Below are 55,622 nucleotides of genomic sequence, written 5' to 3'. Positions count from 1 at the left end.
GGCCGCCTGCCCGGTGGGGCGGCACGACCAGGCGGCGGGCGACGACGTTCGCGACCGCCGAGCCGTGGTCGCGGCGGACCAGGTGCAGGCACAGGTCCATCGCCGCCGCCTTGCCCGCCGAGGTGAGCACGGTGCCGTTGTCCACGTACAGGACGTCCGGGTCGACGGTCACCTTCGGGTAGCGGGCGGCCAACTGGTCGGTGTGGGCCCAGTGGGTGGTGGCGCGCAGCCCGTCGAGCAGGCCGGCCGCGGCGAGCGCGAACACGCCCGTGCACAGCGAGACCACCCGCGCGCCCGCGTCGTGGGCCGCCCGCACCGCCTCGACCAGGTCGGCCGGCGGGTCGGCGTCCACGTCGGCCAGGGCGGGGACGATCACGGTGTCGGCGCGGGCGAGCGCGTCGAGGCCGTCGTCGGGTTCGACCAGGAACCGGCCGACCCGGACGGGATGCGTGCCGCACACGGTGACGTCGTACCAGGGGCCGGGCAGGGCGGCCGGGGCGGAGCCGAAGACCTCGTGGGCCAGGGCGAGTTCGAAGTGGAGCATCCCGTCCGTGGCGGCGACCGCGACCGTGCGCATGTCCGAAAGTGTACGGGTCGTGTCGTTCCGGACACTGGGCCGCAGCGGTCCGGCCGGACAGGATTGCCGCAGTGGATCACTTCCGGCTAGGAGCGGGTATGACGAACGTGGCTGTGTACGGCGCTTACGGGCACACCGGGCGGTTCGTGGTCGCGGAGTTGCGCGGGCGCGGGCACACCCCGCTGCTGCTCGGCCGCGACCGGGCCAAACTGGTGGCGCACGCCGGGGGCCTGGAGGTGCGGCAGGCGTCGGTGGACGACCCGGCCGCGCTCGACCGCGCCCTGGCCGGCGCGGCGGCCGTGGTCAACTGCGCCGGGCCCTTCGCCACCACCGCCGGGCCGTTGGTCGAGGCCGCGTCGCGGGCCGGGATTGCCTACGTCGACGTCGCGGCGGAGATCGAGGCCAATGTGGACACGTTCGCGCGCCGCGTGGACGGTGTGGTGGTGCCGGCGATGGCGTTCTACGGCGGTCTGGGCGACCTGTTGGTGACGGCCGCGATGGGGGAGTGGACGGCGGCGGACGAGGTGCACGTCGCGTACGGGTTGAGCAGTTGGCACCCGACCGCCGGGACCCTGGCGTCGGGCGCGGTGTCGGGCGAGCGCCGGGGTGGTCGTCGGGTCCGGTTCACCGGCGGGCGGTTGGAGTACCACGACGACGCGCTGCCGACGGTGCAGTGGCCGTTCCCGGCTCCCCTCGGGCCGCGGGAGGTGATCGGGGAGTTCACGATGGCCGATGTGGTCACCGTGCCCAGCCACCTCGATGTGCCCGAGGTGCGCACGTACATGAGTGCCAACGCTGCCTCGGACCTGTCGGCCGCCTCGCACGCACCGGTCGCCGTGGACGAGCTGGGACGGTCCGCGCAGACGTTCGTGGTGGACGCGCTGGTCCGTGCGAACGGTGAAGAGCGCCGCCTGACGGCGACCGGACAGGACATCTACGCCATCAGCGCGCCGCTGGCGGTGGAGGCCGTCGAGCGCATCCTCACCGGCCGGATCAAGGCGACCGGTGTCGTCTCGGCGGGTGCGGCGTTCGACGCCCCGGACTTCCTCAAGGCGCTGTCGCCGCACCTCGCCGTGCGCGGTCACGCCCGGCCCGCGGCGTAGCGCAGACCGGGCGCGACGGGTCGGCCCGCTCTCGGAGGGGACCGTTGGCGGGCGGGGTCCGCCCTGGGAACGACCTCCCGCGTCGGCGGAACCGGCGCGGGGGTGTCCGGTTCGGGGCCCGGCGGCCGGGCGGGGCGGGTGGCCGGCGGAGGCGCCGGCGCCGGGTCGTCCCACCCGGGGTCGTCCCACACGGCCGCGATCAACGCGTCGAACTCGGCGCGAACCGCTGCCGCGTCCGGGACCGGTTCGGCATCGAGGAGGGTCGCGCGGGGCATGAGGCTCACCGCCTCAGGTCTCGATCTCCTTGCGGTCGGCGCGGGTGCCGCCCACGGCGATGCGGCGCGGCTTGGCCTTCTCGGCGATCGGGATGCGCAGGGTCAGCACGCCCGCCTCGTAGTCGGCGGTGATGTGGTCGGTGTCCAGCGTGTCGCCCAGGAACAGCTGGCGCGAGAACACGCCGAGCGGGCGCTCGGAGACCTGCATCTGCACGTCGTCGCCGGAGGGCAGCGGACGGCGCTCGGCCTTGACGGTCAGCACGTTGCGCTCGACGTCCAGCTCGATGGCGTTCGGGTCGACGCCCGGCAGGTCGAAGCAGACCACGAACTCCTCACCCGCGCGGTAGGCGTCCATCGGCATCGCGGCGGGCTTGGACCAGGTGCCGGTGGTCGCGCCGAAGAACTGCTGCGCCAAGCGGTCCAGGTCACGGAACGGGTCGGTGCGCATCAACATCGGTGGTGCCTCCTCCTTGTCGCCTGTGGCCTTTTGTCAACACGCACCACCGTTGTAGCATGTCATCGGAACGTTGACAAGAGGGAAGTCATCGAAAGGTTGACATGGACGATCCGGTGGACGGGATGCGGGCGGTGCACGCGGCGGTGGCCGACGTCCGCCGGGGCGAGCCCGCCGACGTGCTGGCCGCGCTGCACACCCTGCGGGCGGTGCGCGACACCCTCGCGGCCTGGGAACCCGAGCTGATCGCCGCCGCGCGCCTGGACGGCACCAGTTGGGCGGCGCTGGCCCCGGCCCTGGGTGTCACGAGCAGGCAGGCCGCCGAGCGGCGGTTCCTGCGCCTGCAGCCCACGGCGACCGGCGAGACGACCGGCGAGGCCCGCATCGACGCCCAACGCGACCGCCGCGCGGGTGACCGGGCGGTCGCCGACTGGGCCCGGCGCAACGCCGCGACCCTGCGCAAGCTGGCCAGCCGGGTGAGCGGCCTGGCCGACCTCGACGCGACCCACGCCGACCACCTGGACGAGGCCCTGGGCCACCACGACCCGGTCAGCCTCCTGCCCCCGCTGGCCGCCGCGCACGCCCACCTGGCCGGCCACCACAGCGACCTGGCGGACCAGATCACCGCCATCACCGACCACACCGCCCACCTCCGCCGCCAGGCCGGGGCGCAACGCCGCCAACGCCGCACCTGACCGCGCCGGGTGGGTCGGGCCGGGTGGGTCGGGCCGGGGCGGCTGAACGCGCGCGGTGGTTCGGGCGCGGTGGTCGAGCCTCTGGGCACATGTCAGGGTTTCGTAATGACCGGTTCCGTGGTCGTGGATCCGGACACCCCGGCATGATCGGGACGTGATCTCCTGCTCGAAGCGCCGCGTCGCCCTGTCCGCGTTCGTCCTGCTCGCCGTCGCGGGGTGCGGCTCGCCGACAACCACCACTGCCGCGTCCACCACCGCAGCTGCCACGACGACCTCCACCGGGAGCCCCGCGTCGGCCGCGCCGACCACGCCGGCGGCGACCGTGCCGGAACAGCTCCGGTTCACCGCCAAGACCGTGGACGGCGCGGACTTCTCCGGGGAGACCCTCGCCGGCAAGCCCGCCGTCCTGTGGTTCTGGGCGCCGTGGTGCCCCAAGTGCCAGCGGGAAGCGCCCGGGATGGCTTCGGCGGCCAAGGACAACGCCTCCGTCACGTTCCTCGGCGTCGCCGCCCTGGACAAGGAGCCCGCGATGCGCGACTTCGTCAAGCGGTTCGGGCTCGGCGGGTTCACGCACCTCGCCGACCTCGACAGCGCCGTGTGGAAGCGGTTCGGGGTCACCGCCCAGCCCGCCTACGCCTTCATCGGCCGCGACGGCGAGGTGGAGGTCGAGACCGGGCAGCTGAGCGAGGAGAAGCTCCGGGAGCGGGTCGCCGCGCTCGCGGGGGCGTGATGACCGAAGGGCTTCTGCTCGCCCTCGTGGCGGGCATGGTGGCGACGGTGAACCCGTGCGGGTTCGCCATGCTCCCCGCCTACCTGGCCCTGGTCGTGCAGGGTGAGGACGGTCGGCGGGGCGCGGTCGGGCGGGCGTTGGCCGCCGCCGCGGTCATGACGGCCGGGTTCGTGGTGGTGTTCGGCGTCTTCGGGCTGGCCATCGCCCCGGTCGCGGCGTCGGTGCAGCGGTACCTGCCGTTCATCACCGTGCTGATCGGCGCGGCCCTGGTCGTGTTCGGCGTGCTGCTCGTCATGGGCAAGACCATCAGCCTGATGGTGCCCAAACCGACCAAGGGCGCGCCGACCGCCCGCCTGGGCTCGATGTTCGGGTACGGCATCGCCTACGCCATCGCGTCGCTGTCGTGCACCATCGGGCCGTTCCTGGCCGTCGTCGGCACCACGCTCGGCGGCGCGAACCTGGTGGAGGGCGTGGCGGCGTTCCTGGCCTACGCGCTGGGCATGGGGCTGGTCGTCGGCGTGCTCGCGGTCGGCGCGACGCTGACCGACAACGTCCTCGCCACCCGCGCGCGGACGTTGCTGCCGCGCATCTCGCGCATCGGCGGGGTGCTGCTCACCGTCGTGGGCCTGTACGTGGCGTACTACGGCGTCTACGAGCTGCGGTTGTTCTTCGGCGACGCCGACCCGGCGGACCCGGTGGTGGACTTCGCCGGCGTCGTGCAGGGCGCGCTGGTCGACGCGGTCACCGCGATCGGTCCGTGGCCGTTCGTCGCCGTGCTGGCGCTGCTCGTGGCGGCGGGTGTCGTGGCGGTCCGTCGCAAGGCCGCCCGCGAGTAGCGCCGGCTGCCGGCGATTTGTAAGTCCACAGTGGACTTTTGGTGGACGGCAAGCTTTGTCGCGCCTAGGATTCTGATCATGCGCCACCTCTGGGGGAGTGGCGAGGGGGCTGTGATCATGGGGGTGCGAACTTGTCGCGAGAACTGCTGCCGTCGTCCTTGAGATGCCTGTGCACGAGACCGTCCCACCACGCCGCCGTGCGTGGCCTGGGCGACCGCGCCGAAGTCGATTCGCTGGAACGCGAGCTGCTGCGCAACGCATGCGTGGAGTCCCGGCTGTTGTCCGTGGACCGGCCGGGACACCACCACGCGGACGGGGCGTTCATCGGGGTGCGCCGGCGCGCCATCTACACCGCGAACGCGCTGGACGACGACACCGCCGCGGTGGTGGGGCGGGCCGTCGAGGAGGTGCGGGTGCTGCGCGGACGCCCGGCCACCGGCCTGCTGGTGGTGGACGACGTGGCGGTGCTCAGGTCGGGCCCGGCCGGGGCGGTGGTGGTGCGGTCGCCGGAACTGGTGGCGCTGGTGGCCGCGTACTTCGACGCGCTGTGGACGGACGCCGTGCCGCTCGGGGACGCCGACCGCGTCGAGGCCGACGGCCTTTCCCCGGTGCAGCAACGGATCGTGCGGCTGGCCGCCAAGGGCTTCAAGGACGACACCATCGCCCGGATGCTCGGCCTGAGCACGCGGTCGGTGCGCCGGCACCTGGAACGGCTCGCGGCCCGGGTGGGCGCGACCAACCGCCTCTCCCTGGGGGTCGCCGCCACGCGGCTCGGCTGGGTCTAGCACCCGCACCGGAGGTCACGGGGTGTTCCGCGCGGTCGCGTGGGGCACCCCGTTCTTGTTGTGCCCACGGGGTTTTCTCAGCTCCTGTCCGGTTCCGGTCGTGTCCGCTTCTCCCCTCCCGACGCCGTCACGGCGAACCGATGATCGTTCGCGCGGCGGGCACCGCCGCACTCCTGCCGCCGGCCCGAGGGGCGGGCGCGGAGGAGGGGGATGGCGACTTGGGGAGCGAGATGAGCCGGATGACGGCACGACGACGCCTCGGCCTGCTGGCCGTGACGACGTTGACGGTGGGGGGCACTCTCGGCGGGCTGGTCCAGCCCGCTTCGGCGGCGCCGGCGAGCGACCCCGTCCTGTACTGGAACGACGTCCTGCTGGAGACCTACAAGACCGTCGGCGGAGCACCCGGTCCGCTGGCCAGGGGCGGCGCGATGGTGCACGCCGCGATCTACGACGCGGTCAACTCCATCACCACCACCGGCCAGCCCTACGTCTTCAAGACCGAGGCGCCGAACGCGTCCCTGCGCCACGCCGTCGCCCACGCCGCGCACGACGCGCTCGTGGCGGCGTTCCCCGGCCAGGACTTCTCCGACGAGCTCACCACCGCCCTGGCCGACGCCGGTTCCGACACCGGCGACGGCACCGGCCTGGGCAAGGCCGCCGCGGCGGCGATCGTGGCCAACCGCGCGGGCGACGGCTCCGGCGACACCACGCCGTACCCGGTGAACACCGCGCCCGGCCACTGGCGGCCGACCGGCTCCGGCGACGCGGCCACGCCGAACTGGGGCAAGGTCAAGCCGTTCACCATGACCTCCGGCACGCAGTTCCGGCCGCAGCACCCGGCGGGCCACTCCTCCATGGCCTCCCTGCTCTCCAGCGCCGAGTACGCCGCGCAGGTCAACGAGGTCAAGAGCCTGGGCAGCGCCGGCTCGACCACCCGCACCCCGGAGCAGACCCAGATCGCGCACTTCTGGGCCAACGACCTCGACGGCACCTACAAGCCGCCGGGCCAGCTGTTCGAGCACACCCGGATCGTGGCCGTCCAGCGCGGGCTCGGGACCGCCGACAAGGCGCGCCTGTTCGCGCTGGTCGCCCTGGCGATGGGGGACGCGGGCATCGTGGCCTGGGACCGCAAGTACCAGACCGACATCGACCTGTGGCGGCCAGAGTCGGCGGTCCAGCTCGCCGACACCGACGGCAACGCGGCCACCGAGGCCGACCCCAACTGGCGCCCGCTGTCGAAGTTCCGCGACGGCACGCCGTTCTCGCCGCCGTTCCCGGCCTACACCTCCGGGCACGCCACCTTCGGCGGCGCGTGGGCCGGTGCGATGAAGTCCTTCTTCGGCACCGACGACGTCACGTTCACCGCCACCACGGACGACCCGTTCGCGCAGGGCGTCACGCGCACGTTCACCAGCTTCACCGCCGCCGCCGTGGAGAACGCGCGCAGCCGGGTGTACCTGGGCGTGCACTACCAGTTCGACGGCGACCACGGCGTCTCGTCGGGCAAGGCGATGGCCGAGAGCGCGGCCGTGAACTTCGTGCGGCCCTCGGGCGCGCCGACGCCGGGCAAGGTCGGCTGCGCCTTCGCCGACGTCTACAAGACCTACAGCAACGGCACGTTGAAGGACTACCACGTCTCGCCGAACCGCGACACGCTGGTGCAGGTGCACTTCGCCAGCAGCGACGGCGTGGCGCAGTACGTCACCGTCGACAGCGGGTTCCTGAAGGGCCAGAAGGGCTGGGTCGGCAGCACCTGCGTCCGGTTCATCGCCTGACGCGCGGCGGCGGGCTTCCCGGCTCGGGAAGCCCGCCTTCGCGGTGTCAGCCGATGGTCGCGATCGCGGCACGGCAGCCGGAGCAGTAGGTGCCGGTCCGGAAGTGCCGGCCGACCGCCCACGTGGTGGTCGCGCCCGGCACGCGGGCGATGCCGCGCACCGCCGTGTGGGACAGGTCCGCGGCGACCGCCGCCGGCCGCCACGAGCCGTCGTAGCGGGCCAGCAACGGGGTCGCGTCCTGCCCGGCCCGGACCTCGCCCGCGAGCCACAGGCCGCCCCGACCGTCGTCGGTGGCGGCGTTGACGCGCGTCGGCGCGGACGTGGCCGGCAGCGCGACGCGGTCCCACGCGGCGCCGGTCCAGCGCACCAGTAGCGGTTGGGTGTCCGCGCGGCCGACGGCCCACACGGCCCGGTCGGTGACCACGACGTCGGTCAGTTCCACCTGGTGCGCGCCGAAAGCCGGCACCGCGACGGCGGTCCAGCCCGCGCCGCTCCACCGCCAGGACAGGCCCCGGGACTGCGCGCCGGCCAGGCCGCCGTCCGTGCCCACCGCCCACACCTCCGCCGACCCGGCGACCGCTTCCGCCCGCGCGTACGTGCCGGGGGCGGGCAGTGGGAAGCGTTGCAGCGCCGTGCCGTTCCACCGGTGCGCGACCGGGCGTTCGACCAGGCCCGAGCCCTCGCGCCCGACGGCCCACGCGGTCGTGTCGGACACCGCCGCCACGTCGGTCAACCGGCCCTGCTCGCCGGCCGGCGTCGCCCCGAGCGCCTTGGCCCACCCGCCGGCGCGGGCCAGCAGCAGCGGCCTGGACACCCCGTTGACGTAGTCCTGGCCCACCGCGACGACCCGATCGCCGCGCGCGTGCACGCCCCGCAGCGCCGAGGTCGAGGTGTCCGGCAGCCCGCTCTCCGCGGCCCACCCGGTCCCGTTCCAGCGCAACAGGACCAGTCCGCCGCCGACCTCGCCGAACCCCACGGCGTACGCGGTGTCCGGCGCGACGGCCGACACGTCGTCGAGGACGTACTCCGCCCCGGACGCCGGCGCCGCGACCCGTTGCCACCCGGCCCCGTCGTCGGCCACGGCGGTGCCCGCCGTCAGCACGACCAGCGCGCCCGTGGTCACCGCAGTGCGCCACTTCGTGTTCACCCGATTACCTCCCGTCACCCGGCTGGGGCCGAGTGTGGCGGTGCGCGGGTGGTGGGGGAGAGGGGCGGGCGGCGGCCGTAAGGGGCTCGTAATCACCTTCGGGCGATCATGGCGATGGCGGCGTCCACGGTGTCGCGGAGCTGTCGCGCGTCGGCTCCGGCGCGGGACCGGAGGTTGACGGCGTGGGCGAGCAGGGCGAGGACCGAGGCCGCAGCGTCGAGGTCGGCGGTCCCGGGGTCGGTGGCCCCGGGGTCGGCGGTGTTCGAACCGGCGGTGTCGGTGCCTGCGGTGTCGGGGCCCAGTTGGCCGTGGCGTCGGGCCGTTCGGAGCGCGTTGAGCAGGGCGTTGTGCAGGCGCTCGTGTTGCCGGTCGAGCACGGCGCGCACCTGCGGGTCGTCGTTCTCGGCGCCCGCGTGGGCGTTGGAGATCATGCAGCCCCAGCCCGCGTGCTCGCCGGTGCAGCGGGCGTCGACGAGGCCGTGGAAGAAGTCGGTGATCGCGGGCAGGCCGCGGTCGTCCTGTTCCAGGGGGGCGAGGTTGGACCGCTCGCGGACGTAGCGCTCCAGCGCGGCGCGGTACAGCTCCCGCTTGCCGCCGAAGGTCGCGTAGAGGCTCGACCGGTTGAGCCCGGTGGCGTCCACGACGTCCTGGATGCCGGTCGTGGCCACGCCGCGCCGCCAGAACAGCCGCACGACGGCGTCGAGCGCGGCCTCGGGGTCGAAGTGCTTGACGTCCGGCATCGCGATCACCCGCCATCTTGAACCGAGGGTTCCAAGATACCGGACGGCGCGGCTGCGGGATGCCGAAGCGACGGTGTCCCGCCGCGCTGGGAGTGCGGTAGACGGTGGGGGTCTGGCCCTCGACTGGAAGGACCTCGCCGGTGTCGTCGGGTGTGTTGGCCGGGCGTTACGAGTTGGGCGATCTCCTCGGCAGGGGTGGCATGGGGGAGGTCCGGCGGGCCTGGGACACGGTGTTGCGGCGACCCGTCGCGGTGAAGCTCGTGCGGGGGACCGGGGAGTCCGAGGCGTCGCGGCGGTTCGGGCACGAGGTCCGCGTGCTGGCCGGGCTGGAGCACCCGGGGCTGGTGCCGGTGTTCGACGCGGGCGCGGACGGGCCGGTGTCGTTCGTCGTCATGCGCCTGATCGAGGGGCGGACGCTGCGCGACCAGCTCAAGTCCGGGCCCCTGGACGTCGAACGGGTGCGGGAACTCGGCATCGTCCTGGCCGAAGCGCTGGACCACGTGCACGCGCGCGGTGTCGTGCACCGCGACGTCAAGCCCGGCAACGTCCTGCTCGACCGGGACGGCCGCCCGCACCTGGCCGACTTCGGCCTCGCCCGCCGCGTGGACACCCCGCACCTGACCAGGTCCAACCGGGTCATGGGCACGGCCGCCTACCTCGCCCCCGAGCAGGTGCGCGGCGAGGAGGTCAGCGCGGCCACCGACGTCTACGCGCTGGGCCTGGTGCTGCTGGAGTGCCTGACCGCCCGCCGCGAGTACACCGGCGGCACGGCCGAGGCCGCGCTCGCCCGCCTGCACCGCCCCGTGCGCCTGCCGCCCGACCTGCCCGACGACCTCATCCGCCTGCTCGCCCTGATGACCTCCCTGGTCCCGCGCCGCCGCCCCACCGCGCTGGCCTGCGCCCAGGCCCTGCGCCACCGCGAGCCCCCGGCCGCCATGGCGACTCGCCCCGCCGTGGCGACCCCGACCGCCGTGCCGACCCCCACCGCCGTGGCGACCCCCACCGCCGTGGCGACCAGCCCCGACCGGCCGCGCCGGTGGCGCCCGGCGCTGATCGGGGCCGCTGTGCTGGCCCTCGCCGCCCTGGTCGCCGCCCTGCACGCGCCGCTGATCGCCGCCGACGACCCGCCCCCGTCGCCCACCACCTCGACGCACGCCCGCTGACGGTCCGCGCAGCCGGCCACCGGGTGCGCCGGTCGACGGCAGCGGGGAGGCGCGGCCACGTGGAATCACCACACCTGAATCGATACAGTCCCCGTCCCGCGGTTGGGGAGCGCCGGGTGTGGGTAGGCGGCGGGCACTGGCGGACGACACGGGGGTGGACGGCGGTGGACATGGACTTCGACGACACGACGGCGCGGTGGCTGCGGCGCTACGTCGACCAGGTCGCGGCGGCGTTGGGGTTGGGCGGCGAGTGCGCCTGCGTGGACGCCGGCCCGCCCGCGAACGCCTACGTGGCGCTGGAAGGGCGCGTCCCGTCCTTCCCGGAGTGGGACGTGGCGTTGCTGTGGGACGAGGAACGGGGCTGGTCGGCCGCGCTGGAGACGAACTCCGACGAGGTCGTGCTGGCCTACCTGGGCGGCCCGGCCGTGCCGCCGCCGGCGGAGGTCGCGCGGTTCGCCGACGAACTGCTGCGCGGCCTGCACCCCGGTGACCCGCGGCCGGTCCGACCGGTGTCACCGCGGCGCGCGGAACTGGAGTCCCTGCTGCGGGCGGCGATCCACCGGTCGGCGCGCAACGCGGCCTGACCTCAGCCGTCCTCGCGGGTAGCCGGGTCGGGCTTGCGCAGCCGGTTGGCCAGGACCGCGGCCTGGGTGCGGCGTTCGAGGCCGAGCTTCGCGAGCAGGTGCGAGACGTAGTTCTTGACGGTCTTCTCGGCCAGGAACATGCGCTCGGCGATCTGGCGGTTGGTCAGGCCCTCGCCGATGTGGTCCAGGACCGTGCGCTCCTGCTCGGTGAGCACCCGCACGGGGTCGCCCTGCTCGCGTTCCCGGCGGATGCGGTTGAGCAGCGCCGAGGTCGAGCGGGCGTCGAGCAGCGACTGGCCGGCGGCGACCGTGCGCACCGCGTTGACCAGGTCGTTGCCCAGGATGCGCTTGAGCACGAACCCCGACGCGCCGGCCATGATCGCGTCGAACAGGGCCTCGTCGTCGGTGAACGACGTGAGCATCAGGCAGTTCAGGTCGGGCAGTTGGGAGCGCAGTTCGCGGCACAGCTCGATGCCGTTGCCGTCGGGCAGCCGCACGTCCAGCACCGCCACGTCCGCCCCGCTGCCCGGGACCCGCGCCAGGGCTTCGGCCACCGAACCGGCCTCGCCCACGACGGCGAGGTCGTCGGCGCTGTTGAGCAACTCGCGCACGCCGACGCGCACGACCTCGTGGTCGTCGACCAGGAACACCTTCGCCGTCATCGCGGCAACCACCTCCGACACGATGTTGAGCCTGTCTCGCGTCCACCGCCACCGAACAGGGTCGAAAGTCCCTGCCGGGGGTCGGTGAAGACCCGTCCGGACCGGGACCTGCTCCCGCTGCCGACCCGCCTGCGCCGCGCGACGCTGGGATGCGACGGAGACGAGCGAGAGGACCGTGATGACTTCCCCGATCGTAGTGGGTGTGGACGGATCGGCGTCGGCGTTGTCGGCGGTGGCGTGGGCGGCTCGGGAGGCGGAGCGGCACCGGGTGCCGTTGCGGCTGGTGCACGCGTACCTGGTGCCCACCCGCGGCTACCCGGAGATCGTGCTGACCGGGCACGAGGTGCGGCACGCGATCGAGGAGCAGGGGCGGCGGTGGCTGGCCGAGGCCGAGGCCGCCGCGAAGGCCGCCGCGGACGTGCCGGTGGAGCTGTCGCTGGAGTTCGCGGGCGCCGCCGGGGCGATGGTGTGGGAGTCGGAGCGGGCGCGGCTGGTCGTGCTCGGCTCGCGCGGCCTGGGCGGGTTCTCCGGGCTCGTGGTGGGCTCGGTGGCCGTGGCGCTGGCCGCGCACGGCAAGTGCCCGGTGGTCGTGGTGCGCGGCGAGGACCGCGAGGACGGCCCGGTCGTGGTCGGCGTGGACGGCTCGCCCGCCAGCGAGCAGGCGGTGGACTTCGCCTTCGAGGCCGCGTCCTCGCGCAACGCGCCGCTCAAGGCGGTGCACGTGTGGAGCGACTTCCTGGTCGACGGCCCGTACGGCAGCCGGCTGACCGTGGACTGGGACCAGGTCGAGGCCGCTGAGGAGCGGGTGCTGGCCGAGCGGCTCGCCGGGCACGCGGAGAAGTACCCCGACGTGGTGGTGGAGCGGCTCGTGGTGCGGGACCGGCCCGTGCGTGCTTTGCTGGCCGCGGCGGAGGGCGCGCGGTTGCTGGTGGTGGGCAGTCGGGGGCACGGCGGTTTCACCGGGATGCTGCTCGGCTCGACCAGCCAGGCGCTGGTCCACCACGCGACCTGCCCCCTTGCCGTCGTCCGACCGATCGATGGGGAGTGAGATGTCGGCGAACGACCGCTTGGACCTGGTGGACGCCTACTGGCGGGCGGCCAACTACCTGTCCGCGGGCCAGATCTACCTGATGGACAACCCGCTGCTGCGCGAGCCGCTGACGGCCGCGCACATCAAACCGAGGCTGCTCGGGCACTGGGGCACCACGCCCGGCCTGAACTTCGTCTACGCCCACCTGAACCGGGCGATCCTGGAACGCGACCTGGACGTGCTGTTCGTCACCGGTCCCGGGCACGGCGGCCCGGCGCTGCTGGCCAACACGTGGCTGGAGGGCTCCTACGGGGACAACTACCCGGAGGTGCCGCGCGACGAGCACGGGATGCGCAAGCTGTTCCGGCAGTTCTCCTTCCCCGGCGGGGTGCCCAGCCACGTCGCGCCCGACGTGCCCGGGTCCATCCACGAGGGCGGTGAGCTGGGGTACTCGCTGGCGCACGCGTTCGGGGCGGCGTTCGACAACCCGGACCTGCTGGTGGCGTGCGTGGTCGGCGACGGCGAGGCCGAGACCGGGCCGCTGGCCGCCAGCTGGCACGGGGCGAAGTTCCTCGACCCGGTGCGCGACGGCGCGGTGCTGCCGATCCTGCACCTCAACGGCTACAAGATCGCCAACCCGACGCTGCTGGCGCGCATCCCGCACGACGAGCTGGACGCGTTGCTGCGCGGCTACGGCTACGCGCCCCACTACGTCGAGGGCGACGACCCGGCGCGGATGCACGCCCGCATGGCGGAGGTGCTCGACGACGTCCTGGACGAGATCCGGCGGATCAAGACCTCCTCCGAACGGCCCCGCTGGCCGATGATCGTGCTGCGCAGCCCCAAGGGCTGGACCGGTCCGTCCGAAGTGGACGGCAAACCGGTCGAGGGCACGTGGCGGTCGCACCAGGTGCCGCTGGCGGGCGTCCGGGACAACCCGGAGCACCTGCGGCAGCTGGAGGACTGGCTGCGCTCCTACCGGCCCGAGGAGCTGTTCGACGAGCAGGGCCGCCCGACCCCCGAACTGCTGCGGCTGGCTCCCGCCGGTGACAAGCGGATGGGTTCGACCCCGCACGCCAACGGCGGCCTGCTGCTGCGCGAACTGCGGCTGCCCGGCGTCGGCCCCTACAGCGTCGAGGTGGCCAAGCACGGCACCACGACCTCCGAACCCACGCGGGCGCTGGGCCGGATGCTGCGCGACGTGTTCAAGCTCAACGCCGACCAGCGCAACTTCCGCCTGTTCGGCCCGGACGAGACGGCGTCGAACCGGCTGGACGCGGTGTTCGAGGCGACCGGCAAGCAGTGGCAGGCCGACACCCTGCCCACCGACGAGGACCTGACCCGCGACGGGCGGGTGGTGGAGGTGCTGTCCGAGCACCTGTGCCAGGGGTTCCTGGAGGGCTACCTGCTGACCGGGCGGCACGGCCTGTTCAACTGCTACGAGGCGTTCACCCACATCGTGGACTCGATGTTCAACCAGCACGCCAAGTGGCTGGGCACGCACCGCAAGCTGCCGTGGCGGCGGCCGGTGGCGTCGCTGAACTACCTGCTGTCCTCGCACGTGTGGCGGCAGGACCACAACGGCTTCTCCCACCAGGACCCCGGGTTCATCGACCACGTGATGAACAAGAAGGCCGAGGTCGTGCGGGTCTACCTGCCGCCGGACACCAACACGCTGCTGTCGGTGGCCGACCACTGCCTGCGCAGCCGCGACCACGTCAACGTCGTGGTGTCGGGCAAGAACCTCACCCCCGACTGGCTGAGCCCGGAGGAGGCGGCGCTGCACTGCGCCCGCGGCGCGGGCATCTGGGAGTGGGCGGGCACCGACGACGGCGCGCCGGACGTGGTGCTGGCCTGCGCGGGCGACGCGCCGACGATGGAGGTCATGGCGGCCACCGCGCTGCTCCGCGAGAACCTGCCCGACCTGCGGGTCCGCGTGGTCAACGTGGTGGACCTGATGCGCCTGCAACCGGAGACCGAGCACCCGCACGGCATGCCCGACCGGGAGTTCGACGCGCTGTTCACCACCGACAAGCCGGTCATCTTCGCCTACCACGGCTACCCGTGGCTGATCCACCGCCTGACCTACCGGCGCACCAACCACGACAACCTCCACGTGCGCGGCTACAAGGAGGTCGGCACCACCACCACGCCGTTCGACATGGTCGTGCTCAACGACATGGACCGCTACCGCCTGGTCATCGACGTCGTCGACCGGGTCCCCGGCCTGGGGGCGCGGGCCGGCCTGCTGCGCCAGCGCATGCAGGACCAGCGCGCCCGCCACCACACGTGGATCCGCGAGCACGGCGAGGACCTGCCCGAGGTGCGCGACTGGACGTGGCCCTACTGATGAACGTGCTGGTGGTCAACGCCGGCTCGTCGAGCCTGAAGTTGAGCGTGCTGGGAGAGGGCGACGAAGTCCTCTCCCAGCACCACGTCGAGCGGTGGGAGGGCGGTGCGGTCGAGCTGCCCGACGACGTGCCCGAGGTCCACGCCGTCGGCCACCGGGTGGTGCACGGCGGCGCGGACCTGACCGAGCCGGTCGCGCTGACCGACAGGACGCGGGCGGAGATCGAGCGCCTGACCGACCTCGCGCCCCTGCACCAGCCGCGCGCGTTGGCGGGGATCGACGCCGTGACGGCGCTGCTGCCGGACGTGCCGCAGGTCGCGTGCTTCGACACCGCCTTCCACGCGACGTTGCCGCCGGTCGCCTCGACCTACCCGCTGCCCGAGCGGTGGCGGCGGCGCTGGGGCCTGCGGCGCTACGGCTTCCACGGCCTGTCCCACGCCTACGCGGCGCGGCGGGCGGTCGACCTGGCGGGCGGCGGCTCCCGCGTGGTGACCTGCCACCTGGGTGCCGGCTGCTCGCTGGCGGCGGTGCGCGACGGCCGTTCGGTGGACACCACGATGGGCTTCACGCCGCTGGGCGGCCTGGTGATGGCGACCCGCAGCGGCGACCTGGACCCGGGGCTGCTGCTGTGGCTGCGCGACCGGCTGGACCCCGAGGACCTGGACGACGGCCTGGAGCACGGCTCCGGCCTGGCCGGCCTGGGCGGCCGGGCGGACCTGCGCGACCTGCGGGAGGCGGCGTCCGGGGGCGACGTCGACGCGGCGCTGGCGATCGACGTGTTCGTGCACCGGCTGCGGCAGGGCGTGGCGTCCATGGTGGCGTCGCTGGGCGGGCTGGACCTGCTGGTGTTCACCGGCGGGATCGGCGAGCACGACGCCGCCGTGCGCGCCGACGCCGTGCGCGGCCTGGGCTTCCTGGGCGTCGAGCTGGACGACTCCCGCAACGCCGACCTCGACGACGGCGACACCCGGATCAGCACGTCCGCGTCGGCCGCAGGGGTCTTCGTCGTCGAGGCCCGGGAGGACGTCGAGATCGCGCGCGGGGTGCGGCGCGTGCTCGGCTGACCCCTCACCGGGAGGTGGGCACCGGGTCCAGCAACAGCTCGGTGACCGCGCGGCGCGGGGTCGGGGGGACCGGGGAGCCGAACCCGATGCGCAGCACGGCCTGCGGCACCAGACCGCCCAGGTCCCGCCGCAGCTCGTCGCGCACGGACTTCACCTCGACCGGCTGCGACATGAACGACACCGCCAGGCCGAGGGTGGTCGCGGTGAGCAGGAGCCGTTGCAGGGCCTGGCCGGCCTGGAGCTCGGCCAGCGGGCCGTCGTAGTACGAGCACAGCACGGTGACCAGCGGGTCGGACTCGAAGTCCTTGCCCGGCAGGCGCTCGGCGGCCTGGAAGTCCCGCCGCGCCCACTCGTCCTGCGGCGCGGGCCGGACGCCCGCGGACCCGGCCGGGACGCCGTCGGTGGCGCGCGGCCCGGTCCAGCTGGACAGCTCGGTCCGCACGCCGGCGTCCTCGCTCTGGACGCGGTGCGCCTTCGCGACGAGCTTCTGCAACCGGGCGCGCTCCTCCCCGGTGGCCACGACGTGCAGCCACGTGCGTTCGCGCTCGGTGGCGCGCACCAGCGCCTGGCGGTGCTCGACGGGCACCGGGACGTCGCGGAACGGCTTGCGGTTGGACCGCCGCGCCGGGATCGCCTTGTGCAGCTCGCGGGTCTCCTCGTCCAACGGGAACGTGCCACCGCGCCGCACGACCGCCAGCGCGCCGGGCGCGTCGGCGCCGGGCAGCAACGTCACCAGCGGCCGGATGCCGCGGGCCTGCAACGCCACCCGCAGGTTGAACAGCGCCGCGCCGCAGGACAGCCGCAGCTCGCGGTCGTCCGGGTCGGTCGCGGGCAGCCGGCGGGCGGGGTCGGCGTGCACCTCGATGCGGTCGGCTCCCAGCCGGAACCGCCACGGTTGCGTGTTGTGCACCGACGGCGCGAGCGCCGCGGCCGTCAGCACCTCGATGGTCTCGGCCTCGCCCAACCCGAGCGCCCGGACAGTGCTGTCCATGTCGTCACCTTCGTCCTCGTCCGACCCTGCTCCTCCACCGTCCGCCCGCCGGTGGCGACCCGACACGGTCGGAAGTCCCGACCGGACCGGGCCCCCGGGATCACGCGGGCAGCACCACCACCGGGCACCGGGCGTGCCGCAGGCAGTCCGCGGCGACGCTGCCCAGGAAGACCTCGGCGAGCCGGCCGTGGCCGCGGCTGCCGATGACGAGCATGTCCGCCTGCCGGGAGGCGGCGGCCAGCGCCGTCGCCGCGTCGCCGACGATGGTGACCTCGGCGACCTCCGGCGCGTCGGGCACGGCGGCGCGTTCCTGCGCCACGATGTCGTGCAGCTCCCGCGCGGGGTGCCGGTGGTCGGGCCGGTCGGCGTGCGGGTGCACGCCCATCGCCGCCGCCGGCACGTACTCGGGCTCGCGCAGCCACGCCATCGTCGCCTCGACCGGCTCACCGGTCCGCTTGGCCTGTTCCAGCGCCCAGCGCAGCGCCTTGCGGCTCGCGGGCGACCCGTCCACACCGACCAGGATCATGACCGGTCTCCTTCCACTCGCCCCCAGCGTCGGACGCGCGGGCGGCGGAGGGCAGGGACCTACGTCACCGGTGCGCAGAGCCCATCCGCACTGCCTTTGACGAAGGTGTGCGCGGACCCTCGGAGCCATGAACGCCGCAGAGGTGATGACCCGCCCGGTCGTGACGGTCGAACCGACCACGACCATCCGCGCCGCGAGCGCGCTGCTGGTCGACCACGGCTTCTCCGCGCTCCCGGTGGTGGAGCCCGGTGGCCGGCTGGTCGGCATCGTGTCCGGCATCGACCTGCTGGTGCACAGCATCGGCCAGGGCGGTGGCGCGCTGACCGTCGGCCAGGTGATGAACACGGCCGTGATCAGCGCGCCGCTGACCGCGACCCCGACCGAACTGGCCGGAGCCTTCCTGGGCAACAAGTTGCGCTGCCTGCCGATCGTGGACGCCCGCGGTCGCGTGGTCGGCGTGGTGTCGCGCAGCGACCTGCTGCGCGTGCTGACGCCGGAGGACGACGTCCTGGCCGCCCGCGTGGACCGGTTGCTGCACGCCTACAGCCGCACCCGGCGGTGGACGGTCGAGGTGGCCGGGGGCCGCGTGGCCGTCAACGGACCGTTCGACGACGTCGCCGAGCGGCGCGTGGTCGCGGCGCTGGTGCGGACCGTGCCGGGGGTGGTCGGCGTCGCGCTGGGCGGCGTCCCGGCCGACGCCACGCCCTGATGGACCTCCAGCCGGCCGCCGCGCTGGCGACGGCGTTGGCGGTCGGCTTGCTGCTGGGCGTCGAGCGCGAGCACGACGCGACGCGCAAGCACCCGGCCGGGTCCCGCACGTTCCCCCTGATCGCGCTGGGCGGCGCGGTGGCGGCGGCGCTGTCGCCTTCGGCCGTCGCGGTGGGGCTCGCGGGCGTGTGCGCGCTGGTCGTGGTCTGGTACTGGCACGAGGTCGGCTCGGCCGAGGGCGACATCGGGGCCACCACGGAGGTCGCGGCGGTCGTCGCGTACCTGCTGGGCGCGCTCGCGTGGTCCCGGCCGCAGTTGGCGGTCGCCGCCGGGGTCCTGGTGGCCGTGCTGCTGGCGGCGAAGCGGCCGTTGCACCGGTTCGCGACCGGGTTGGTCGGCGACCGGGACGTGGCGGACGCGATGACGTTGTTCGTGGTGGCGTTCGTGGTGCTGCCGCTGCTGCCCGACCGGCCGCTGGGCCCCTACGGGGTGCTCAACCCGGCGAAGGTGTGGGGCCTGGTGCTGGCGGTGACGCTGATCGGCTGGGCCGGGTACCTGGCCGCGCGGGCGCTGGGCCGGCGGTGGGGGCTGCTCGTCGCCGGGTTCGGCGGCGGGTTCGTGTCCGGGTCGGCGACGACCGCCGTGATGGGCCGCCGCTGGCGTGAGGTGGGCGCGCCCGCGTTGCCGGCCGCCCTGGCGGCCAACATCTCCACCCTGGCGCAACTGGTGGCCGTGACGGCGGTGGCGAGCCCGGCGGTGTCGTGGCGGCTGCTGCCCGCCGCCGCGGCCGGCGCGGTCGTGCTGGCGGCCGAGGTCGCGTGGTTGACCCGGCGGCTGCCGCCGGCGTCGGGCGACGAGGCGGTCGAGGAGCCGGTGAACCGGCCGATGTCGTTGCGCGCGGCCATCGGCCTGGCGCTGGTCCTGGTGGCGCTGCTGGTGGTGACGCGGGCGGCGGCGGACCGGTTGGGCGGCGGGGGAGCGGTGCTGGCGGCCGGGCTCGGCGGGCTGGCCGACGCCCACGCGGCGGCGGTCGCGGCGGCCTCGCTGGCCCCGGCGGCGATCCCGGTCGCGACGGCGGTGCTGGCCTGCGGCGCGGCGCTGGCGGCCAACACGGTGGTGAAGCTGGTGCTCGCGCTGGTGGCCGGCGGACCGGGGTTCGCGGCGCGCCTGGCGGCCTGGCTCGCGCCCGTTGTCGTGGTCGTCGGGGTCGGGGTGGCCTGGTAGGCCCAAGGTCCCTGGGCGGTCGGGACCGCGGCCACTGACCGGCGCGACCGCGCGCCGCGAAGCTGGAGGTCAGCGATCGAGGAGGAGAGATGGACCAGACAGTCGTCGTCGGTGTGGACGGTTCGCCCGCGAGCCGGGCCGCGTTCCGGTGGGCCGTGGAGGAGGGGGAGCGGCGCGGCTGCGCCGTCGAGGTGATCCACGCCTGGCACGTCGACCACGCCCTGGTGATCGGGCCGGTGTCGGCGTCGGTTGCCGCCGCGATGGACACCGGGGCGTTGCGCGACGGGCACCGGGCGGTGCTGGACGAGGTGGTCGGCGAGGTCGAGACCGACGTCGAGGTGCGGCCGGCGCTGGTCGAGGGCGACGCGCGGGACGTGCTGGTGAAGGCGTCCGAGCACGCCGCGCTGCTCGTGGTCGGCAGCCGGGGCGTCGGCCCGATCCGGGAGGTGCTGCTCGGGTCGGTCGGCTCCTACTGCGTCCACCACGCGAAGTGCCCGGTGGTCGTGCTGCGCCAGCCGGAACCGGAGCGCCCGGAGCCCAAGCCCGTCGTCACGCCGGGACCGCTGCTGTGAGCGCGCCGGTCGGCGAACGCGCGCTGCTGGCCGACGGCCGGGTCGTCGTCGTGCGCGAACTCGGCCCCGCCGACGCCGACGCGCTGCGCGCCCTGCACCACGGCCTGCCGCTGGAGGACCGCTACCTGCGCTTCTTCAGCGCCTCGCCGCGCGGGCTGGACGAGTTCGTCGACCGGCTCACCTCACCCACCCGCCCCCGGCACGTGGTGCTGGGGGCGTTCAGCGGCGACGACCTGGTCGGCGCGGCCAGCTACGTGGTGCAGGACGGCGACACCGCCGAGGTGGCGCTGGTCGTCGCGCACGAACGCCAGTCGCACGGCGTCGGGACGCTGCTGCTGGAGCACCTGGTGTCGCTGGCCAAGCGGCGGGGCGTGCGGCGCTTCGTGGCCGACGTCCTGCCGGTCAACGCCCGGATGCTGCGCGTGTTCACCGACCTCGGGCTGGTGTTCACGTCCACATCGGACTGCGACGTGGTGCATGTGGACCTCGGGCTGGAAGCCGACGAGAACTACCTGGAGGCGGTCGCGGACCGCGAGCGGGCGGCGGACGTGGCGAGCCTGCGGTCGGTGCTCGAACCGGCCTCGGTCGTCGTGGTCGGGGCGGGCCGCTCCCCGAACTCCGTCGGCCACGCCGTGCTGCGCAACCTGCGCGCCGGCGGGTACGACGGCGACCTGTGCGCGGTCAACCCGCACGCGCGGGAGATCGCGGGCGTGCCGTGCTTCCGGTCCGTGGCCGACATCCCCGACGCGCCGGAGCTGGCGGTGGTGTGCGTGCCCGCGCACGCCGTGCCGCAGGTCGCCGAGGACTGCGGGCGCAGCGGGGTCAAGGCGCTGGTGGTGATCACCTCCGGGGTGGACGCGCGGGCGTTGACGGCCGCCGTGCGCCGGCACGGGATGCGCCTGGTCGGGCCGAACTGCGTCGGCGTGGCCAGCGGCGACCCCGACGTCCGGCTGAACGCGACGTTCATGCGCGACCCGGTCGTGTCGGGCGGCATCGGCGTGGTCACCCAGTCCGGCGGCATCGCGATCGCGGTGCTGGAGGCGTTGGGGCGGCTCGGGCTGGGCGTCTCGGACCTGGTCTCCACCGGCGACAAGTACGACGTGAGCGGCAACGACCTGCTGCTGTGGTGGGAACGCGACACGCACACGCGCGCGGTCGTGCTGTACCTGGAGTCCTTCGGCAACCCGCGCAAGTTCGCCCGGCTGGCCCGCCGGGTCGCGCGCCGCAAGCCCGTGGTGGCCCTGCGGGCGGCGAGCAGCGAGGCCGGGCAGCGGGCCGCCGCCTCGCACACCGCGGCCACCGCCACCCCGGCGGTCACCCGTGACGCCCTGTTCCGCCAGGCCGGCGTGATCGCGGTGGACGGCGTGACCGAGCTGGTCGAGGTGCTGGCCGCGCTGCACGCCACCCCGCTGCCCACCGGCCGGTCGGTCGCCGTGGTGGGCAACGCCGGCGGCCTGGGCGTGCTGGCCGCGGACGCGTGCGTCCACAACGGACTTTCCCTGGCCGAGCTGGGCACCCGGACCACCGGGGCGCTGCGCGCGCTGCTGCCCGCCCCGGCCAGCGTGCACAACCCGGTCGACACCACCGCGGTGGTGGACGACGAGACCTTCGCCCGGTGCCTGGACCTGGTCGCCGCCGACCCCGCCGTGGACGCGGTCATCGCGGTCACCGTGCCCACCGCGCTGGGCGACCCGAAGTCCGGTGTCCACCGGACCACCAAGCCGCTGCTCGCGGTGAGCACCGACCAGGACCGGCCGGTGTGCCTGGTGTCCGGCGGGACGGCCTGCTACGCCGAGCCCGCGCGCGCCGCCGCCGCGCTGGCGGTGCTGGTCGAGCGCGGCCGGTGGCTGCGCACCGACCACGAGCCCGTCGAGCTGCCCGACCTCGACCTGGCCACCGCGCGGGCCGTCGTCGCCGCCCGGCCGGAGGGCGGCTGGCTGGACCCCGACCAGGCCGTGCGGCTGCTGCGGGCGTTCGGCGTGCCCGTGCTGGGCGGCGTGGTGGCCGCCGACGCGGAGGCCGCCGTGCGGGCCCAGGACGCCTACGGCGGCCCGGTGGCGGTGAAGGCCGTCGCCCGCGACCTGCTGCACAAGAGCCGGGGCGGCGGGGTGCTGCTCGACGTGGACGGCCCGGACGCGGTGCGCGCGGCGTTCGCGACGTTGGCCGGGCGGTTCGGGGACCGGCTCGACGGCGTGTTCGTGCAGCCGATGGGCGCGCCCGGCCGGGAGCTGCTGGTCGGCGTGGTCAGCGACGCGCGGTTCGGGCCGCTGGTGGTGACCGGGCTGGGCGGCGTGGACACCGACCTGCTCGACGACCGGGCCGCCGCGCTGGCCCCGTTGAGCGCCGCCGACGCCGACGAGCTGCTGCGCGGCTTTCGCGCCGCGCCGAAGGTGTTCCGCGAGCACCCGGCGGGACCGGTGCGCGACGTGCTGCTGCGCGTCGGCCGGCTCGCCGAACTGGTGCCCGAGGTCGTCGAACTCGACCTCAACCCCCTGGTGCTGGACGGGGACCGGGTGCTGGCGGTGGACGCGCGGGTGCGCGTCGCGCCGGCGCGGGCCGTCGACCCGTTCCTGCGCCGACTGCGTGACCCCGAGCCCCGGTGGGCGCCGGGGCAGGACATCGAGACGAGCGAGGTGGAGTCGTGAGCACAGGTGCGATCGTGGTGGGCGTCGACGGGACGACGGCGGGCGTGCGCGCGTTGTCGTGGGCGATGGACGAGGCCGTGCTGCGGGGCGCCCCGCTGCACGTGGTCAACGTGTGGAACTACGAGCCGTTGGCGGACTGGGCGATGACCTCCGAGCAGGAGGCGCGCGGCCGGTCGGAGGCGACCGTGGAGAACGCGCTGCGCACGGTCGCGGTGGGCCGCACGCAGTTCCCGCAGATCTTCCGCATGTGCGTGCGCGGGTCGGCCGCGGAGGCGCTGGAGGAGCAGGCGCGCGGCGCGGCGCTGCTGGTCGTGGCCGCGCACACCGGCGGCGGGCTGCGCCGGGTGGTGCTGGGCAGCACCACCGCGCACTGCGTGCGGCACTCGTCCGCGCCCGTCGTGGTGCTGCCGCCGCCCGGCGAGTCGGAGCGGCGCGCGGTCGGCGTGGAGAGCGGGGAGGGCGTGCGATGAGGACCAGGGACGTCATGACCCGGGACGTGGTCACCGTCCGGCCCGGGACCGCCGCCCGGGAGGCCGGAGTCTTGTTGGCGGCCAAGGGTTTCACGATGCTGCCGGTGGTCGACGCCGCCGACGGGCTGGTCGGGGTGGTGACCGAGGCCGACGTGCTGCGCGACCGGCTCCCGCTGGACCCGCGCTCGTTGGTGCACGGCGAACCCACCCGCGCCCGGCCCGCGCCCCGCCAGACCGTCGCCGACGTGATGACCGCGCCGGAGGTGGTGGCCACCCCCGGCATGGACCTGGCGGAACTGGCCCGGCAGATGCTCGACCACGCGGTGCGCAGCGCGCCCGTGGTGGACGGGCGGCGGCTGGTCGGGGTGGTGACCCGGCGGGACATGCTGCGGGCCATCACCCGCGACGACCGGCGGCTGGAGGCGGAGGTCCGCCACCGCCTGGGCCTGTACGCGGACCCGCACCGGTGGACGGTGTCGGTGGTGGACGGGCAGGTGTCCATCGTGGACGCGCTGGACGACGAGCGGGACCGGCACGTGGCCGAGGTGTTGGCGGGCGCGGTGGCCGGGGTCGTCGGGGTGCGGTTCCCCGAGGCCGGGCTGCCGTCCCGGAGGTGAGCCCGATGAGCACGGTGATCAGGCGCGCGGTGCGTTACGCGCTCCCGGCGCGGTCGGGCGTGGCGCGGCCGGGGGACCGGGTGGAGGGGGCCGTGCTCGCGGTCGCCGTCGTCGGCGCGCTGCTGGGTGTCCCGGTCGCGGCGGCGGTCGGGTCCGAGGTGTACGCGTCCGGGAAGGTGACCGCGGCGGAGCAGTCGCGCACACGCCACCGGGTCGAGGCCCGGCTGCTCGTGGACGCGCCGCCGCCGCCGACCGCCGAGACCGGGCGGGGGATCGCCGTGGAGCAGCCGGTCGCGCTGGCGTCGTGGCCCGCGCCGGACGGCACGCCCCGGTGGGGCGAGGTCCTGACCAACGCCGGGGCGAGGGCCGGCACGGTGGTCCGGGTGTGGGTGGACGACACCGGGGCCGTCCGGCCCGCGCCGCTCACCGTCGAAGGCGCCCGGGTCGGTGGGGCGGTCGTGGCGTTCGCGTTGTGGTGCGGCCTGGCGGGTCTGCTCGCGTTCGCGTGGCTCGTGGTGCACGTCGTGCGCGGGTGGTTGAGCGCTGTGACATGGGAGCGGGAGTGGGCGTTGGTGGAACCCGAGTGGACCGGGCGGCGTCGGTGACGGCCGCTGTGGCGCGGCGTGGCGGGTTGAGCGCCGCCGAGGCCGCCGAGCGGTTGCGCGCCGACGGGCCGAACGTCCTGCCCCGCGAGCGCGGCCGGCACCCGCTGGTGGTGTTGCTGCTGCAGTTCGTGCACTTCTTCGCGTTGATGCTGTGGGTGGCCGCCGGCCTGGCGCTGGTGGCCGGGATGCCCGAGCTGTCCGTGGCGATCGTGCTGGTCGTGCTGCTCAACGGCGGGTTCTCGTTCGCGCAGGAGTTCCGGGCCGACCGGGCGGCGCAGCGGCTGCGCGACCTCATGCCCTCGCGCGCGGCGGTGCGCCGGGACGGGGTGCGCGTCGTGGTGGACGCCGCCGACCTGGTGGTGGGCGACGAGGTGCTGCTCCAGGGCGGTGACCGGGTGTGCGCGGACGCCGTCGTGGTCGAGGCCGCCGGGCTGGCCGTGGACGAGTCGATGCTGACCGGGGAGAGCGTGCCGGCGCGGCCGGAGCCGGGCGGCCCGCTGCGCGCCGGGACCCACGTGGTGGAGGGGGAAGCGGTCGCGACCGTCACCGCCACCGGCGCCCGCACCCGGTTGGCCGGGATCGCCGAGCTGACCCGCCGGGCCGACCGGCCCACCAGCCCGCTCGCGCGCCGGCTGCACCGGGTGGTGACCGTGGTCGGGCTGATCGCGGCCGGGGTGGGCGTGGCGTTCTTCGGCGTGGCGCTGCTGCTCGGCCTCGACGCGACGAAGGGGTTCCTGTTCGCGGTCGGGGTGACCGTGGCGCTGGTGCCCGAAGGGCTGCTGCCGACGGTCACGCTGTCGCTCGCGCGGGCCGCGCAGGAGATGGCCCGCCGCAACGCCCTCGTGCGCCGGCTGGAGTCCGTGGAGACCCTCGGCGCGACCACGTTCATCTGCACCGACAAGACGGGGACGTTGACCCGCAACGAGATGTCGGTGGTCCGGGTGTGGACGCCGGGCGGCGAGGCCGTGGTGCGGGGCGAGGGCTACGCGCCGGACGCCGACGTGACCGGTGCGCTGGACGCGGCGCGGGCCGTCGCCCGCAGCGCCGTCCGCTGCGCGCCGGCCGCCCGGGCCGAGCTGCGTGCCGGCCGGTGGGTGCCCGTCGGCGACCCGATGGAGGTCGCGCTGCACGTCCTGGCCGCCCGGCTCGGGGTGGACGGGCCGTCGCCCGACGCCGTGCGCCGCCCGTTCGACCCGCGCCGCCGGCGCTCGTCGGCCGTGGACTCCGACGGCGTGCACGTGATGGGCGCGCCCGACGCGGTGCTGCCGTTGTGCCGAGACGACTTCGGCGCGCACGACGAGGTGGAGCGCCTGGGCCGGCAGGGGTTGCGGGTGCTCGCCGTCGCCCGGCGGGCCGACGGGGACACCGAGGAGGACCTGACCCTGCTGGGCGTGGTGGCCTTGCAGGACCCGCCGCGCACCGACGTGGCCGAGTCCGTCGCGGCCTGCCGCACGGCGGGCATCCGGCTCGCCATGGTCACCGGCGACCACCCCGCCACCGCCCGCGCCATCGCCGAGCAGGTCGGCCTGCTCGGCCCGGACCGGCTCGTGGTGACCGGCGCGGAGCTGCCCGCCGACGACGCCGCGCTGGGCGAGCTGCTCGACCGCGACGGCGTGGTGGTGGCCCGCGTGACGCCGGAGGACAAGCTGCGCATCGCCCGCGCCCTCCAGCACCGCGGCCACGTGGTGGCCATGACCGGGGACGGGGTCAACGACGGGCCCGCGCTGCGCGCCGCCGACATCGGGGTCGCGATGGGCGCCTCCGGCACCGACGTGGCACGCGAGGCCGCGGACCTGGTGCTGCTGGACGACCACTTCGGCACCATCGTCGCCGCCGTGGAGCTGGGCCGGGCGACCTTCGCCAACATCCGCCGCTTCCTGACCTACCACCTCACCGACAACGTCGCCGAGCTGACGCCGTTCGTGCTGTGGGCGTTGTCGGGCGGCTCGTTCCCGCTCGCGCTGAGCGTGTTGCAGGTGCTGGCGCTGGACATCGGCACCGACCTGCTGCCCGCGCTCGCGCTGGGCGCGGAACCGCCCAACCCGCGCACCCTGCGCGGCCCGGCCCGCACCGGCGGTCTGCTCGACGGCTCGGTGCTGCGGCGGGCGTTCGGCGTGCTGGGACCGGCGGAGGCGGTGACGTCGATGGCGGCGTTCGCCGGGGTGCTGTGGCTGGGCGGCTGGGACCTGGACGACCCCGCGCTGCTCGCCACCGCGTCCGGGACGGCGTTCACCGCGATCGTGATCGGGCAGCTGGCCAACGCGTTCGCGTGCCGCAGCGCCACGAAGCCGGTGCGGACGTTGCGCGGCAACCGGTTGCTGCTCGGGGCGGTCGCCTTCGAGGTGGCGGTGCTGGCGGTGTTCCTGTTCGTGCCGCCGCTGCCGGGCCTGCTGGGCGGCAGCCCGCCGAGCGCGTGGGGGTGGCTGTTCGCCGCCGCCGCGGCACCCGCGGTGCTGCTGGTGGACGCGCTCTACAAGAAGGTCACTTCACGAGCCGGCGCAACGCGAGGCCGGTGACGGCGGCCATCGTCGCGGCCATCAGCACCCCGCCGGCCGCGCCGACGAGCACGACGGTCGCGGTGGCCTGGCCGGGCCGCCACAGGGGCGTGGTGAAGGCGGCGAAGACGGTCAGCGCCGCCGCCCACGCCAGCCCGTTGGCCCAGATCCAGCCCGCCGACCGGGGCACCGATCGCCGCAGCACCAGCCACTGCGTGAAGCCGATCGCCACCAGCGCCGGCAGTCCCGCCACGACCGCCACCGCGACGAGCAGCGGCAACGGCCACCGCGCGGCCCGTTCGCCGAGCGCGACCGCCGTCATGGCGACCGACCAGGTGAACCCGGCGCCCAGCACGGTCGCCACCACCCACGCCCGCGCGTCGAACCCGCGCACCACCCGCCGCAGCACGTGCGCCTGCGCCGCGCCGAGCACCGCGCCCTCGACGCACCCGGCGAGCACCAGCGCGACCGGTGCCGTGCTGAGGGCGCCGACCACGGCCGGCACCGCGAACCCGACGGCCTCACCGGCCGTGACCCACCAGAACCACCGCTTCACACCCACGACGATCGACCGGTCCGGGCGCCGGGGGCAGTAGCGAAGGTCCCGTCCCACCAGGGACCGCGCCCGCACGGCGAAGCTGACCGCTGTCCGCACGGACCAGCCTGCCCGCACGGCGAAAGGGACCGCACCCGCACGGACCAGACGGCCCGCACAGCGAAAGGGACCGCGCCCTTCCCGGCGCGGTCCCCTCAGCAGTGCGGCGTCACGTCACCGGGCCCGTTGGAGCACCAACCGCCGTTCCGCCGACCCGATCACCCGGCGGGTCGCCGCCACGGCGTCGGGGTTGACCGACACCGACGTGATGCCCATGCGCACCAGGTGCTCGGCGAAGTCCGGCCGGTTGGACGGGGCCTGGCCGCACAGCGACGACGTGATGCCGGCGTCGCGGCAGGCCGTGACGATCCGGCCGATGAAGTCCAGGACCGCCGGGTCGGACTCGTCGAACAGCTCCGCGCACACCTCCGAGTCGCGGTCCACGCCCAGCACCAGCTGCGTGAGGTCGTTGCTGCCGATCGACACGCCGTCGATGCCCATCCGCGCGTACTCCGGGATCCAGTAGGCCACCGACGGGACCTCCGCCATGACCCACCGGTGCAGGCCGCGCTGCCGGCCCAGCGGGCTGCGGTCGATCTGCTCCAGGCACGCCTCCAGCTCCCACTTGGTGCGCACGAACGGGATCATCAATCCCAGGTTCGGCGTCTGCTCCCGCACCCGCGCCAACGCCTGCAACTCCAGCGCGAACAGCATCGGGTCCTGGACGTACCGGTAGCAGCCGCGGAAGCCGATCATCGGGTTGTGCTCGACCGGCTCGAACTCGGCGCCGCCGGACAGCTCGCGGAACTCGTTGGTGCGGAAGTCCATCGTCCGGTAGACCACCGGCCGGTTGCCGAACGGCCGCGTGATCCGCAGCAGCGATTCCGACAGGGCGTGCAGGAACTCCTCGCTGCCGTGCCGGGCGAGGAAGCGGCGCGGGTGCTCGGCGTTGAGCGCGTCGGTGAGCATGAACTCCGCGCGCAGCAGCCCGACCCCGTCGACCGGCTGCGCGGCGACCTCCTCGGCGTGCTCGGGCATCGCCAGGTTGACGTACACGCGCGTGCCCAGCGCCTCGACGGCGGTCACCACCGGCGTCCGGTCCGCGGTCACCACCGGGGCGGCCACCGCGCCGGCGACGACGGTCCCGGCGCTGCCGTCCACGGTCACCTGTTGCCCGTCGCGCAGCACGGAGGTCGCGGAGCCCGTGCCGACCACGCACGGCACGCTCAGTTCGCGCGCCACGATCGCGGCGTGGCAGGTGATGCCGCCGCCGTCGGTGACCACGGCCGCCGCGCGGCGCATGGCGGGCACCCAGTCCGGGTTGGTCATCTGCGCCACGAGGATCTCGCCGTCGCGCAGCTTCGAGCCTTCGGCGGGGGAGCCGAGCACGCGGACGCGGCCGGTGGCGGCGCCGGGGGACGCGCCGAGCCCGGAGACCAGCGGGCGGTCCCCGTCGGCGGGTTCGGGCAGGGTCGTGATGGGGCGCGACTGCACCAGCCAGAACTCGCCGCCGGTGATGGCCCACTCGATGTCCTGGGGCGCGCCGTAGTGCTGCTCGACGCGGACGCCGAGCCGGCCCAGCGCCTCCGCCTCGCCCGGGTCGAGCACCCGGCGCGCGGAGTCCTCCGGGCCCAGCGGCACGTGCAGGTCCCGCCCGTCGGCGCCGCGCACGATCTTGTGCGTCTTGCGGCCCACCCTGGTGTCCACAAGGGACACGTCGTCACCCTCGCGGCGCAGGGTGTAGGTGTCCGGCTCGACCGCGCCGCTGACCACCACCTCGCCCAGCCCGAACGCGGCCTCGACCACGACCGCGCCCCGGTCGCCGGTGGCGGGGTCGGCGGTGAACAGGACGCCGGACCGCTCGGAGTCCACCATCCGCTGCACCACGACGGCGATCGCCGGCTCCTCGGCCAACCCCTGCTCCGCCCGGTAGGCCAGCGACCGCGCACCGAACAGCGACACCCAGCAGTCCACCAGCCGGGCCAGCACGTCGTCCTCGCCGGTGGTGTTGGTGAAGGTGCTGTTCATGCCCGCGAACGACGCCCCGGCGGTGTCCTCGGACGTCGCCGACGACCGGATCGCCACCGACCCGCCCAGCTCCCGGTAGGCGGCGCGCACGTCGGCGGCCACCTCCGGGGCGACCCCGGCCGAGCGCACCAGGTCCTGCAGCCGTTCCACGACGTCGTCGTCGGGCGAGACCAGCGCCTTGGCCAGCAGCTCGTCCAGCTCCGGGCGCACCGGCCGCACCGACGCCAGGTAGGCGTCGGCGGTCACCACGAACCCCGGCGGCACGGGCAGCCCGGCGGCGGTCAGCTCGCCGAGGTTGGCGCCCTTGCCGCCGGCCACGGCCGTGTCGTGCACGCGCAGCTCCGCGAAGTCCCGGACGTACCGGCTCATACCCTCTCCCACCCTTCGATGACGTCCTCGACGGCGCGCCGCGGGGTCGCGGGCAGCGGCGCGGTCTGGAACGGGGCCCAGCCCACGCGCAGCACGATCTGCGGGCACAGCGCGTCGTCCAGCACGGCCGACCGGATGCGGTCGCGGGTCGCCGCGACCTCCAGCGGCTGGCTGATCGGCGTGGTCGCCAGGCCCGAGACGGTGGCCTCCAGCAGCACGGCGCTGAGCGCCTCGCCCGCGCGCAGGACCGACAGCCGGTCGTCCGACGACGTGCCCAGCACCACCAGGGCCGCGCCGTCGTCCTCCCACTCCCCGGCGCGCTCGTCCACCAGCTCGCCGCCGGGGAACTCGCGCAGCTGCACGTCGCCGTGCTGGGGCAGCCCGGCGAGCGCGTTCGCCGCGGGCACGCCCTCGTCGTCGGCGTGCGTGCCGCTCCACGCCGAGGTCTCCGCCCGGTAGAACGGGTCGGCCTCCTGCACCGCGGCGGCCTGCGCGACGGCCGTGGTCAGGTCGAACCGCGCCTGCGAGCCGGTGACCTCGCGGATGATCGCGCCCTCGGCCGACGCCCGGTCCTCCAGCATCAGCAGCACCGCGCGGGGCACGCCCCACGACGAGAAGCGCCGCCGGTCGGTCCGCCGCCGCGGGATCGCCCCGGCCAGGGCGACCTCGTCCTCGGTCGGCTCGTGGGGCGCGAACTCCACCGCCGCCAGGTGGTGCGGCTCGGCGGGGTTGGGCAGCCGGTGCACGACCGCGCGCAGCCCCATCGCCGCCAGCGCCACCCGCAGGTGGTGCAGGGCCGCGCCGCAGCTGAGCAGCAGGTCGCGGCCCTGGGGGTCGGTCGCGGGCAGCCTGCGCGAATCGTCGGCGTACAGGTGCACGCTCCGGTCGCCGATCCGCCACCGCCAGGGCTGGGTGTTGTGCACCGAAGGGGCACGGCACGCCAGCGCCAGGGCGGCCCGGACCGTGGCGTGGTCGGGACGGCCAGGCTCCATCGGGCTCACCTCCGCACTCGTGTCCATGTCTCGACAGTGACCCGGCGGCCGTCCCGGCGAGAGGGTCGGAGGTCCCCACCCGGCAGGGACCCGCGGTCCGCCGCCGGGTGCCCCGACGCCCCTGGGCGGTGCGCGGGCGCTCGGGCGATGGTGGGGGCGGGAGGTTGTCGTGACCGGACTGGTGATCGCGGGCGGCGGGTTGAGCGGGCTGAGCCTGGCCGCCCACCTCGCGCCGCTGCCGGTGACCGTCGTGGACGACGGGCGCCGGGACGTGGCGGCGTTGTCGTGGGCGTCGTGGGCCGACCGGCCGGGGCTGCTCGACGCGGCCGTGTCCCGGCGGTTCGACCGGGTGCGCGTGCACGTCGGCGGGCGGACCCGGGTGTTGGGGCTCGGGCGGTACCGGTACCAGGTCGTGCGCGGCGCGGACCTGCTGCGCGTGGTGCGGGAGCGGGTGCCGGGGTGCTCGTTCGTGCGCGGGCACGTGACGGAGGTCGGTGCCGGCCGGGTCGTCGTGGACGGTCGCGAGCTGGCCGCGCGCTGGGTGTTCGACAGCGTGGCGGAACCGCCGCCGGCGCAGGCCCTGTTGTCCTTCCACGGGTGGCACGTGCGCTCGGAGCGGCCGGTGTTCGACGCCGCGGTGCCCACGCTGTTCGACTTCCGCACGGCGCAGCTGGGCGGCGCGAGCTTCGTCTACGTGCTGCCCGTGGACGCGCACCGGGCGCTGGTGGAGCACACCTCGTTCACGCGGTCCGCGGTGGACTCGGCGGACGCGGTGCGGGAGTACCTGGAGGACGTGTTGGGTGCCGGAGACTTCGTCGTGGAGCGCACGGAGAAGGCGGTCCTCCCGCTCTCGGCGCGGGAACCGGTGCGGCGGCGCGGGTCGGTGCTGGAGATCGGCACGCCCGGCGGCCTGGTGAAGGCCTCGACCGGGTACGCCTACCAGCGGGTGCAGCGCGACAGCGCCGCCATCGCGGTCTCCCTGCGCCGGCACGGGCACCCGTTCGACCTGCCCGTGCCGCCCGGCCGGTTCCGGCTCTACGACGCGGTGCTGCTCGACGTGGTCGGGCGGGAGCCGGCGCGGTTGGAGCAGGCGTTCACGGCGTTGTTCCGGCACGGGACGGCGGAGCCGGCGTTGCGGTTCCTCGACGAGCGGACCTCGCCGGCCCAGGAGGCGCGGCTGTTCTCGGCGATGCCCGCCGGGGTCTACCTGGCGGCACTGCGCCGTCGGGTCAGCGGGTCGCGCTGACGCCGCCGGGTCAGCGGGCCGCGGTGACGCGCGGGTCGCGTTGGGCCGGCACGTGGGGGACCGCCGGGTGGCGCACGACGAGCACCGGGCACGTCGCGTGGTGCAGGGCGGCGCGGGTGACCGGTCCCGGGTCGCCGGTGACCAGCAGGTCGGTGTCGGCGTAACGGGTGATCGCCTCGTGCGGGTGCATCCGGGCCAGCACGGACGTGTGCCGCACACCGCGCAGCAACTGGTCGGCGTGCGCCACCGGCCACTGCGCGTCGTCCACGCGCACCGGCAGCGGCGGCACCGCGTGCAGCACGCGCAACGCACAGCCCCGCAGCCGCGCCAGCTCCACCGCCTCGGCGAGCACCGGCGCGTCGTGCGCGGTCCCGGTGACCAGCGCGGTCACCCGGTCGAACGTCGGGCGCGGGTCGCCGCGGACCACCACGACGTCGCACGCCGCGTGGTCCACCACCGCGAGCAGCGGGCGGTGCAGCGCGAACGGCCCGGCGTGCCCGACCACCACCGCCCGGGCGCGGGCGGCGGCGACCAGCAGGTCCGGCGGGTCGCCCGGGCAGGTCTCCAGCGGCGCGCCGAGCAGGTGGGCGAAACCCGTCGCCCACCCGAGGGCGGCGGCGCCGGCCGGCGTGCGGTCGGCGGCCACCACCACGGGCGCGGTCACCGCGCCCCCAGGGCGCGCCGCAGCCGGTCGAACTCTTCCTCGTCGATCTCGCCCCGGGCCAGCCGCAGCTCCAACGTGCGCACGGCGTCGTCACCGCGCGTGGGGCGGCGCAACGCGACGACCGCGAACGCCACCACGGTGCCGACGACGGCCAGGGTCGCCAACGTCATGAACAACATCCCGGCCCACCCGGGTCCGTAACCGCCGTACCAGTGCATCACGACCGGCTCCTCTCTGGTCCTGCCCGAGGTCAGTCGGACATGGCGAGCAGTTGGTGCTTCAACTTGTCCTGCAACAGGTCCACGGCCTCGGTGTAGGTCGCCGCGGCGGCCTTGGCGTTGACCGGGGTGCCGTTGACGTCGAGCCGGCCGTGCGCGACGACCAGGTGCGGGCCGTCGAAGTCCAGGCGCGCGGTGGCGACCGGGACGTCGGCGGGCGCGTATCGGGCCAGCGCCCCGACCTTGGCGCGGGCGTAGTCGCCGGCCGCCGAGGGGATGCCGTGGGCCAGTTCGGTGTGGATGTTCGCGATCTCGTGCATGGCGGAATCGTCGGTCGGCGGGCGGGCGGCCCCACAGTGGCCAAGGTCCCGACCGAACAGGGACCACCGGGACGACCAACGACTCTGTGCCCGGCCGCGGGCCGGCGGCAGCGTGGAGGTGGACACGAGGAGGTCGGTGGTCATGACGACGTATCCGGTCCGGGTGCGCGCTCGGCTCGACCCGGGGCTGAACCGGTGGCTGTGGCTGGTGAAGTGGTTCCTGGCCATTCCCCACTACATCGTGCTGTCCCTGCTGTGGACGGCTTTCACGGTGCTCAGCGTGGTCGCGTTCGTGGCGATCCTGGCGACCGGCCGCTACCCGCGGTCGCTGTTCGGGTTCAACGTGGGCGTGCTGCGGTGGACGTGGCGCGTCGCCTACTACACGTTCGGCGCGCTGGGCACCGACCGGTACCCGCCGTTCAGCCTGGGCGAGGAGCCGGACTACCCGGCCACGCTGGACATCGCCTACCCCGAGCACCTCTCGCGCGGCCTGGTGCTGGTGAAGTGGCTGCTGGTCGTGCCGCACCTGCTGATCGTGGGCGTGTTCCTCGGCGGCGGCGGGTACCTGGTGACGCGCGGGGGCGAGTGGGCCTTCGGGCTGGTCGGGCTGTTCGTGCTGATCGCCGGGGTGGCGCTGCTGTTCACCGGCCGCTACCCGCGCGGGGTGTTCGACTTCGTGCTGGGCATGGACCGGTGGGCGTTGCGGGTCGCGGCCTACGCGGGCCTGATGACCGACGCCTACCCGCCGTTCCGCCTGGACACCGGCGGTGACGAGCCCGGCGCGGCCACCCTCGACCCGCCGCCGCCCGCGCCCGCCTCCCCGCCCGCGCGCGGCTCGGCAGGCCGGATCGTCGCCGCGGTGTTCGGGGTGCTGCTGCTCGTGGCCGGCACGGGGCTCGCGGCCACCGGCGCGGTCGCCCTGTGGGCGCACGAGACCCAGCGCGGCGCGGACGGGGTGCTCGCCACCCCCGCGCAACCGCTGCACAGCGACGGGTACGCGCTGGAGATGGGCGGGTTCGACCTGCACCGCACCGGCACGGGCTGGTTCCTCGGCGAGGACTGGCTCGGCGCGGTCGGGCTGCGCGCCGACCGGGACGCCTTCGTCGGCATCGGCCCGGCCGACGACGTGGCCCGCTACCTGTCCACCGTGGACCGCGACCGGGTGGTCGAGATCGGCGAGCGGGTGGGCTACGAGCACCTCACCGGTGGCGCGCCGACGTCCGCGCCGACCGCCCAGCCGTTCTGGGTCGCCTCCGGGGTCGGTTCGCTGACCTGGGACGTGCGGCCCGGCCGCTGGACCGCCGTCGTGATGAACGCCGACGGCACGCGGGTCGTGGACACCGACGTCACCGCCACGGCCACCCTGCCCGCGCTCGGCCCGGTGGCCTGGCTGCTGGTCGGCTCGGGCGCGCTGCTGCTGCTGTTGGGCGGTGTCCTGCTGTTCACCGCCGTCTTCCGCTTCGACCGGACCAGAGGAGAGCCTTCCCATGCGTGAGCCCGAGATCGAGACCGTCATGACCCGCGAGGTGGTGACCGTCCGCCCCGCCACGCCGTTCAAGGAGATCGTCGAGCGGCTGGCCGCCGGGTCGTTCAGCGCGGTGCCCGTGGTGGACGACGACGGCCGCCCGGTCGGCGTGGTCTCCGAGGCGGACCTGCTGGCCAAGGAGGAGTACCGCGGCGGGGTCGAGGAGCGGCCCGGTGTGCTGGCCGGCCGCGCCCCGCGGCGGCGGTGGCGGCAGGCGCACGGCGTGACCGCGCAGGACCTGATGACCGCGCCCGTGCGCACCACCACCCCGTCCACCCGGATCAGCGACGCCGCGCAGCAGCTCGCCTCCGCCGGGGTGCGGCGGCTGTTCGTGGTGGACCGCGACGGCAAGCTGGTCGGCGTGCTGTCCCGCCGGGACCTGCTCAGCGTGTTCCTGCGCGGCGACGAAGAGGTCAAGGCGACCGTCGTGCAGGACGTCCTGGGCCGTGCGCTGTGGCTGGACCCGCTGGCGGTGACCGTGGAGGTGGCCGAGGGCGTGGTGACCCTGCGCGGGCACATCGAGCGGCGCAGCGAGGCCGACATGGCGGTCCGGCTGACCCGCGCGCTGCCCGGCGTGGTCAGCGTGGACCCGCACCTGTCCTACGGCTGGGACGACACGGCTTCGGCGGCCCGCTACACCACGGGAGGGTGACCCATGACCACGACCAGGACCGTGACGGTCGGCGTCGACGGCTCGGACTCCGCGCTGGACGCGGTGCGCTGGGCGGCGGAGGAGGTCCGGCTGCGCGGCGGCCGGCTGCGCCTGGTGCACGCCGAGTCGCCCCTGTTCGACGCGCCCGACCTCGAACGGCGGGTGCGCACCGCGTTGCGCGAGGCGTCCTGGCGGGTGGTGCGCGAGGCGGCCGAGGTGGTCGATCCCCTGGTGGAGCTGGAAGTCCACGTCGAGGTCGGCGGCCCGGCGCAGGTGCTGGCCGCGGAGTCCGCGCACGCCGGGCTGCTGGTGCTCGGCACGCGCGGCCTGGGCGGGTTCGCTTCGCTGGCGGTCGGGTCGACGGCCATCGCGGTGACGTCGCACGCGGCGTGCCCGGTGGTCGTCGTGCGCGGCGACAAGCCGAACCGCCCCGGCCCGGTGGTCGTCGGGGTGCACGGCGACCCGCACAGCGTTCCCGTGCTGGCCAAGGCGTTCGCCGAGGCGTCGGCCCGCGGTGTGGGCGTGGTCGCGGTGCACACGTGGCACCCGGTCGTCGGTGACGTGGTCGCGTTGTCCGCGGGCATCGACCTGGCCGAGTACGACGCCCTGCACGGCGGCCGGCTGGCCCGGCTGGTGTCCCCGTGGCGGACGAAGTACCGCGACGTGCCGGTCGAACTCGTCGTCGACCGCGGTTCGGCCTCGACGGTGCTGCTGGAACGGGCGGAGGACGCGGCGCTGGTGGTCGTGGGCGGCCGGGGCCGCAACTCGCTGACCGGCCTGCTGCTGGGCTCCACGTCCCACGCCCTGCTGCACCACGCGCCGTGCCCGGTGATGGTCGTGCACGCCCCGTCGGAGGACGCGTGACGCGCGTGCTGGTCGCCTACGCCACCGCCGAGGGCTCGACCCGGGGCGTGGCCCGGCGGGTCGGGACCGTCCTCGCGCGCCACGGGCACGACGTCGTGGTGCGCGAGGTCGCCGACGTGACCGGGCTCGACGGGTTCGACGCGGTCGTGCTCGGCAGCGCGGTGCACGACGAGGCGTGGCTGGACGAGGCGACGGCGTTCGTCGCGACCCACCGCGCCGAGCTGGCCCGGGTGCCGGTGTGGGCGTTCAGCGTCGGCATGCCCGACGCGCTGCCCGGGGTGTTCGCGCGGGCGGTGCGGGCGGAGGGGGCCGTCCTGCTGGACGACCTGCGCGCGCACGTCACCCCGTTGAGCCACCGGCTGTTCTCCGGCGTCACGCGGCCCCGGCAGTACCCGTGGCCGCGCCGGCTGCTGTTCCGCCTGGCCGGCGGCCGGTTCGGCGACCACCGCGACTGGCCGGCGATCGACCGCTGGGCGCGCGAGATCCACCGCGCCCTTTCCAAGGCTCCGAGGAGTACCGCATGAGCACGTCCCTGACCTTCCTCGGCGGCACCGGCACGGTGACCGGCAGCAAGTTCCTGTTCGACACCGGCCGCGCGGCCGTGCTCGTGGACTGCGGCCTGTTCCAGGGCCTGGCGCCGCTGCGCCGCCGCAACTGGCGGCCACCGGAGCTGGACCTCGACCGCCTCGACGCGGTCGTGCTGACCCACGCCCACCTGGACCACTGCGGCTACCTGCCGGTGCTGGCCCGCAACGGCTGGCGCGGCCCCGTCTACGCCACGCAGGGCACCGCCGAGCTGGCCGCGATCGTGCTCGCCGACAGCGCCCACCTGATGCAGGAGGACGCCCGGCAGGCCAACGAGGGCGGCTGGACCAGGCACCACCCGGCGCTGCCGCTCTACGACGCCGACGACGCCGCCGCGGCCGTGCGCCTGTTCCGCCCGGTGGACTTCGGCGCCACCGAGGCCGTCGCGCCCGGCGTGGCGCTGGAGTTCGGCCGGGCCGGGCACATCCTCGGCTCGGCGTGGGCGCACCTGGACCTCGGCGGGCGCACCGCGGTCGTCAGCGGCGACCTGGGGCGGCAGGAGCACCGCGTCCTGCGCCCGCCCCAGCCCCGCCCGGACTGCGACGCCCTGCTGGTGGAGTCCACCTACGGCGACCGGTCCCACGACGACGCCGGGGCGACCAGGCAGCTGGCCGACACCGTCAACCGCACCGTGCGGCGCGGCGGCAGCGTGCTGGTGCCCGCGTTCGCGGTGGACCGCACGGAGGTCGTGCTGGTGGAGCTGGCGAAGCTGGTGCGCTCCGGCGCCATCCCGGACCTGCCCGTGTTCGTGGACAGCCCGATGGCGCTGGCGTCGCTGCGCGTCTACCGCAAGGCGATCGCCAACCAGCGCACCGAGATCCGCCCGGAGCTGCTGAGCGCGGCCGACGACGTGTTCGACCCGGGCCACCTGTCCGAACTGCGCACCGCCGAGCAGTCGATGCGCGCCAACCGCCCGGAGACGCCGTCCATCGTCATCTCGGCGTCGGGCATGGCCACCGGCGGGCGCGTGCTGCACCACCTGAAGTCGATGCTGCCCGACCCGAAGCACACCGTGCTGATCGTCGGCTACGCCGCCGCCGGCACCCGCTCCCGCCGCCTGGCCGACGGCGCCCGCGAGATCAAGATCCACGGCCGTTACGTGCCGGTCCGCGCGGAGATCGAGGTGATCGACGCCTTCAGCGCCCACGCCGACGCCGACGAGCTTGTCGCCTGGACGACGACGGGCACTCCGCCGTCCACCACTTACGTCGTGCACGGCGAACCGGAGAGCTCCGAGGCTTTCGCGTCGCGCCTGGCGACCGACCACGGGTGGAACGCCGTCGTGCCGCGCGACGGGGAACGCGTGCTGGTCTGACCCCTTGGTTCACGACGGCGGCGTAGACGGAGTGCGATCCCCTGGGGGACAGGCACTTCGTCTACGCCGCCTTGCTTGTGCCGTCACATCCGGGACCGGCGGGCCACGTCCCGCAGCGAGGCCGTGATGGTGATGCCGATCAGGCTGTTGAGCACGGCGGTGACCACGCGGGCGCCGGGGTCGAGGTCCAGGCTGAGCGGCACGACGGCGGTGATCGCGGTCAGCAGCAGCACGCTCCACGTGAAGAAGTGCACCGGGTCCGGGGTCGTGATCAGCAGCACGTGCAACAGGCCGGTGGCCGCGAACGCGCACCCGGCCGCGGCGAGCGTGTAGGTGAGCGTGTCCGCCACGTCGCCCCGCGGGGCGAGGACGACGAGGTCGAGCAGGCCGCGCGCCACCAGGGTGCCGACGACGGCGAGCAAGCCGGACACCAACGCGGTGGCCGCCCCGCCGGCCCACAGGCGGCCGGTCGAGTACGTGTGCCGGACGTCGTCCTCGGGCGGCGCGGGGTGTTCGAGTTCGAACCGCTTGGTGGGGTCGCGGCGGGGCCGGGTGTCGTCCCTCTGGTCGGTCATGGTGGTTCCCCTCTCTCGGGTGGGCTTCCGGCCCGGTCCGGGTGTGGCGTGGCCGTCGGCGCGGGTGGTCGGTCGTCGCCGGTGGCGTCAGTTCCCGGTCGGGACCAGCGGGACGACGACCTCGGTCAGGTACATCTCGGGGTCGCTCACCGCGTCGGGTCCGGTCAGGTAGACCTCGCGGGGCGGGCCGGCCTGCCGGCGGTCGTGGTCGGCGATCCACGCGAACAGGGCCTCGTAGGCCGCCCCGATGCGGTCGTAGGGGCCGTGGTGGTAGGTCCGCGCGACGGGGCCGGCGGGCAACCGGGCCGGTTCGACGCCGTTGCCCGGCTCGACCGGCCGGTCGGTCGGCAGCAGCAGGTCCAGGTCCACGTCGGCGTCGGGGGCGAACTCGCCGGAGTAGGCCACCTGCGGCGGCCCGACCGGGGTCGCGCCCTGCTCGGCGGTGTGCCGGAACAACGACGCGAACCCGTCGCCGAGGGCCCGGGTCAGCTCGCCCGCCGGCGTCCGGACCCGCTTGCGGGCGGCGAGGACGCCGGGCTGGTCGGTCAGGGTCACTTGGTAGCTCATGACCCGAGCGTGCTCCCGGCCGTTCGCGGCGGGCAGTGCCCAAAGACCCGTCGCGCCGGGGACAAAACGCCTGGTAGCCGCACATGTGCGGCCATGTCGGGAACCGCCCGCGCCCCGCTACTCCGCGGGGGTGGCGCGGCGCAGGCGCAGCCCGACGCCGCCGGCCGCGAGGAGGACGGCTCCGGCGACGAGCAGCAGCCAACCGCCGCCGACCGCGCCGTCGGTCCAGTCCCACACCGCCTCGGTCACGACGACCGTGGTGGCCACGACCCCCGCCACCAACAACACGATCATGCGCGACCGCGCGTAACCCGCGAAGCACACCACGGCCAGCGCCGCGGTCAGGGCATAGGCCCAGACCGCGTCGTCGGACGAGCCGAGCGGTTGCTGCGCGCCGAAGAAGGCGACCACCGCGCCGATCGCGAGCCCCAGCCGCCGGTGGCGGACCACGTGGCCCGCCGCCGCCAACAGCCACACCGCGCCCAGCCCGACCAGGCACAGCCCCATGGCCAGGGGGCCGGCGGACGGGTCCTCGCCGACGAACGCCATGACCACGACCACGCTCAACGCACCCGACACCAGCAGACCCGCGGCGGTCGGGACCACCGCGTAGGCCGCCACCGCGACCGGCAGCCCCACCGCGGCGCCCACGAGCACGACGTGGTCGTCCACCGCGACACCGCCGGCCAGCGCCGCCGTGATCGAGGCGAGCGCGAACAACACGCCCGCGACCCGGTGCGCGACCGTGCCCGCGTCGAGCCGGAGCAGGGCGCGGGGCCCGCCCCCGACGAGCACCCCCGCCACCACCAACAAGACCGTGGCCACGAGCGGCAGCACCAGCCGGCCCAAGCGCGTGAGGTCCTCCCACGCCGCGCCGACCAGCAACACCGCGCCGCCCAGCAGGAGACCACCGCCCACGTACCCGGCGGCCTCCACCAGCCGCCCCGCCCGGGACGTCACCGCCGGCGCGCCGTCCAGCGCACCCCGCACGGCCCGCTCCTGCTCCGCCGAGATCACCCCGTCCCGCACGAGCCCGCGCAACGCGGCGGACTGCCGCTCGTCCACGGCTCCTCCTCAGACTTCCGGTCCGTCCGCGGGCCGGTCACCCTCCACCGTCTCCCGCCGCTGGACCTCGATCGTCCAGTCCCCGGCCAACGCCGCCACAGCCGCGACCGCGGTCACGACCGGCGCGGCGACGGCGGCGACGACACCCGCGGTCACCGGGACCTCCATCACGGTGTGCCCCTTGGCGTCCTTGATGACCAGCCGCCGGACAGTGCCTTCGTGCAGGAGCTCCTTGACCTTCGCCACCAGCGCCTCACCGCGCAACCGGTGCACCTTCTCCTCGACTTGCTGCGACATGACAAATCCTCCTGTTCGACTGACGTGATCAGTGTCCGACCGGACCGACGACCACGACCGCAGCCGGAAGTCCCGCGACACCAGGGACTTTCGGGGCCTAGATGTCCCGTCGGCTCAGCAGGGCGGTCGCCGTCGCCGTCGCCGCCACCGTGAGGACCGCCGTCACCGCCAGCGCCGGCGCGTAGGACGACGGCGCGGCTCCGCGCAGCAAACCGTCCAGAGCGCCGACCAAGCGGCTGGGAAGCCATCGGCCGAACGTGCCGAGCGGTTCGAGCAGCGCGGCCAGCAGGAGGATGCCCAGGCTGGTGAGGGCCGTGCCGACGATGCCGCGCAGCACCGCCGCAGTCAGCGCGGTCAGGGCCACCGCGAACGCCAGGTACAGCGCCATGCACGCGACCCCCAGCACGGTGCGGCCCACGGGCGGTGCGCTCAGCAGGACCGCCGTTTCGTACCAGGCCGCCGCCGCGCCGAAAGCGAACGCCCCCACGCCGGCCGCCGCGTTCACCACGACCTTCGGCACCACCACCCGCCACAGGGCCGTCACCCGGGTCCGCAGGAACACGGCGCTGTCGCGTTGCGCGTCGAACGCCAGCGCCGCGGCGGCGACCAGCACGAGCACCAGCAATCCCAGCTGCACCGCGTTCTTGACGTACCCGGCCATGCCGTCGGCGGCCGTCGCGGGCGGCAGGACGACCTCCACCCCGCCGAAGCGGCGGATGATCTCCGGCAGGTAGCGGACCGAGATCGGGCCCACCAGGCCGAACAGCCCGTACACCGCGAGCAGCGCGACCAACCGGCGCGTCCGCACCAGGCGCAGCCACTCCAACCGCCACAGGTTCACCGGGTCAACTCCAGGAAGACGTCCTCCAGGTCGGCGCTGCGGCGGTCCACCCGCAGGACGTGCGCGCCGACGTCGGCGAGGACCCGGACCAGGTCGGTCTCGGCGTCGGCGGGCGCGGAGGTCTCCACGACCAACTCCTCGGCGCCGGTCCGCCGCACCGCGGCCACCCACGGGCGGGCGGACAACGCGGCCTCCACCGGTTCCAGCGGCGGCCGGCAGCGCACCACCCACGCGGGCGCGGCGCGCCCCACCAGCAAGTCGTCCAACGAGCCCTGGTGCAGCAGGCGGCCGTCGTCGAGCACGCCGACCCGGTCGCACACCTCCTGCACGTCCGCGAGCAGGTGCGTGGACAGCACCACGGTGGCCCGGCCGCCCAGGCGCGCGATCAGCTCCAGCACCTCCCGCCGTCCGGCGGGGTCCAGCGCGGAGCACGGTTCGTCCAGCAGCAGCAGTTCCGGATCGCCCACGACCGTGGCCGCGATGCCGAGCCGTTGCAGCATGCCGCGCGAATAGCCGCCGACGCGGCGGTGCGCGGCCCCGGTCAACCCCGCGTCCGCCAGCACCTCGGCGACGCGCCGGCCGGGCACCTCCGGCGCGGTGAGGGCACGGGCCAGGTCGACCACTTCGGACCCGGTCAGCCACGGGTCGAACCCGGGAGTGTCGGGCAGCACCGCCACCCGCCGCCGGTCGCACCCGAGGTCCACCGTGCCGCCGGTCGGCCGCCGCAGTCCCGCCAGGACCGCCAGCAACGTGGTCTTGCCCGCCCCGTTGGGCCCGACGAGCCCGTAGACGCTGCCGCGCGGCACGACCAGGTCCACCCCGGCCAGCGCCTCGTGCCGCCCGTACCGCTTGCGCAGCCCGGCGGTCGTCACCGCGTTCACCGGTCCCGCCGCCCGGCGAACAGGTAGACGATCCCGCCCAGCGGGATGGACAGCAGGCACACCAACGCCCACGCCCACTTCGGCAGCCCCCGCACGGGGTGGTGGGCGATGTCCCACCAGCACCAGCCCACCCACCCCAGCGCGAGCAGGACGACCGGCAGCAGCGCGGCGATCGGGATCTGTTCCACCGCCCCATCGCACCACCCGCCGGGTGACGCCGCCGGGGGCGGAAGTCCCCTCGCCCCGGGGCCGCAAGACCCGACCGGGGCGCGGCGTTCACCAAGCCCGACCGCCGGAACCACCCGGAACGACGAGCCGCGAACCGGCCCGCGAGGCCAACCCTGGACCACCCCGGCGGGTGGGGCACATGCTGGCGGCACCCCGTTGCGCGGGAGAGGCGCGGTGTTGGCAGGGAGCACCGCGCGCGTGGAAGGGGGCACCTCCGCACGTGGATGTCGCGCGTCCGACACACAGCACTCCGCGGCGCACCAGGAGTGCCCCCTTCCCGCCGCCCCCGCGAAGTCCGGGGAAAGCCCGCGCCCCACGCCCCTTGCCCGCCGTGGGCGGACGGCTGGCGCCCGCTGTGGGCGGACGGCTGGTGCCCGCTGTGGGCGGACGGCTGGCGCCCGCTGTGGGCGGACGGCCTTCGTCGGCCGTGCGCGGGCACCGCTCGTCGGCCGTGCGCGGGCGGCTTTCGTCGGCCGGCCGAGAGCCGCGGTCGTCGCGTGCGGACCTGTGCCGGAATGGCCGCTGCCCCGCGCGGTCGCCGTGCAGTACTGTCGCCGCCGGCCGAAGCCGTGGTGCCGCACCCGCTCTGGTCGGGAGCGGCCGTTCCGGTGCCGCCGGCGGAGGTCCTCGACGCAGTCCCTGCCCGACACGACCGTCTGACAGGATGGGTCGGCTATGCCGGACGACGACGACGCCGCCGACGAGCGGAGAGCCAGGCTGTGGACGTGGATCCGCGATCTCGCCGACCGGGACGGGTCAGCGGTCGCCGTGCGGCACGTGTGCGCGGTCGCCGTGGCGGTGCTGGGCGCGGCGGACGCGGTGGTCTACCAGGCCTCCACGGACGGGAGCTGCGAACCCGTCGCGGTCACCGGGTCGCTGGCCGACCGGGTCAGCGAGGCGGAGATCACCTTCGGCGAGGGCCCGGCGCTGGAGGCGATGGTCGACGAGCGCCTGGTGGTGGCGGCCGACCTGGAGGCCCGCAAGTGGCAGGTGTGGTGGCCGGTGTTCGCGCCGTTCGCCCTGGCCGAGGGCGTCCGCGGGGTCACCGCGTTCCCCATCGTCATGGGCGCGGTCGTGATCGGGGGGCTGGAGGCCTACCACCGCTCGCCGGTCGCGCCGGACCGCGAGCGGCTGGTCGACGGCCTGCTGCTGGCGGACGCGGCGCTGCTGGTGCTGCTGCGCGGCGACTTCGAGGGCACCGGTGACGACCCGTTCAGCGACGGGCTGGAAGCGCGCTGGGCGACGGTGCACCAGGCCACCGGCGCGGTGTCGGTGCAGCTGGGCACCGACCTGGCGACCGCCTTCGTGCGGTTGCGGGCGCACGCCTACCGCACCGGGCGGCGGCTGGGCGACGTCGCCGCGGACGTGGTGGCGCGCAGGGTGACCTTCAAACCGGAGTCGGGCCGGGAACCCGACGCCGAGGCGGAGCAGGGGTGATCGGGGTGTGGGAACGGCGGATGGTGCGCAGCCTCGTGGAGCTCGCGGACGTCCTGGTCGCCGGCGCGGACGTGATCGAGTTCCTCCAGGCGGTGACCGAGCACTGCGTCGCGGCGCTGGAGGCGGACGGGGCGGGCGTGCTGCTGGCCGACCACGGCGGCGCGCTGACCGTGCTCGCGGCCAGCGACGAGGGCGCGGCGCTGCACGGACTGCTCGACGCCCGGGACGGACCGGCCCGGGAGTGCTTCCAGCGCGGCGCGCCGGTGCGGTGGGACCCGACCGCGGACTCGTCGCGGTTCGCCGCGCTGGCCGGTGACGCGGGGTTCGGCGCGGCGTACGCGGCCCCCATGCGGCTGCGCGAGCTGACCGTGGGCGTGGTGACGGTGTTCCACCGCGCCGGGTCGCCCCACGGGCACACCGGCCGGTTGACCCAGTCCTTCGCCGACATGGCGAGCATCGGCATCCCGCACGTGCGGTCGCGGGAGCACCCGGACCTGGTGGCCGAGCAGGTGCGCACGGTGGTGCACGAGCGCGTCGTCGTGGAGCAGGCCAAGGGCGTGCTCGCGGAGCGCCGCGGCATCGACGTGGTCGAGGCGTTCGCGGAGCTGCGCGCGTGGGCCCGCCACCACCGGACCCAGGTCGTGGAGGTGGCGCGGGCGGTGCTGGCGAACGGCCCCGCGGTCGCGGACCTGGTCCACCGCCGCGACGGCTGACGCCGGCGTCACACCACCGGCCGGGGGAGGGCGCGGTCGCAGAGTTGTAGAGTTGAAGAAGTTTTCAACTCCACGACCGTCGGAGGTCCGGCGTGCCCCTCCCGCTGCACGAGGCCAAGGCCGAGTTCTTCCGCATCCTCGGGCACCCCGTGCGGATCAGGGTGCTGGAACTCCTCCAGGACGGCCCCACCCCGGTGCGCGACCTGCTGGCCGACATCGGGATCGAGGCGTCGAGCCTCTCGGCGCAGCTCGCGGTGCTGCGCCGCTCGGGCCTCGTGCAGGCCACCCGGGACGGCACGACCGTCGTGTACGCCCTGACCAGCGAGGACGTGGGCGAGCTGCTGCGGGTGGCGCGGAAGGTCCTGCGGGGCCTGCTGGCCGGGCAGAACGAGCTGCTGGCGATGCTGCGCGAGGAGGAACGGCCGTGACGGCGTTCCTGCCCGCCCGGGCGGACTGGGCCGGCGCGACCCGCCGCGACCTGCTCGCCGGGGTGACGGTCGCGGTCGTGGCGCTGCCCCTGGCCCTCGGGTTCGGCGTCGCCTCCGGGCTGGGCGCGGCCTCGGGCCTGGTCACGGCCGTCGTGGCGGGGGCGCTGGCGGCGGTGTTCGGGGGTTCGAGCCTCCAGGTGTCCGGGCCGACGGGCGCGATGACGGTGGTGCTGGTGCCGATCGTGGCCCGGTACGGCGTGGACGGCGTGCTGACCGTCGGGCTGCTCGCCGGTGTCCTGCTGGTGCTGTTGGCGGTGGCCCGCGCGGGGCGCTACATGCGGTACGTGCCCGTGCCGGTCGTGGAGGGGTTCACCATCGGCATCGCGGCGGTGATCGCGTTGCAGCAGGTGCCCGCCGCGCTGGGGGTTCCCGCGCCCGGCGAGGACCACGTGGTGCGGGCGGTCGGCGCGGCCGTCGCCGGGTTCGTCGCGGCGCCGCGGTGGGAGCCGGTGGCGTTGGCCGGCGGCGTGGCGCTGGTGGTGCTGGCGGGCGCGCGGTGGCGGCCGGGTGTGCCGTTCTCGCTGCCCGCGGTGGTCGTGGGCACGCTGGCCGCCCAGTGGCTGACCGTCGACCGCATCGGGGACCTGCCGGCGACGCTGCCGGCGCCGTCGCTGGCGTTCCTGGACCCGGGCGCGGTGTGGTCGCTGCTGCCCTCGGCGGTGGCGGTGGCCGCGCTGGCGGCGCTGGAGAGCCTGCTGTCCGCGGCGGTGGCCGACGGGATGAGCGTCAACCAGCGGCACGACCCGGATCGCGAGCTGTTCGGGCAGGGCCTGGCCAACCTGGTCGTGCCGCTGTTCGGCGGGGTGCCCGCCACGGCCGCCATCGCGCGCACCGCGGTCAACGTCCGCTCCGGCGCGACCTCGCGGCTGGCCGCGTCCACCCACGCGGTGGTGCTGCTGCTGATCGTCCTGGTGGCCGCGCCGTGGGTGGCCCGCGTGCCGCTGGCGGTGCTCGCGGGCGTCCTGCTCGCCACGGCGGTCCGGATGGTCGAGGTCGGCTCGGTGCGCGCGCTGGTGCGGTCGGGCCGTTCCGACGCGGCCGTGCTCGCGCTCACCGCCGTGGCGACGCTCGCGCTGGACCTGGTGACCGCGGTGATCGTCGGTCTGGTGCTGGCGGGGGTGTTCGCGCTGCGCGCGGTGTCGCGGACGGCGCGCCTGGAGGAGGTGCCGCTGGAACCGGGCGACCACCGGGAGGAGGAACGCGCGCTGCTCGCCCAGCACATCGTCGCCTACCGCCTGGACGGTCCGCTGCTGTTCGCCGCGGCCCACCGCTTCCTGCTGGAGCTGACCGAGGTCGCGCCGGTGTCGGTGGTGATCCTGCGGATGTCGAGGGTGTCGGCGATCGACGCCACCGGCGTGCACGTGCTGCGCGACGCCGTGCGGCGCCTGGAACACCGGGGCATCACGGTCCTGGTGTCCGGGGTGCGCGCGGAACACCAGCGGGCGCTGGGCGCGCTGGACGTGCGCGTGTTCGACCACACCCCGGACGCCATCGAGCACGCCCGCGCCCTGCTGGCCGAGCGCGACATCCTGCCCTGACAACGGGCGTCACGATCGCGGCTCGCGCGTCGCCGGCGTTCGCACGAGCAGCACCAACTGCACCACCAACGCGATCGGCCGAAGTGGTGATCACGGCCTCCCGGGTGTCACGCCGCCAGCCCGTGGGCGGCGAAGCGGGCGCGGGTCGCGTCGACCTGCGCCGGGGTCGGCGCGGGGGTGTCGGCGAGGGGGAACGGGATGCCCAGGGCGGCGTACTTGGGCGCGCCGAGCTTGTGGAACGGCAGCACGTCAACGCGTTCGACGCAGCCGAGCCCGGCGGCGAAGGACGCCACCCCCTCGACGTTGTCCGGGTCGTCGGTCAGGCCGGGCACCAGCACGAACCTCAGCCACACCGGCTTGCCCAGCTCGGCCAGCCGCACGGCGAAGTCCAGCGTCGGGGCCACGTCCACGCCGGTGAGCCGGCGGTGCAGCGCCCGGTCCCAGGACTTGATGTCCAGCAGCACCAGGTCGGTGTCGGCGAGCAGCGCGTCGGAGGCCCGCGCGCCCAGGTGGCCGGAGGTGTCCAGCGCGGTGTGCAGGCCCAGCCGCTTGACCTCGTGCAGCAGGTCGCCCACGAAGTGCTCCTGCAGCAGGGGTTCCCCGCCGCTGACGGTCACGCCGCCGCCGGCGACCTGGATGAACCGCCGGTACGGCTCGATCTCGGCGACCACGTCGGCGACCTCGACGCGCTTGCCGTGGCGTTCCCGCCACGACTCGGGGTTGTGGCAGTACAGGCAGCGCAGCGGGCACCCGGCCGTGAAGACCACGAACCGGGTGCCGGGGCCGTCCACCGCCGTGGCGATGTCCCAGGACAGGACCGACCCGGTGGTCACAGCGACCCGTGGAAGGTCCGGTTGAGCACGTCCAGTTGCTGCTCCCGGGTCAGTCGCACGAAGTTCACCGCGTACCCGGACACGCGGATCGTCAGCTGCGGGTGCTTCTCGGGGTGGGCCATCGCGTCCAGCAGGGTCTCCCGGTTGAGCACGTTGGCGTTGAGGTGGAAGCCGCCCGCGTCGGTGTAGGCGTCCAGCACGCCGACGAGGTTGTCCACCCGCTCCTCGGGCGAGCGGCCCAGCCCGTCGGGCGCGATGCTCGCGGTCAGCGAGATGCCGTCCAGGGCGTCGTCGTAGGGCAGCTTCGCCACCGACAGCGCGGCGGCCACCAGGCCGTGCCGGTCGCGGCCGTTCATCGGGTTCGCGCCGGGCGCGAACGGCTCCCCGGCGCGGCGGCCGTCCGGGGTGTTGCCGGTGTGCCGGCCGTAGACGATGTTGGAGGTGATGGTCAGCACGGACTGGGTGTGCCGGGCGCCGCGGTAGGCGGGGTAGCGGCGAACCAGCGCCATGAAGTCCTCGACCAGGCCCACGGCGATCGTGTCGGCGCGGTCGTCGTTGTTGCCGTAGCGCGGGAAGTCGCCCTCGACCACGTAGTCCACCGCCAGGCCCGAGTCGTCGCGCACCACCCGGACCCGGGCGTGCCGGATCGCCGAGAGGCTGTCGGCGACGACCGACAGACCCGCGATGCCGCAACCCAGCAACCGTTCCACCGGGTGGTCGTGCAACGCCATCTCGATGCGTTCGTAGGCGTACTTGTCGTGCATGTAGTGGATGACGTTCAACGCGTCCACGTACGTGCGCGCCAACCAGTCCAGCATCCGGTCGAACGCCGCGCGCACCTTGCCGTAGTCCAGGTACTCGCCGGTCACCGGCGGGTGCGCGGGGCCGACCTGCTCGCCGGTCACCTCGTCCCGGCCGCCGTTGATCGCGTACAGCAGCGCCTTCGCGAGGTTGACCCGGGCGCCGAAGTGCTGCATCTGCTCGCCGACCCGCATCGCCGACACGCAGCACGCGATGGCCGCGTCGTCACCGAAGCGCGGGCGGATCAGCTCGTCGTTCTCGTATTGGATCGAGCTGGTGTCCACCGACACCCGCGCGCAGAACCGCTTGAACCCGGCGGGCAGGCGCGGCGACCACAGCACGGTGAGGTTCGGCTCGGGCGCCGGGCCGAGGGTGTAGAGGGTGTTCAGGAACCGGAAGCTGGTGCGGGTGACCAGCGGCCGGCCGTCCGCGCCGAGGCCGCCGATGCTCTCGGTGACCCACGTCGGGTCGCCGGAGAACAGCTCGTCGTAGGCGGGGGTGCGCAGGAACCGCACGATCCGCAACTTGATCACCAGGTCGTCCACCAGTTCCTGCGCCCGCTCCTCGGTCAGGGCGCCGGCGTCGAGGTCGCGCTGGAGGTAGACGTCCAGGAAGGTCGAGGTGCGGCCCAGCGACATGGCGGCGCCGTTCTGCTCCTTCACCGCCGCCAGGTAGGCGTAGTACAGCCACTGCACCGCTTCGCGGGCGGTGCGGGCCGGCACGGAGATGTCGTCGCCGTAGCCCGCCGCCATCTCCTGGAGTTCCTCCAGCGCGCGGATCTGCTCTGCCAACTCCTCCCGGTCGCGGATGACGGCCTCGGTGGACCGCGCGTCGTCCAGCGCCGCGTGCTCCGCCCGCTTGGCCTCGACCAGCCGCGCCACCCCGTACAGCGGGACCCGGCGGTAGTCGCCGATGATCCGCCCGCGCCCGTAGGCGTCGGGCAGGCCGGTGACGACGCCGGCGCGGCGGGCGCGCAGGATCTCGGGGGTGTAGGCGTCGAACACGCCGTCGTTGTGGGTCTTGCGGTACTTGGTGAAGACCTCCCGCACGGCCGGGTCCAGCTCGTAGCCGTAGGCCTGGAGGCTGGTCTCCACCATGCGCAGGCCGCCGTTGGGCATGATCGCCCGCTTGAGCGGCGCGTCGGTCTGCAACCCGACGATGATCTCGTTGGCCCGGTCGAGGTACCCGGGGCGGTGGGAGGTGATCGAGGACGGGGTGTGCGCGTCCACGTCGAGCACGCCACGCCTGCGTTCCTCGGCGAACAACCCCGACAGGTCGCGCCACAACGCGCTGGTGCGGGTGGTGGGGCCGCTGAGGAAACCCGCGTCCCCCTCGTACGGGGTGTAGTTGTCCTGGATGAACCCCCGCACGTCGATGCGCTCCCGCCACCGCGTGCCGCGGAAGCCCTGCCACGCCTCGACGCGTTCTTCGACAGCGGTCACCGGGTCAGCACCACCTTCAGCGCGCCGGTGTCGCCGGCGCGGGCGAACACGTCGTACGCGGTGTCCATTTCGGACAGCGGGAAGTGGTGGGTGGCGAAACGGCTCGCGTCCAGGCGGCCGGTGGTCAGCATGCGCAGCAGGTCGGGCGTGGAGACGGTGTCCACCAGGCCGGTGGTGATGGTGATGTTCCGGATCCACAGGTCTTCCAGGTGCAGCGTGGCGGGCCGGCCGTGCACGCCGACGTTGGCCACCCGGCCGCCCGGCCGCACCAGCCGCGCGCACAGCTCGAAGGTCTCCGGCACGCCGACGGCCTCGATCGCCACGTCCGCGCCCAGCCCGCCGGTCAGCTCCGCGACCACACCGAGGGGGTCGTCGGTCGCGTTCACCACGACGTCCGCGCCGAACTGCTTGGCCGCCTCCAGCCGCGAGCCGGCCAGGTCCACGGCGACGATCCGGCCGGGGCTGTAGAGCTTCGCGGTCTCGATCGCGGCGAGGCCGATGGGGCCCGCGCCGACCACGACGACGGTCTGGCCCGGCTCGACGCGGCCGTTGCGCACACCCACCTCGTACGCGGTGGGCAGGATGTCGGACAGCATCACCGCGTCGGCGTCGGCCACGCCGTCGGGCAGCCGGTGCGTGGACAGGTCGGCGAACGGCACCCGCACGTACTCGGCGTGCGTGCCGTCCACCAGGTGCCCCAGCACCCACCCGCCGCCGCCCCGGCACTGCCCGTAGGACCCGGTGCGGCAGTACGCGCAGCGCCCGCAGCCGCTGATGCACGACACCAGCACCCGGTCACCCGGCTTGATCCCGGTGACGGCCGCGCCGACCCGCTCCACGACCCCGACCGCCTCGTGCCCGAGCACCCGGCCCGGCGCGACCTCGGGCACGTCGCCCTTGAGGATGTGCAGGTCCGTGCCGCAGATCGTGGCCGCCGTGACCCGCACGACGGCGTCCGTGGGCTCGACCAGCGCCGCGTCCGGCACGTCCTCCCACGACCGCTGCCCGGGACCGTGGAACACCATCGCCTTCATCGCGAACCTCCTCGCAGTGGTTTCCACCCCACCCTGCCCAGCGGCGGCCGACGGGAGCAGAGACCGAGGACCCCGCGGCGCGGCACGAAGGTCCCGACCGGGGCCGGGCCTTCGCCACTGCCCGCGCCGACCGGCCGGGACCAGGGTGGGAAGCGGAGGAAAGGGGTGTCCCATGGCACGAGCGCTGGTCGTCTACGAGTCGATGTTCGGCAACACCCGGGCCGTCGCCGAAGCGGTCGCACAGGGCCTGGCCGGGTTCGACGTCGAGGTGGTCGAGGTGTCGCAGGCGCCCGACACGCTGCCCGACGAGGTCGAGCTGCTGGTGGTCGGCGCGCCCACGCACGCCTTCAGCCTGAGCCGGCCCGGCACGCGCGCGTCCGCAGCCGAGCAGACCACCGGTCCGCTGGTGTCGCCGGGGCGCGGGGTCCGCGAATGGCTGGACGTGCTTTCGCACAACGCCAACCGCACGGTCGCGACCGCGTTCGACACCCGCGTGAAGGTCGGCATCCTGCCCGGGTCGGCGGCCAAGGTCATCGCGAAACGCCTGCGCAAGCTCGGTTTCCCGCTCACCACGCCGCCCAGGACGTTCTGGGTGACCGGAACCACCGGCCCGTTGCGCGAGCGGCAGCGGGACGAGGCGGTCGAGTGGGCGCGCGGCATCACCGCGGGGAGCAGGCGGTGAACCTCGCCGTCGAGGTCGTGGGGCTGCGCAAGGCGTTCGGCCGCACCGTGGCGCTCGACGGGCTCGACCTGGCCGTGCGGGAGGGCGAGGTCCACGGCCTGCTCGGCCCCAACGGCGCGGGCAAGACGACCGCGTTGCGCGTCCTGCTCGGGCTGCTGCGCGCCGACGCGGGCCGGCTCACGCTGCTCGGCGGCGACCCGTGGCGCGACGCCGTCGCCCTGCACCGCCGACTCGCCTACGTGCCCGGCGACGTGACGCTGTGGCCGACCCTGACCGGCGGCGAGATCATCGACCTGCTGGGCCGGCTGCGCGGCGGCCTGGACCGGGCCCGCCGGGACGAGCTGGTCGAGCGGTTCCACCTCGACCCGACCCGCAAGGCCCGCTCGTACTCCTCGGGCAACCGGCAGAAGGTCGCGCTGGTCGCGGCGCTGGCCTCCGACGCCGAACTGCTGGTCCTCGACGAACCCACCGCCGGGCTGGACCCGTTGATGCAGGCGGTGTTCGAGGACTGCGTCGCCGAACTGCGCCGCGACGGCCGGACCGTGCTGCTGAGCAGCCACGTGCTGGCCGAGGTGGAGAAGCTGTGCGACCGGGTGAGCATCATCCGGCAGGGCCGGGTGGTGGAGAGCGGGTCGCTGGCGGACCTGCGCCACCTGACCCGCACGTCGGTCGACGCCGACCTGGTGGCCCCGCCCAACGGCCTGGCCGCGCTGCCCTCGGTGCACGACCTGCGGGTGGACGGCACGCGCGTGCACTGCCAGGTCGACACCGACGACCTGGACGCCGTGCTGCGGCGGTTGACCCACGTCGGCGTGCGCGACCTGGTCTGCCGGCCGCCGACGCTGGAGGAGTTGTTCCTGCGGCACTACGAGGGAGCCGGGCGATGACCCCGGTGGCCGGCACTTGGCGGTTGGTGCGGCTGGCGCTGCGCCGGGACCGGGTCCTGCTGCCGGTGTGGATCACCGGGCTCGTCGTGCTGGCGGTGACGTCCGCGGCGGCCACCGAAGGGCTGTTCGCCGACCCGGAGTCGCTCGTGCGGGCCGCGGAGGCCATGAACGCCTCGCCGGCGATGGTCGCGGTCTACGGACGGATCCACGACACCGCGTCCTTGGGCGCGGTCGCGCTGCTCAAGGCGTTGAGCAGCGGTGCGGCGATGGTCGCGGTGTTCGCGATCACACTGGTGGTGCGGCACAGCCGCGCGGACGAGGAGTCCGGGCGGGGTGAGCTGGTCGGTTCGACGGTCGTCGGCCGCCTCGCGCCGTTGACCGCCGCGCTCGCCGTCGCCGGGGGAGCGGTGGTCGTGCTCGGGCTGGTGACCGCGCTCGGCGTGGCCGCGGCCGGGTTGCCGGTCGCCGGGTCCTTCGCGTTCGGCCTGGCCTGGGTGTGCATGGGCACGGCTTTCGCCGCCACGGCCGCCGTGACCGCCCAGTTGGCGCGTGGCGCGCGGGCGGCGACCGGGCTCGCGCTCGCCGCGCTGGGCGTGGCCTACCTGGTCCGGGCGGTGGGGGACGCCGTCGGCCCGGCGTGGCTGTCGTGGCTGTCGCCGTTGCACTGGGGCCACCAGGTGCGGCCGTTCGCCGGTGACCGCTGGTGGGTGGCCCTGGTCGCCCTCGGCTGCGCCGCCGCGCTGACCGCGGTGGCCTTCCGGCTCGCCGCGCGCCGCGACCTCGGCGCGGGCGTCCTGGCCGAACGCCACGGCCCGGCGCACGCCCACTTCCACGGCCCGCTGGGGTTGGCGTGGCGGTTGCAGCGCGGCGCCCTGGCCGCCTGGGCGGTCGGGTTCACGCTCTACGGGCTGCTGGTCGGCGGTGTCGCGTCGAGCCTGGGGGACATGCTCGACACCCCGGCCGCGCGGGAGGTGTTCACGCGGCTCGGCGGCGAGAAGGGGCTGTCCGACGCCGTGCTGACCGCCATGTTCGGCTTCCTGGGCGTGCTGGCCGCCGCTTACGGGATGCAGGCCGCGAAGCACCTCGACACCGAGGAGACCTCCGGCCGCCTGCACGCCCTGCTGGCCGCCCCGCTGGGCCGGACCCGGTGGGCGGCCGGTCACCTGGCCGTCGCCTTCGGCGGCGCCGCCGCCCTGCTGCTGTGCGCCGGCACGGCCACCGGCGCGGTCCGCGCGGCGCAGACCGGCGAGGCGTCGGTGTTCGGCGACGTGCTCACGGGTGTGCTCGTGCAGATCCCGGCCGCGTGGGTGCTGACCGGCCTGGTCGTCCTGGTCCACGGCTTGGCGCCCCGGGCCACCGCCGTCACGTGGGCGGTGTTCGCGGCACTGCTCCTGCTCGGCGAACTGGGCCCCTTGCTGGACCTGGACCACCGCCTGCTCAACCTCTCCCCGTTCACCCACGTCCCGGAGCCGCCGGTCACCGCCACCCCGCTGCTGTGGCTGACGACCGTCGCGGCCCTCCTCACCGCCGCCGGCCTCGCGGCCCTGCGCAGGCGCGACATCCGCTGAACCCCCGAACGTCGACGCAGTGCCCCGACCCGGCCGGAGGCCCCGACCGGGTCGGGATCGTCGCGCCGCCGCTCAGTCCGGTGCGCCGTTGAGGAGCAACAGGTCCTCGACCGCGCGTCGGGGTGTCGGCGGGACCGGGGCGCCGAAGCCGATGCGCAGCATGGTCTGCGGCAGGACCACCCCGCCCAGCGACCGCCGGACCTCGTCGCGCACCGGGCGCACCTCGATCGCCTGGGACAGGAACGACACCGACAACCCGAGCGTGGTCGCCGTCAGGAGGACCCGTTGCAGCGCCTTCCCGGCCCGCAGCTCGCCCACCGGGCCGTCGTAGAAGGAGCAGAGCACCGCCACGAGCGGGTCGTGCTCGTACTCCTGGCCGGGTGGCCGTTCGGCGGCTTGGAAGTCCCGCATGGCCCAGTCGTCCCGCAGCGCGGGTTTCAGGCCCGCCGACGCCGGGGGGACGCCGTCGGGCGACACCCGTTCGCCGGTCCACGCCGCGAGCTCCCGGCGAACGCCCTCGTCGGCGGTCTGGATGGCGTGCGCGCGGGCGGCGAGCCGCTGGAACCTCGCGCGCTCCTCGGGGTCGAGGACGAAGTGCAGCCACGCGCGCTCGCGTTCGGCGGCGCGGGCCAGGGCCGTGCGGTGGGTGACGGGGACCGGCTGGTCGCGGAACGGCGCGCGGTTGGACCGCCGCACGGGCACGGCCTCCCACAACGCCCTGGTCTCCGCGTCGAACGGGGTGCTCCAGCCCCGGCGCACGACGGCCAGCGCTCCGGGCGCGTCGGCGCCGGGCAGCAGCGAGACGATGGGCTGGACCCCGTGCCGGCGCAGGCCGAGCCTGAGGTTGAACAGCGCCGCGCCGCAGGACAGCCGCAGTTCGCGGTCCTCGGGGTCGGTCGCGGGCAGCCGGCGGTCCGGGTCGGGGTGCAGCTCGATGCGGTCGGGCGCGAGCCGGAACCGCCACGGCTGCGTGTTGTGCAGCGACGGCGCCAGTGAGGCGATGCGCAGCGCGTCCGCCACCTCCTCGCCCGTCAGCCCCAACGCGCCCGTCACCTTCCGCACCGCAGCCACGCCCGTTCCTCCCAGGTCAACGCGATGTGTCCACGGTGCGCCCGGCCGCGACGGTGATCACACGGTCGAAGGTCCCTTTTCGACAGGGTCTTCGGACTTTGCGGCCCCCGGTGATCGTGCGAGGCTGGTCCCATGACCGGAACGGAGGACCCCTCCCACAAGTTGCTGGGTGGTCTGCGCCTGGACGAGCTGTTGGACGAGGTCAGGGAGCGCCTGACGGAGATCGCCTCGACGCGGGACAAGATGCAGGGCCTGCTGGACGCCGTGCTGGCGGTCGGGGCGGGCCTGGAGCTGGATTCGACGTTGCAGCGGATCGTGCAGGCGGCGACGGAGCTGGTCGGCGCGCGGTACGGGGCGCTGGGGGTGCTCGGGCCCCGCGAGGGGCTGTCGGAGTTCGTCTACGTGGGGATCGACGCGGAGACGCGGTCGCGGATGGGGCACCTGCCGCAGGGCAAGGGCCTGCTCGGGCTGCTGATCA

At 74.9% G+C, this 55,622-nt stretch carries 56 protein-coding genes and 1 pseudogene (1 of these 57 running past the window's edge); 33 read left to right on the top strand and 24 right to left on the bottom strand.

Translation table 11 applies throughout. The features are described from left to right. Positions 1-577, bottom strand: partial view of a helix-turn-helix domain-containing protein gene (locus ABD126_RS37000; RefSeq protein WP_343940014.1) — the 5' portion only. 359 nt of this gene lie to the left of the window's left edge; 577 of the gene's 936 nt are visible here — the first part of the coding sequence; the start codon lies at positions 575-577; its stop codon lies off the left edge, out of view. Between the two features lie 98 nt (positions 578-675). On the opposite strand from ABD126_RS37000, the gene ABD126_RS36995 reads away from it, so the two are divergent. Next, entirely contained in the window at positions 676-1,680 is a 1,005-nt protein-coding gene (locus tag ABD126_RS36995) for an NAD(P)H-binding protein (protein WP_343940012.1), read from the top strand. A 288-nt stretch (positions 1,681-1,968) separates the two neighbouring features. On the opposite strand, the gene ABD126_RS36990 is transcribed toward ABD126_RS36995, so the two are convergent. Beyond that, on the bottom strand, positions 1,969-2,409 hold the full coding sequence (locus tag ABD126_RS36990; RefSeq protein ID WP_343940010.1) for an Hsp20/alpha crystallin family protein: 441 nt from the start codon (positions 2,407-2,409) through the stop codon (positions 1,969-1,971). Positions 2,410-2,513: 104 nt separating this feature from the next. On the opposite strand from ABD126_RS36990, the gene ABD126_RS36985 reads away from it, so the two are divergent. The 5 genes from ABD126_RS36985 (at position 2,514) to ABD126_RS36965 (ending at position 7,230) form a co-directional block, all read left to right on the top strand. After that, on the top strand, positions 2,514-3,104 hold the full coding sequence (locus ABD126_RS36985; protein WP_343940008.1) for an HSP18 transcriptional regulator: 591 nt from the start codon (positions 2,514-2,516) through the stop codon (positions 3,102-3,104). A 154-nt stretch (positions 3,105-3,258) separates the two neighbouring features. After that, entirely contained in the window at positions 3,259-3,834 is a 576-nt protein-coding gene (locus ABD126_RS36980; RefSeq protein ID WP_343940006.1) for a protein disulfide oxidoreductase, read from the top strand. Next, positions 3,834-4,670 carry a cytochrome c biogenesis CcdA family protein gene (locus tag ABD126_RS36975; protein WP_343940004.1) on the top strand — a complete coding sequence of 279 codons (837 nt, stop codon included), beginning with the start codon at positions 3,834-3,836 and terminating at the stop codon, positions 4,668-4,670. The genes ABD126_RS36980 and ABD126_RS36975 overlap by 1 nt, the downstream gene beginning before the upstream one ends. 197 nt (positions 4,671-4,867) lie before the next feature. Continuing rightward, a complete protein-coding gene (locus tag ABD126_RS36970; RefSeq protein WP_343940002.1) occupies positions 4,868-5,455 on the top strand; it encodes a response regulator transcription factor in 588 nt (195 codons plus the stop codon). Between the two features lie 239 nt (positions 5,456-5,694). Continuing rightward, positions 5,695-7,230, top strand: coding sequence for a vanadium-dependent haloperoxidase (locus tag ABD126_RS36965; protein ID WP_343940000.1), 1,536 nt, complete (start codon positions 5,695-5,697; stop codon positions 7,228-7,230). 46 nt (positions 7,231-7,276) lie between these two features. On the opposite strand, the gene ABD126_RS36960 is transcribed toward ABD126_RS36965, so the two are convergent. After that, positions 7,277-8,377 (bottom strand): hypothetical protein, encoded by a 1,101-nt coding sequence (locus ABD126_RS36960; RefSeq protein WP_343939998.1) that lies wholly within the window; start codon positions 8,375-8,377, stop codon positions 7,277-7,279. Positions 8,378-8,469: 92 nt separating this feature from the next. Beyond that, entirely contained in the window at positions 8,470-9,117 is a 648-nt protein-coding gene (locus tag ABD126_RS36955) for a TetR/AcrR family transcriptional regulator (protein WP_343939996.1), read from the bottom strand. Positions 9,118-9,257: 140 nt separating this feature from the next. Here ABD126_RS36955 and ABD126_RS36950 point away from each other — a divergent pair, with 140 nt between their 5' ends. After that, positions 9,258-10,280, top strand: a complete 1,023-nt coding sequence (locus ABD126_RS36950; RefSeq protein WP_343939994.1) for a serine/threonine-protein kinase — start codon at positions 9,258-9,260, stop codon at positions 10,278-10,280. A gap of 170 nt (positions 10,281-10,450) precedes the next feature. Next, the gene (locus tag ABD126_RS36945) at positions 10,451-10,864 is read left to right on the top strand and encodes a DUF6292 family protein (protein ID WP_343940047.1); all 414 of its coding nucleotides are present in this window, start codon (positions 10,451-10,453) and stop codon (positions 10,862-10,864) included. Positions 10,865-10,866: 2 nt separating this feature from the next. Here the strand turns inward: ABD126_RS36945 and ABD126_RS36940 are convergent, their stop codons facing one another. Continuing rightward, entirely contained in the window at positions 10,867-11,526 is a 660-nt protein-coding gene (locus ABD126_RS36940; protein WP_343940045.1) for a response regulator, read from the bottom strand. 178 nt (positions 11,527-11,704) lie between these two features. Here ABD126_RS36940 and ABD126_RS36935 point away from each other — a divergent pair, with 178 nt between their 5' ends. The 3 genes from ABD126_RS36935 to ABD126_RS36925 are packed head-to-tail and all read left to right on the top strand — an operon-like array spanning position 11,705 to position 15,970. Then, entirely contained in the window at positions 11,705-12,574 is an 870-nt protein-coding gene (locus ABD126_RS36935) for a universal stress protein (RefSeq protein WP_343939991.1), read from the top strand. A 1-nt stretch (position 12,575) separates the two neighbouring features. Further along, entirely contained in the window at positions 12,576-14,906 is a 2,331-nt protein-coding gene (locus ABD126_RS36930; RefSeq protein WP_343939989.1) for a phosphoketolase family protein, read from the top strand. Further along, the gene (locus ABD126_RS36925; RefSeq protein ID WP_425542956.1) at positions 14,906-15,970 is read left to right on the top strand and encodes an acetate/propionate family kinase; all 1,065 of its coding nucleotides are present in this window, start codon (positions 14,906-14,908) and stop codon (positions 15,968-15,970) included. Before ABD126_RS36930 ends, ABD126_RS36925 begins: the two co-directional genes overlap by 1 nt. Before the next feature lie 4 nt (positions 15,971-15,974). Here the strand turns inward: ABD126_RS36925 and ABD126_RS36920 are convergent, their stop codons facing one another. Then, the gene (locus ABD126_RS36920) at positions 15,975-16,961 is read right to left on the bottom strand and encodes an Acg family FMN-binding oxidoreductase (protein WP_343939985.1); all 987 of its coding nucleotides are present in this window, start codon (positions 16,959-16,961) and stop codon (positions 15,975-15,977) included. Between the two features lie 100 nt (positions 16,962-17,061). Continuing rightward, positions 17,062-17,487 (bottom strand): universal stress protein, encoded by a 426-nt coding sequence (locus ABD126_RS36915; RefSeq protein ID WP_343939983.1) that lies wholly within the window; start codon positions 17,485-17,487, stop codon positions 17,062-17,064. A 127-nt stretch (positions 17,488-17,614) separates the two neighbouring features. Between ABD126_RS36915 and ABD126_RS36910 the strand changes: the two genes are divergently transcribed. The 8 genes from ABD126_RS36910 to ABD126_RS36875 all read left to right on the top strand — a co-directional run bounded on the left by ABD126_RS36910 (position 17,615) and on the right by ABD126_RS36875 (position 26,844). Then, entirely contained in the window at positions 17,615-18,196 is a 582-nt protein-coding gene (locus tag ABD126_RS36910) for a CBS domain-containing protein (RefSeq protein WP_343939980.1), read from the top strand. Continuing rightward, a complete protein-coding gene (locus tag ABD126_RS36905) occupies positions 18,196-19,419 on the top strand; it encodes a DUF4010 domain-containing protein (RefSeq protein WP_343939978.1) in 1,224 nt (407 codons plus the stop codon). The genes ABD126_RS36910 and ABD126_RS36905 overlap by 1 nt, the downstream gene beginning before the upstream one ends. Positions 19,420-19,508: 89 nt before the next feature. Further along, entirely contained in the window at positions 19,509-19,991 is a 483-nt protein-coding gene (locus tag ABD126_RS36900; protein WP_343939976.1) for a universal stress protein, read from the top strand. Next, positions 19,988-22,636 carry a bifunctional acetate--CoA ligase family protein/GNAT family N-acetyltransferase gene (locus ABD126_RS36895; protein WP_343939974.1) on the top strand — a complete coding sequence of 883 codons (2,649 nt, stop codon included), beginning with the start codon at positions 19,988-19,990 and terminating at the stop codon, positions 22,634-22,636. Before ABD126_RS36900 ends, ABD126_RS36895 begins: the two co-directional genes overlap by 4 nt. Further along, positions 22,633-23,106, top strand: a complete 474-nt coding sequence (locus ABD126_RS36890) for a universal stress protein (RefSeq protein WP_343939972.1) — start codon at positions 22,633-22,635, stop codon at positions 23,104-23,106. Before ABD126_RS36895 ends, ABD126_RS36890 begins: the two co-directional genes overlap by 4 nt. Then, complete coding sequence (locus ABD126_RS36885; protein WP_343939970.1) at positions 23,103-23,723, top strand: CBS domain-containing protein; 621 nt, start codon at positions 23,103-23,105, stop codon at positions 23,721-23,723. The genes ABD126_RS36890 and ABD126_RS36885 overlap by 4 nt, the downstream gene beginning before the upstream one ends. A 5-nt stretch (positions 23,724-23,728) precedes the next feature. Then, positions 23,729-24,328, top strand: coding sequence for an Rv1733c family protein (locus ABD126_RS36880; RefSeq protein ID WP_343939969.1), 600 nt, complete (start codon positions 23,729-23,731; stop codon positions 24,326-24,328). Continuing rightward, positions 24,307-26,844, top strand: coding sequence for a cation-translocating P-type ATPase (locus tag ABD126_RS36875; RefSeq protein WP_343939967.1), 2,538 nt, complete (start codon positions 24,307-24,309; stop codon positions 26,842-26,844). The genes ABD126_RS36880 and ABD126_RS36875 overlap by 22 nt, the downstream gene beginning before the upstream one ends. Here the strand turns inward: ABD126_RS36875 and ABD126_RS36870 are convergent. The 3 genes from ABD126_RS36870 to ABD126_RS36860 all read right to left on the bottom strand — a co-directional run bounded on the left by ABD126_RS36870 (position 26,810) and on the right by ABD126_RS36860 (position 30,807). Beyond that, complete coding sequence (locus ABD126_RS36870) at positions 26,810-27,379, bottom strand: hypothetical protein (RefSeq protein WP_343939965.1); 570 nt, start codon at positions 27,377-27,379, stop codon at positions 26,810-26,812. The genes ABD126_RS36875 and ABD126_RS36870 overlap by 35 nt on opposite strands. A 213-nt stretch (positions 27,380-27,592) precedes the next feature. Beyond that, a complete protein-coding gene (ppsA, locus tag ABD126_RS36865; RefSeq protein ID WP_343939963.1) occupies positions 27,593-29,815 on the bottom strand; it encodes a phosphoenolpyruvate synthase in 2,223 nt (740 codons plus the stop codon). Continuing rightward, entirely contained in the window at positions 29,812-30,807 is a 996-nt protein-coding gene (locus tag ABD126_RS36860; protein ID WP_425542955.1) for an Acg family FMN-binding oxidoreductase, read from the bottom strand. The genes ppsA and ABD126_RS36860 overlap by 4 nt, the downstream gene beginning before the upstream one ends. Before the next feature lie 169 nt (positions 30,808-30,976). Between ABD126_RS36860 and ABD126_RS36855 the strand changes: the two genes are divergently transcribed. Then, positions 30,977-32,053, top strand: a complete 1,077-nt coding sequence (locus ABD126_RS36855; protein WP_343939959.1) for a lycopene cyclase family protein — start codon at positions 30,977-30,979, stop codon at positions 32,051-32,053. 10 nt (positions 32,054-32,063) lie between these two features. Here the strand turns inward: ABD126_RS36855 and ABD126_RS36850 are convergent, their stop codons facing one another. The 3 genes from ABD126_RS36850 to ABD126_RS36840 are packed head-to-tail and all read right to left on the bottom strand — an operon-like array spanning position 32,064 to position 33,255. Continuing rightward, positions 32,064-32,717 (bottom strand): universal stress protein, encoded by a 654-nt coding sequence (locus tag ABD126_RS36850; RefSeq protein ID WP_343939957.1) that lies wholly within the window; start codon positions 32,715-32,717, stop codon positions 32,064-32,066. After that, on the bottom strand, positions 32,714-32,938 hold the full coding sequence (locus ABD126_RS36845) for an SHOCT domain-containing protein (protein ID WP_425542952.1): 225 nt from the start codon (positions 32,936-32,938) through the stop codon (positions 32,714-32,716). Before ABD126_RS36845 ends, ABD126_RS36850 begins: the two co-directional genes overlap by 4 nt. Positions 32,939-32,967: 29 nt before the next feature. Then, a complete protein-coding gene (locus ABD126_RS36840; RefSeq protein ID WP_343939955.1) occupies positions 32,968-33,255 on the bottom strand; it encodes an HPF/RaiA family ribosome-associated protein in 288 nt (95 codons plus the stop codon). A 142-nt stretch (positions 33,256-33,397) separates the two neighbouring features. Here ABD126_RS36840 and ABD126_RS36835 point away from each other — a divergent pair, with 142 nt between their 5' ends. The 5 genes from ABD126_RS36835 to ABD126_RS36815 are packed head-to-tail and all read left to right on the top strand — an operon-like array spanning position 33,398 to position 38,196. Continuing rightward, a complete protein-coding gene (locus tag ABD126_RS36835; protein WP_343939953.1) occupies positions 33,398-34,750 on the top strand; it encodes a DUF4389 domain-containing protein in 1,353 nt (450 codons plus the stop codon). Then, positions 34,743-35,432 (top strand): CBS domain-containing protein, encoded by a 690-nt coding sequence (locus tag ABD126_RS36830; RefSeq protein ID WP_343939951.1) that lies wholly within the window; start codon positions 34,743-34,745, stop codon positions 35,430-35,432. Before ABD126_RS36835 ends, ABD126_RS36830 begins: the two co-directional genes overlap by 8 nt. A 3-nt stretch (positions 35,433-35,435) precedes the next feature. Next, on the top strand, positions 35,436-36,296 hold the full coding sequence (locus ABD126_RS36825) for a universal stress protein (RefSeq protein ID WP_343939949.1): 861 nt from the start codon (positions 35,436-35,438) through the stop codon (positions 36,294-36,296). Further along, entirely contained in the window at positions 36,293-36,820 is a 528-nt protein-coding gene (locus tag ABD126_RS36820; protein WP_343939947.1) for a flavodoxin domain-containing protein, read from the top strand. The genes ABD126_RS36825 and ABD126_RS36820 overlap by 4 nt, the downstream gene beginning before the upstream one ends. Further along, positions 36,817-38,196: an MBL fold metallo-hydrolase RNA specificity domain-containing protein gene (locus tag ABD126_RS36815; protein WP_343939945.1), complete on the top strand. Its 1,380-nt coding sequence runs from the start codon at positions 36,817-36,819 to the stop codon at positions 38,194-38,196. The genes ABD126_RS36820 and ABD126_RS36815 overlap by 4 nt, the downstream gene beginning before the upstream one ends. A gap of 83 nt (positions 38,197-38,279) precedes the next feature. Here the strand turns inward: ABD126_RS36815 and ABD126_RS36810 are convergent, their stop codons facing one another. From ABD126_RS36810 to ABD126_RS36780, 7 genes are all read right to left on the bottom strand, one after another. Continuing rightward, positions 38,280-38,771: a DUF6069 family protein gene (locus ABD126_RS36810; RefSeq protein WP_343939943.1), complete on the bottom strand. Its 492-nt coding sequence runs from the start codon at positions 38,769-38,771 to the stop codon at positions 38,280-38,282. A gap of 87 nt (positions 38,772-38,858) precedes the next feature. After that, on the bottom strand, positions 38,859-39,338 hold the full coding sequence (locus tag ABD126_RS36805; protein ID WP_343939941.1) for a GyrI-like domain-containing protein: 480 nt from the start codon (positions 39,336-39,338) through the stop codon (positions 38,859-38,861). 117 nt (positions 39,339-39,455) lie between these two features. After that, complete coding sequence (locus ABD126_RS36800; protein WP_343939939.1) at positions 39,456-40,403, bottom strand: hypothetical protein; 948 nt, start codon at positions 40,401-40,403, stop codon at positions 39,456-39,458. A 9-nt stretch (positions 40,404-40,412) separates the two neighbouring features. Further along, positions 40,413-40,700: a DUF4342 domain-containing protein gene (locus ABD126_RS36795; RefSeq protein WP_343939937.1), complete on the bottom strand. Its 288-nt coding sequence runs from the start codon at positions 40,698-40,700 to the stop codon at positions 40,413-40,415. A 97-nt stretch (positions 40,701-40,797) separates the two neighbouring features. Then, positions 40,798-41,541, bottom strand: coding sequence for a hypothetical protein (locus ABD126_RS36790; protein WP_343939935.1), 744 nt, complete (start codon positions 41,539-41,541; stop codon positions 40,798-40,800). Beyond that, entirely contained in the window at positions 41,538-42,413 is an 876-nt protein-coding gene (locus ABD126_RS36785) for an ABC transporter ATP-binding protein (RefSeq protein WP_343939933.1), read from the bottom strand. Before ABD126_RS36785 ends, ABD126_RS36790 begins: the two co-directional genes overlap by 4 nt. A 5-nt stretch (positions 42,414-42,418) precedes the next feature. Continuing rightward, positions 42,419-42,610, bottom strand: a complete 192-nt coding sequence (locus ABD126_RS36780) for a PLD nuclease N-terminal domain-containing protein (RefSeq protein WP_343939931.1) — start codon at positions 42,608-42,610, stop codon at positions 42,419-42,421. A gap of 715 nt (positions 42,611-43,325) precedes the next feature. Here ABD126_RS36780 and ABD126_RS36775 point away from each other — a divergent pair. The 4 genes from ABD126_RS36775 to ABD126_RS36760 all read left to right on the top strand — a co-directional run bounded on the left by ABD126_RS36775 (position 43,326) and on the right by ABD126_RS36760 (position 46,826). Further along, on the top strand, positions 43,326-44,087 hold the full coding sequence (locus ABD126_RS36775; protein ID WP_343939929.1) for an ANTAR domain-containing protein: 762 nt from the start codon (positions 43,326-43,328) through the stop codon (positions 44,085-44,087). After that, positions 44,084-44,800 (top strand): GAF and ANTAR domain-containing protein, encoded by a 717-nt coding sequence (locus tag ABD126_RS36770; RefSeq protein WP_343939927.1) that lies wholly within the window; start codon positions 44,084-44,086, stop codon positions 44,798-44,800. The genes ABD126_RS36775 and ABD126_RS36770 overlap by 4 nt, the downstream gene beginning before the upstream one ends. 92 nt (positions 44,801-44,892) lie before the next feature. Beyond that, the gene (locus ABD126_RS36765; protein ID WP_343939925.1) at positions 44,893-45,228 is read left to right on the top strand and encodes an ArsR/SmtB family transcription factor; all 336 of its coding nucleotides are present in this window, start codon (positions 44,893-44,895) and stop codon (positions 45,226-45,228) included. Then, complete coding sequence (locus ABD126_RS36760; protein ID WP_343939923.1) at positions 45,225-46,826, top strand: SulP family inorganic anion transporter; 1,602 nt, start codon at positions 45,225-45,227, stop codon at positions 46,824-46,826. The genes ABD126_RS36765 and ABD126_RS36760 overlap by 4 nt, the downstream gene beginning before the upstream one ends. 107 nt (positions 46,827-46,933) lie before the next feature. Here the strand turns inward: ABD126_RS36760 and pflA are convergent, their stop codons facing one another. From pflA to ABD126_RS36745, 3 genes are read right to left on the bottom strand one after another with little or no spacing between them, the layout of a single operon-like run. Then, positions 46,934-47,659: a pyruvate formate-lyase-activating protein gene (gene pflA, locus ABD126_RS36755; RefSeq protein WP_343939921.1), complete on the bottom strand. Its 726-nt coding sequence runs from the start codon at positions 47,657-47,659 to the stop codon at positions 46,934-46,936. Beyond that, complete coding sequence (gene pflB, locus ABD126_RS36750) at positions 47,656-49,902, bottom strand: formate C-acetyltransferase (RefSeq protein WP_343939919.1); 2,247 nt, start codon at positions 49,900-49,902, stop codon at positions 47,656-47,658. Before pflB ends, pflA begins: the two co-directional genes overlap by 4 nt. Then, on the bottom strand, positions 49,899-50,936 hold the full coding sequence (locus tag ABD126_RS36745; protein WP_343939917.1) for a zinc-dependent alcohol dehydrogenase family protein: 1,038 nt from the start codon (positions 50,934-50,936) through the stop codon (positions 49,899-49,901). The genes pflB and ABD126_RS36745 overlap by 4 nt, the downstream gene beginning before the upstream one ends. A gap of 172 nt (positions 50,937-51,108) precedes the next feature. On the opposite strand from ABD126_RS36745, the gene ABD126_RS36740 reads away from it, so the two are divergent. Genes ABD126_RS36740 through ABD126_RS36730 form a run of 3 tightly spaced genes read left to right on the top strand, consistent with a single transcriptional unit; the run spans position 51,109 to position 54,073 of the window. After that, positions 51,109-51,618: a flavodoxin family protein gene (locus ABD126_RS36740; RefSeq protein WP_343939915.1), complete on the top strand. Its 510-nt coding sequence runs from the start codon at positions 51,109-51,111 to the stop codon at positions 51,616-51,618. Next, positions 51,615-52,505 carry an ABC transporter ATP-binding protein gene (locus ABD126_RS36735; RefSeq protein WP_343939913.1) on the top strand — a complete coding sequence of 297 codons (891 nt, stop codon included), beginning with the start codon at positions 51,615-51,617 and terminating at the stop codon, positions 52,503-52,505. The genes ABD126_RS36740 and ABD126_RS36735 overlap by 4 nt, the downstream gene beginning before the upstream one ends. Further along, positions 52,502-54,073, top strand: coding sequence for an ABC transporter permease (locus ABD126_RS36730; RefSeq protein WP_343939911.1), 1,572 nt, complete (start codon positions 52,502-52,504; stop codon positions 54,071-54,073). The genes ABD126_RS36735 and ABD126_RS36730 overlap by 4 nt, the downstream gene beginning before the upstream one ends. A 72-nt stretch (positions 54,074-54,145) precedes the next feature. Here the strand turns inward: ABD126_RS36730 and ABD126_RS36725 are convergent, their stop codons facing one another. Beyond that, on the bottom strand, positions 54,146-55,144 hold the full coding sequence (locus ABD126_RS36725) for an Acg family FMN-binding oxidoreductase (protein ID WP_343939909.1): 999 nt from the start codon (positions 55,142-55,144) through the stop codon (positions 54,146-54,148). 132 nt (positions 55,145-55,276) lie between these two features. On the opposite strand from ABD126_RS36725, the pseudogene ABD126_RS36720 reads away from it, so the two are divergent. Further along, positions 55,277-55,622 (top strand): annotated as a pseudogene (locus tag ABD126_RS36720) (histidine kinase); the annotation flags it as partial.

The sequence above is a fragment of the Saccharothrix mutabilis subsp. mutabilis genome, assembly GCF_039521145.1.
Lineage (GTDB): Bacteria > Actinomycetota > Actinomycetes > Mycobacteriales > Pseudonocardiaceae > Actinosynnema > Actinosynnema mutabilis.
Note: the sequence above shows the minus strand (reverse complement) of the source record. Positions and strands in the feature narration are given on the sequence as shown.

What these genes read in the sequence shown, in the direction of transcription:
- ABD126_RS36995 (WP_343940012.1), top strand. Translation starts at nt 676, where the DNA reads ATGACGAACGTGGCTGTGTACGGCGCTTACGGGCACACCGGGCGGTTC.
- ABD126_RS36990 (WP_343940010.1), bottom strand. Translation starts at nt 2,409, where the DNA reads ATGTTGATGCGCACCGACCCGTTCCGTGACCTGGACCGCTTGGCGCAG.
- ABD126_RS36985 (WP_343940008.1), top strand. Translation starts at nt 2,514, where the DNA reads ATGGACGATCCGGTGGACGGGATGCGGGCGGTGCACGCGGCGGTGGCC.
- ABD126_RS36975 (WP_343940004.1), top strand. Translation starts at nt 3,834, where the DNA reads ATGACCGAAGGGCTTCTGCTCGCCCTCGTGGCGGGCATGGTGGCGACG.
- ABD126_RS36965 (WP_343940000.1), top strand. Translation starts at nt 5,695, where the DNA reads ATGACGGCACGACGACGCCTCGGCCTGCTGGCCGTGACGACGTTGACG.
- ABD126_RS36955 (WP_343939996.1), bottom strand. Translation starts at nt 9,117, where the DNA reads ATGCCGGACGTCAAGCACTTCGACCCCGAGGCCGCGCTCGACGCCGTC.
- ABD126_RS36945 (WP_343940047.1), top strand. Translation starts at nt 10,451, where the DNA reads ATGGACTTCGACGACACGACGGCGCGGTGGCTGCGGCGCTACGTCGAC.
- ABD126_RS36940 (WP_343940045.1), bottom strand. Translation starts at nt 11,526, where the DNA reads ATGACGGCGAAGGTGTTCCTGGTCGACGACCACGAGGTCGTGCGCGTC.
- ABD126_RS36935 (WP_343939991.1), top strand. Translation starts at nt 11,705, where the DNA reads ATGACTTCCCCGATCGTAGTGGGTGTGGACGGATCGGCGTCGGCGTTG.
- ABD126_RS36930 (WP_343939989.1), top strand. Translation starts at nt 12,576, where the DNA reads ATGTCGGCGAACGACCGCTTGGACCTGGTGGACGCCTACTGGCGGGCG.
- ABD126_RS36925 (WP_425542956.1), top strand. Translation starts at nt 14,906, where the DNA reads ATGAACGTGCTGGTGGTCAACGCCGGCTCGTCGAGCCTGAAGTTGAGC.
- ABD126_RS36920 (WP_343939985.1), bottom strand. Translation starts at nt 16,961, where the DNA reads ATGGACAGCACTGTCCGGGCGCTCGGGTTGGGCGAGGCCGAGACCATC.
- ABD126_RS36915 (WP_343939983.1), bottom strand. Translation starts at nt 17,487, where the DNA reads ATGATCCTGGTCGGTGTGGACGGGTCGCCCGCGAGCCGCAAGGCGCTG.
- ABD126_RS36910 (WP_343939980.1), top strand. Translation starts at nt 17,615, where the DNA reads ATGAACGCCGCAGAGGTGATGACCCGCCCGGTCGTGACGGTCGAACCG.
- ABD126_RS36905 (WP_343939978.1), top strand. Translation starts at nt 18,196, where the DNA reads ATGGACCTCCAGCCGGCCGCCGCGCTGGCGACGGCGTTGGCGGTCGGC.
- ABD126_RS36900 (WP_343939976.1), top strand. Translation starts at nt 19,509, where the DNA reads ATGGACCAGACAGTCGTCGTCGGTGTGGACGGTTCGCCCGCGAGCCGG.
- ABD126_RS36885 (WP_343939970.1), top strand. Translation starts at nt 23,103, where the DNA reads ATGAGGACCAGGGACGTCATGACCCGGGACGTGGTCACCGTCCGGCCC.
- ABD126_RS36880 (WP_343939969.1), top strand. Translation starts at nt 23,729, where the DNA reads ATGAGCACGGTGATCAGGCGCGCGGTGCGTTACGCGCTCCCGGCGCGG.
- ppsA (WP_343939963.1), bottom strand. Translation starts at nt 29,815, where the DNA reads ATGAGCCGGTACGTCCGGGACTTCGCGGAGCTGCGCGTGCACGACACG.
- ABD126_RS36860 (WP_425542955.1), bottom strand. Translation starts at nt 30,807, where the DNA reads ATGGAGCCTGGCCGTCCCGACCACGCCACGGTCCGGGCCGCCCTGGCG.
- ABD126_RS36840 (WP_343939955.1), bottom strand. Translation starts at nt 33,255, where the DNA reads ATGCACGAGATCGCGAACATCCACACCGAACTGGCCCACGGCATCCCC.
- ABD126_RS36835 (WP_343939953.1), top strand. Translation starts at nt 33,398, where the DNA reads ATGACGACGTATCCGGTCCGGGTGCGCGCTCGGCTCGACCCGGGGCTG.
- ABD126_RS36830 (WP_343939951.1), top strand. Translation starts at nt 34,743, where the DNA reads ATGCGTGAGCCCGAGATCGAGACCGTCATGACCCGCGAGGTGGTGACC.
- ABD126_RS36825 (WP_343939949.1), top strand. Translation starts at nt 35,436, where the DNA reads ATGACCACGACCAGGACCGTGACGGTCGGCGTCGACGGCTCGGACTCC.
- ABD126_RS36815 (WP_343939945.1), top strand. Translation starts at nt 36,817, where the DNA reads ATGAGCACGTCCCTGACCTTCCTCGGCGGCACCGGCACGGTGACCGGC.
- ABD126_RS36810 (WP_343939943.1), bottom strand. Translation starts at nt 38,771, where the DNA reads ATGACCGACCAGAGGGACGACACCCGGCCCCGCCGCGACCCCACCAAG.
- ABD126_RS36805 (WP_343939941.1), bottom strand. Translation starts at nt 39,338, where the DNA reads ATGAGCTACCAAGTGACCCTGACCGACCAGCCCGGCGTCCTCGCCGCC.
- ABD126_RS36795 (WP_343939937.1), bottom strand. Translation starts at nt 40,700, where the DNA reads ATGTCGCAGCAAGTCGAGGAGAAGGTGCACCGGTTGCGCGGTGAGGCG.
- ABD126_RS36775 (WP_343939929.1), top strand. Translation starts at nt 43,326, where the DNA reads ATGCCGGACGACGACGACGCCGCCGACGAGCGGAGAGCCAGGCTGTGG.
- ABD126_RS36745 (WP_343939917.1), bottom strand. Translation starts at nt 50,936, where the DNA reads ATGAAGGCGATGGTGTTCCACGGTCCCGGGCAGCGGTCGTGGGAGGAC.
- ABD126_RS36740 (WP_343939915.1), top strand. Translation starts at nt 51,109, where the DNA reads ATGGCACGAGCGCTGGTCGTCTACGAGTCGATGTTCGGCAACACCCGG.
- ABD126_RS36730 (WP_343939911.1), top strand. Translation starts at nt 52,502, where the DNA reads ATGACCCCGGTGGCCGGCACTTGGCGGTTGGTGCGGCTGGCGCTGCGC.